This is a genomic window from Streptosporangium longisporum (assembly GCF_039534895.1).
Classification (GTDB): domain Bacteria; phylum Actinomycetota; class Actinomycetes; order Streptosporangiales; family Streptosporangiaceae; genus Streptosporangium; species Streptosporangium longisporum.
This window is the reverse complement of record NZ_BAAAWD010000011.1, coordinates 112,854-158,476: the sequence shown is the minus strand read 5'-3', so window position 1 is coordinate 158,476 and position 45,623 is coordinate 112,854. Positions and strand designations below refer to the sequence as shown.

The window sequence follows — 45,623 nt, the reverse complement described above, 5'->3', positions numbered from 1 at the left end:
CCCGCCCAGCAGTGTGCAAGCCCACTGTCCTTCCCACATTGTGCCTCCTTGAGCAAAGACCGATGCGCTTTCACTTTTGGCGTGGCGTTCTAATCTCACATCCGAAGCGGAATGAGGTTCAGGCCCAAAGTATCCTTAACATCGTCTCGGCTGCACCGAAGTCGACAGGCGTACCAGACGAATTAAGCCGCGAGACTCCGTGAGGGATTGAAACGGCCAATTCTGGCTCCCGGGATTAAGGAAAGCGAAGGCGTATAGGACGTTCGGAGATGCTGTATCCATCGGCCCCGATTTCGAGTTTGGTGGCAATGCCACCAATGTTTTTCCTTTTGATCGAGCTCAAAAAGCAAATTGAGTGTGTTGTAACTGAGTCTCAGGTGTATGGTCCAGCCCTCACGACATGATGGCACATAGTCGAGTCACGGAAGTCGACAATGACATCCAGCGGTCATGCGGCTGGCGACTGGTCGTTCGTGAGGCATTCCTTGCCGCTCACCGGTTCAAGATGTCTGCATACTTGGTCATGTACTTGCACTCCTCTTTGCCACCGACGTCTCTCAACAAGTGACGGCGCAAGTGCGTCCAATCTCCACCTCGATCGGTTTCCCTTCTCTGCACCTGGACAATGGGAACCCCAAGCGCGGACTATGCAACATCTCTAACTGTGACTGGCACTGTCGTTCACCCCGCTCCTACCCAACTTGGCACGCCCCTCGTGCCTTGACGGAAGGCGTCGGGGGGGACTCGGTGAATTCTGACATGCTGCCTGTGTCACCCACAGGACAGCCACGCCCAAGGGATTAGGGGTCGTGCAGCGGGCCAAGTGGAATCGGTTCGGATCAAAAGCATTGCAGCCGTCATCGCCCACGCGAAAGCTCATGATCCTCCCCAACTCGTTTCGTGGAAAAACCGCATGTCGTGTTTCCTGGGGGCCGCATGCGTCAGTCGTACTAATCGACGATGAAGCAACCTGGGCCATGAGGAGCAAGTTTGAACCCGGCGGGGGACTTGTGTGGTGCGGCCCGTGTGTGTGCTGATGTATTCTTCCACATGAGCCCTTCACGACGATAGCAGAGCCTTCCCCTCATTCCACTCGTGGGCTCCGCACAACAGGCTAACCATCGATAAGTGGAGGCAGTAACCACGGATCACCACTGTCTGTCGTCAAGGCAGAGACTAATCCCACGCCAGGCAGTGTGTTCGTTATATGACGTCTGCGTGATGGCGGCTCTGAAGTAGTCCTCTCTGGAGGTCTGTAGCCATGAGTGTGTTTCGCGCGAACGTGACGAGCGTCGAAACAAATCCTCTGCTCGTGCATCTCCGCCGCCCAGTGAGGCACTGGGCTCCCTCGCCTTCCCTAAGCTAGGTGCTAGAGGCACCTGGTAGAATCAGCGGGGCCTTTTTGACGACACCCCGCGTTGAGATGTCGGGGGGTGCAGGCTGCGCATCGCCACCGGTGTGCCCGTGGCAGGAGTACACACGCACTTCTCTCGTGGCTCATCCAGGAAATCCAGTGTCACTCGGCTGCAAGAGTCCAGCACAGTGGCTCGCCCGGACCGCTGAGCGGCTCCCCTCCCATCTTCTTTCCTGGAGTGACCCCGTGCCCAATGGAGCGTCTGCGTCCAAGAGGACGAGAATGACGGGTCACCGCTCATTGCCTGGTGTACTCGATCCTGTTGTGCGTGATGCCGATCGAATCCCCCTTCGTCGGGCCAGATCGACGACGAGACGCGTCCTCGCCCGGCGGGTGCGATGGCAGGTCTGGCATGCGTAGAATGCTGCAAGAGGAGATGACAAGTTGACAACGATGCAGGCAGACAATGGAAGACTCCGTCGAGGACCGAGGCGAGGAGAGCGCGGGAATCCGCGGGGAGCGCCGGCTGCCGAACGGCGACCGTCCTGGAAACTGGTGGGTCGTAGGGGTGAGAGCGGGAATTGGGGACGATTCTGAACCGATCCCTTTTCCGCTCTCGACCATGGGTGGAATCCGGAATTCGCAGCATGTCCGCGCTTTCTGGTCGGAGCCAGGGGCGCAAATGCGCGATGAGCGGGAAATTCCGTGCTCACCTCTGGCCGAAGAGTGGCCGTGACGTCGAAAGCGACGCGATCCCTCTCACCGAGGTAGGCGAGAAGGCCCGTCGGGACCGTCCGGACATCGGACTCGGACACGCCCGATGGGGCCGAGTGATAGCGCCCGGAGCATCGGGGAGCGGTCGAAGGCGCGTGAGGTACGGGTGGAGATCGGCGAGGGTCCCCATCGGTCAGTGTCAGGCGATCCGGCACTGTGCCGCGGCATCCGGGTGGTCACGCCGTGTCCGCGGACATGTTCGCCGTCCGGGACGAGGTCATGGGGGATCTGTACGAATGCTCGACGATCGGGGCGTCGATTTCTGGACACTACCTTCTTCCGCCTGCACGTGTCGACATGGCCGCTCGATGGACGTCGAGGTCGGCGTCGTCACCGACAAGCCCGTCGAGGCGACGGCCGGGTCACCCCCGTCTGCTGTCGGCGGGCCGGTACGCGACGCGTGACCTACGTCAACCACGGCGCCGGCGAACCGCGCCCTGATCGAGTGGGTACGGGAGCAGGGCTGACGTTCGACTGCGTGGAGAACCCGGCGGGTGACCGGTTCGGCTGCCGGTACGAGGCCTATCTCACCGACCCCAGGTCCGAGCGGATGAAGACCCGCTGGCGCATCGAGCTGGCGATCCGCCTGGCCGACGAACCCTCCACTGCGGGCACCCCATGAGGTGAGAGACGGTCGGGAGGATCTGCATCGTATCCTCACATCGTCTGCGCTCAACGCTCATAGGCGTCTGTTTTGATTGCGCCGTGGCCGAGCGGAACACGTCAGGGGAGAGCGATGCGCTCTGGGCCATGGGGTGCGGGGTCTCGGTGGCCGTCGCGCCGGCGTGTGCGGTGCTGGGGACCTTCGTCGACGCCCTTCTGGTCTCCCGGGCCCACGGGTACTGCCTCGACGAGTCCGGTACGGGAGAGGACTTCTTCGACCTCACCTGGATGGCGGGCAGGCTCATCGTGTTCCCCGTCGTCACGGGGGTCTCGCTGCTCGCCTCGTTCCCGATCGTCCTGATCGCCCACCGGGTACGGTTCGCTGACCACGGATGGTGGAAGGCGGTCATGACGGCTTTCGCGATCCTCGTCTCCATCACCGGGCCGGTGGCGACGATCGTCCACGACGTCGCCACCGAAGGGATCACGGGTGACTGCGACCCGCCCTGGTGGCCGTCCTGGCTTCCCCTGTGACGCGACCCGGGATCGCGTCCGCCGGGGGGACAGGCGAAAGGACCTCAGGCCGCCGCGACGGCTTCGATCTCCAGGGACCAGGCCTCGTCGTAGATGCCGGTGATGATCACGGTCAGGGCGGGGGCGTGGCCGCCGAGCACCTCGTGGCGGATCCGGGCGTTGGCCTCCCGGTGGCGCCGGTCGGACAGGAAGACGGTGACCTTCACCAGATCACGTACGGTCATGTCCGCCGCTCGCAGGACGGACAGGACGTTGCGCCAGGCCAGCCGGCACTGGTCGTCGAAGTCGTCCGGGACGTGCCCGTCGTCGTCCTCGGGGACCTGGCCGCTGATGAACAGCAGCCTGGTGGCGCCGGTGACCAGGGTGCCCTGGCCGTAGGAGCGCGGCTGGGGATCCAGCGTGGTGATCTGCACGGCAGGCACAATAGGTGATCCGGCCGTACGGGGCGAGCAGTTTTCTCCCGCGACCGCGGTCCACCGTCCTCGTCCACCGGACGTCGGTGTCCTTCGCCGGGAGCCGCGGAGGGTGTCCGACGGGACGGGCCGAGCGGTCGTGCGCGGCGCTCATCTGCCGGGCGGCGCGCCCGGGGCGGGTCGCGGTATCGTCGGCGCTCCCGATCCCTGTGAAGATCCGCGTCGCTCCCGGACGCCCGGTCCGTGAGCCGTACGCGGTAAGGCGGTGCGCGGTGAGACCGCGAGCCGTGCGCCGTAAGACCGTGCGCGGTAAGGCCGTATGTGGTGAGCCGTGCGCGGTGAGCCGAATGCCCGGAAGGAGAAGGCGAGTGGTGGAGAAGCCCGTGCGGTACACCTCCTCCGAGGAGGACAGTGCCCGGTGGGACGGGTTCCCGTTCCGGCGGGGCGACATCGTGATCAGCACGCGTTCGAAGAGCGGTACGACGTGGATGCAGATGATCTGCGCGCTCCTGGTCTTCCGGACCCCTGAGCCACCGCGACCGCTGTCGGAGACGTCACCGTGGCTGGACCACCTGGTCGTCCCGAGGGACGAGGTGTACGCGCGGCTGGAGGCTCAGCGGCACCGCAGGTTCATCAAGACGCACACACCGCTGGACGGGATCCCGATCGACGAGCGGGCCACCTACATCGTCGTGGCCCGCCATCCGCTCGACATGGCCGTGTCCCTCTACCACCAGAGCGACAACCTCGACCGCGAACGTATCCGCGTGCTCACGAACGGGCCGGAGCCGTCCGCGCCGCCACGGCCGAGGCCGCCGTTGCGCGAATGGCTGCTGAGCTGGGTGGAGCAGGACGTCTCGCCCATGGAGGAGATGGACTCCCTGCCGGGGGTGATGTGGCATCTGTCGGACGCCTGGGCACGTCGTCTCCGGCGGCCGAACGTCCTCCTGGTGCACTACGACGACCTGCTGGGTGATCTGGACGGTCAGATGCGCGGGCTCGCCCGGTCACTGGGCATCGAGGTGCCCCCGGAGGACTGGCCGGCGCTGGTGAGGGCCGCGACCTTCGCCAGCATGCGGTCCCGTGCCGCCGAGCTCGCCCCCGATCCCGTCGGCATCCTCAAGGACACCGCCGCCTTCTTCCGCCGCGGTACGTCCGGGGCGGGCCGCGAGACCCTCACCGGCGACGAGCTGCGCCGCTACCACGAGCGGGCGGCCCGGCTGGCCCCACCGGATCTCCTGGAGTGGCTGCACCGCTCCTGACGTCCCCGGCCGGTCGTCCGGAGAAATCCCGGCGCGGCCCGTAGTGGAGCGCCCTTCCCGTTCGTCATGCAGGTGACGAGGACGACGAGGACGTCAAGGAGAGGAGAGCACCCATGGACACGGTCACCGGTACGCAGGTGGCGGTCACCCTGCCCGTCCCCATACCGCGCGAACGGATGTGGGACACGGTCACCGCGGTGGACAGGACCGCGGAGTGGAGCCCGGAGGTCATCGGCGGCGGCTGGTGCGACGGCGCCCGGGGACCGGTCGCGGGGGCCCGGTTCATCGGCCGCAACCGGTTTCCCGGCGGGCATGAGAGCATGGTGACCTGCGTGGTCGTCGAGGCGGAACGGCCGGACGTCTTCGCGTGGGCCGTTCTCGACGACACCGGCCGGATCAGCTCGACGTGGCGCTACGAGCTGCGCGAGGGGGACGAGCCGGGGAGCACCCTGGTCCATCACTCGTTCACCCACGGCCCCGGCGCCAGCGATCCCCGCCGGAGGGCCGGGACCGATCCGCGGGTGCTCGATGACCGCCTGGTCACCCTGTGCCAGAACATGATCACCACGATCGCCGCGATGACCACCGCCGATTCCACGACAGGAGCGACCCGATGAAGTACCTGATGCTGGTGTGCACCGACCCGACGTACACGCCCGGCCAGGACGACGACGCCCCGGACGTGCGGGACTGGGTCGCGGAGATGGACGGCAAGGGGGTCCGGCTGATGGGCAACCGCGTCCGGCCGACCAGCGACGCGACCACGGTCCGCGTCCGTGACCGCGAGGTGCTGCTGACCGACGGCCCGTACGCGGAGACCAAGGACCAGATCGCCGGGTTCGACGTCCTGGAGTGCGCCGACCTCGACGAGGCCATCGACGTCGCGTCCAGGCACCCGATGGCGTGGAACGGGATGATCGAGCTGCGCCCGTTCTGGCCCGACGACGAGGACTAGGGGACCGGCGAGGCGATCACGACGGGCGGCACGGGTGACGGATCCGCTGATGAAGGACCGGATCGCCGGGATCTACGCCGACGGCTGGAGCCGGATCGTGGCCACCATGATCCGGTTCACCGGCGGTGACTGGGACCTGGCCGAGGAGTGCGCGCAGGACGCGTTCGCGCAGGCACTCCAGCGGTGGCCGGAATCGGGCGTACCGGACCAGCCTTTGGCGTGGCTGACCACCACGGCGCGCAACCGCGCCATCGACCGGATGCGCCGCGCGTCGACCGAGACGGCGAAGCTGCGGAAGGCGGCCGCGTTGGACCTGGAACCACCGCCCTACCCGAGCGACGGCGAGATCCCCGACGAGCGCCTGGAGCTCATGTTCACCTGCTGCCATCCGTCGCTGGGTCTCGACGCCCAGGTGGCGCTGACCCTGCGGAGCCTGGCCGGCATGAGCACCGCCGAGATCGCGCGGGCGTTCCTGGTGCCGGAACGCACCATGGGCCAGCGCCTCTTCCGGGCGAAACAGAAGGTCGCGCACGCGGGCATCCCGTTCCGGGTGCCGCCCGCGCACCTGCTGCCCGACCGCCTTCCCGCCGTGCTCCACGTGCTCTACCTGCTGTTCAACGAGGGGTACGGGGACGTGGGCAAGGCCCGGCTGTGCCGGGAGGCCATCCGGCTGGCACGGGTGGTGACGGAGCTGATGCCCGACGAGCCCGAGGCGCAGGGCATGCTCGCGCTGATGCTGCTGCACGACGCCCGGCGGGCGGCGCGCACGAACGCGTCCGGCGACGTGGTCACCCTGGCCGAGCAGGACCGCTCGCTGTGGGACCGGGAACGGATCGCGGAGGGCGCCGCGATCTGCGAACGGGCGCTGCGCCGGCGCCGGGCCGGGCCGTTCCAGCTCCAGGCGGCCATCGCGGCGTGCCACGCCACCGCGGAGGCCGCCGGCCGGACGGACTGGCCGCAGATCGTCGGGCTGTACACGCACCTGGTGCGCATCGCGCCGAGCCCGATCGTGGATCTGAACCGCGCCGTGGCGGTCGGCATGGCCGACGGTCCCGGGGCGGCGCTGGCGCTGGTCGAGGAGATCGCCGGGAGCGGGCGGCTCGACGGCTACCACCTGCTGCACGCCACCCGCGCCGACCTGCTGCGACGCCTCGGCCGTACGGGGGAGGCGGCCGACGCCTACCGGGCGGCGCTCGGCCTCGCGCCCACCGACGCCGAGCGCCGTTTCCTGCGCGACCGGCTGCGGGGGCACTGACGGCGTGCCCGGCCCGCGCCGTCCGCGACCCGGCCCGCGCCGTCAGTGCCCCGGCCCGCAGCAGGGGCCGCGACCGGGCCCGCAGCCGGTTTCGCGGTCCGGTTTCCGGGCGGTCGGTTTCGTGGTCCGGTTTCCGGCCGGGGTCCGTGACCGTCCCGGAAATCCGCGTCGTCGTGGACGTCGTGCGGCCGCCCGGCGGGACAGGCCGGGCGGCCGCACGAGGGTCACGGGGGCGTACGGGGATCAGACGGGGTCGAGGTACCAGATCTGGTTGCCGGCGACGATGCCGAGGCCGGAGTCGGTGTTGCCGGTGATGGTCTGCTGGTCGAGGGTGGTGCCGCTGCCGGGCGGCAGGTCGAGCACCTTACCGCTGTGGCGGTTGACCAGGTAGAACGTCCCGTCGGCGACCCGTTTGAGGGTCCACTGCTGGCTGTTGGCGCTGCCGCAGGTCGCCTGCCTGATCTGGACGCCGTTGGACGTGCTCGCCGAGACGAGGTCCAGGCACTTGGAGCTGTTGACGTTCATCAGCTTCCAGTACGACCCGGTGGCCTGGAGCTGCCAGCGCTGGCTGGTGGCGCCGGACGGCGCGTTGTGCGTGACCAGCGCGCCGGACACGGTCGAGCCGCCCGCGGGCTCGGCGTTGTCGCGGCTGCCCAGGCCCCGCAGGTAGTAGACGCTGTTGTTGACCGGCGCGATGCCCGTGACCTGGTTGAACACCCACTTCTGGTTGGCCGCGCCGGTGTAGGTCTCCTGGGTGACGGGCGCGGGGTAGGCGCCGCCCGCGGTCAGGGCCAGACCGGACAGCCAGTCGAAGATCGCGAACGTGTTCCCGCCGGTCGGCAGGTAGGCGAAGCGCATGCCGTCCTGGCCGGCGCAGGCGTACTGCAGGAGGGTCGTGCCGGGTGTGGTGCCGCTGTAGGCGCTGTCGGCGCACAGGCGGCTGCCGACGTTGATGAACTGCAGGCCGGTCGTGTAGCCCATCAGCCACTTCTGGCCGGGGGTGTCGACGCGGGCGCGCTGGCTCAGCTCGGTCAGCGGCGCGGTGGAGGCGCCGATGGGTTCCAGCGCGCCTCCGGTGGAGGCGTTCGTGATGACGTAGGTGTTGCCGACCTTGGGGTGGGGGTCGCTGTCGGCGGTGCCGCCCGCGATGAGGTAGGCGCTGTTGGCGGTGTTCCAGTGGGTGGCCAGGTAGCTCCCGGCGGCGGGGGCGGCGTTGTAGTAGTCGTCCCGGTTGCAGTCGGGCAGCCGGTAGTCGTTCCACTGCAGGCAGCTCCACGAGGGCGTGCCGCCGTAGCACATGAGGTCCCACTGGTCGAGGCAGTGCCAGCTGCCGTCGGAGTGGGGCGCGCTGAGCTGCACCGCTCCGAAGGTGTGTCCCAGCTCGTGGGCGATGGCGTTCGCGCCGAAACAGCCCGGGATGGCGTCCACGCGGGCGTAGGCGCGGCCGTTGTTGAGGTTGGCGGACCCGGTCGTCAGGTCGTCGCCCTGGATCTCCCCCATGCCGCAGATCGCCGTGGCCTCGGTGAGCAGCAGGTAGTGCCGGTCGTTGCTGGTGTAGCCGAGGGCCTGCACGGCGCTCACGCTGGAGTAGAAGTCGACCAGCGAACCGGCGGGGACCACCAGGTTGCGCACGACGGCGGCGCAGCCACCGGACACGGCCGTGGTGACGTACCGGATGTGCCTGCTGCGGTTGGAGGTGGCCGCGCCGTCGTTGAACGCGTCGTCGGCGTTGCCCAGCCAGGCGCGGAACATGGGCAGGAACTGCGTGTAGCGGTTCGGCATCGTCGCCTCGCGCACGTACAGGACCTCGACCCGCTTGCCGCTGGTGCCGTCGCCGTCACAGGCCACCACCTGCGGGCTCACCTTCGCCTCGACCTGGCTCTTCGCGAGGGCCTCGGGGCCGACGCGCTGGCCGATCTTGGCGCCGGGGAAGACGTCGGACACGACGTGGGGACGGTCCTTGCCGGGTGGTGGTTCGGCGGCCGACGCCGATGGGGGTGAGGCGACCAGACCGGCCGCGATGAGGAACCACGCGGCGGCCAGGGAGAGGTTTCGCCTGAGCTGCATTCCGATGAACTCCGATCGGTACGGACACGTCCTATATGGACGGTTCATCGGCAATGATCACATTATAAATATATAAATCGATTGGTTTGTAATATATGTCACAAAGCGTTGACTTCAATAACGATGAATGTGCAGTCGGAACGTCATTACTTCCTGTAATTATTCTGGTAAACATGAATACTTGGGTTTTAAGACGGTGGTCATATTTAAGGGCATGTGAATCATCCTTTATTCTGTTTTCCTCGCCGGAAATGTGGTTATCGCATGTCCGCGCGCGCTTTTCGGCCATCGCCGTACCGGCCGGTCGCCGGTCGCCGCGTCCGGGCCCGGCAAGGACCCGGCAGGACACGGCCTTGTGAAGGCCCGTCCGTCCCCGGCGCACCCGGCGTTACCATCGACGGATGGTCGAGCCGTCGGGCAGGAGCCGGATCCCGCGGTGGTCGCGACGGGTGCTCGCCGTCGCGGTCGGCCTGTGCGCGCTGGCGGGGATGGTGCGGCTGGTCGCACCGGCCACCGCGGGGACGACCGGCGAGCCGCCCGGGGTGCGGCGGCAGCTGACGTTCCTGCGCTCGGCGCTGGACGGCGGCGCCGGGGACGAGGCGCAGCGGCTGTTCCCCGAGGGGTACTTCTTCCTGCACGCCCTGTACGGCCTGGCCTGGGTGGAGCTGGGGATGCGCGAACCGGCCGGTGAGCGGTCGGCGGCGCTGCGGGAGGCACGCTGGGCGCTCGGACGGCTGGAGTCGCCGTCCGGCCGCGCCCCGTTCAGCCCGGACCTCGTCCCGCCGTACGGTGTCTTCCACCGCGGCTGGAGCAACTGGCTGCGCGGCGGGGTGCTGAGCCTGCAACCGGCCGGGAGCCGCGATCCGGCCGAGTCGCGCCGGTTCGCCGACGACTCCGCCGCGCTCGCCGATGCGTTCGGCGCCTCGGCGTCACCGTACCTGGAGGCCTACCCGGGGCAGGCGTGGCCGGTCGACTCGACCGTGGCGATGGCGTCGCTGCGGCTGCACGACACGCTGCTGCCGCCCCGGTACGCCGGCACGGCCGAGCGCTGGCTGGAGGGGGTGCGGCGCAGGCTCGACCCGCGTACCGGGCTGGTCCCGCACCGGGTCGACCCCGGCACCGGAGAGCCTGCCGAGGTGGCCAGGGGCACCTCGCAGAGCGTCGTCCACCGGTTCCTGCCCGAGATCGACCCGGCCTTCGCGGCCGGGCAGTACCTGCGCTTCCGTGACCGGTACGTCGCCTCCCCGCTCGGCCTGGGACCCGCCGTCCGGGAGTACCCCGAGGGCATGGACGGCCCGGCCGACGTCGACTCCGGGCCGCTCCCGCTGGGGGTGAGCCTGTCGGCGACCGTGGTCACCCTCGGCGCGGCCCAGGTCCACGGTGACGCGCCGCTCGCCGGGGCACTGGCCGGGTACGGCGAGCTGGCGGGCCTGCCGGTCGACACCCCGTGGACCAAGCGTTACGCCTTCGGCCTGCTCCCGGCCGGTGACGCGTTCCTCGCCTGGTCGAAGACGGCACGGCCGTGGGTGGCGCGGCCACCGGGCCCGCCCCCGGCGAGCGTCTCCGGGTGGTGGCGGCTGCCGCTGCTGACGGTACTGGCCGCGATCGGCGTCGCGCCGTGGCTGCCCGCCCTGGTACGGCGCCATCGGCATCACCGGCGCCTCCGGACCGGCCGGCGCGGCTGACGTCGAAGGGATGTCCTCACGCCACCGGGTCCGGTGGCACCACCGGGCCCGGCGTCAGCGGGTCGTCTCCGTCCGGGTCTCACGGGCCGCCAGCGCGAGCACGTCGGCGACCGACCACTGGTCGTAGGCGTGCTCGCCGTACCTGCACGCGAGGACCCGCCCGTCCGGTGCGATCAGGAAGTCGGCGGGCAGCCCGAGCCGTCCGCCGCGCACCCGGCGGGACGGTGCGCGCTCCCGCCCGAGGGCGATCGTCCACAGGCCGCGCGCGACGGCCCGGACGATCGCTCCCCAGGCCCGGGGGTCGAGCAGCGAGCGCGGGGACGACTCCACCCCGAACTCCGCGTACAACCTCTTGTCCGGGTCGGCGAGGACGGCGAACGGCAGGCCGTCGACGTGCGCGGCCAGTTCCTCGGCCGGGGAGTGGAACACCACCACCTCGCGGACGCCCGCCGCCTCGATCCCGGCGTGCCCGGTGACGAAGGAGCGCAGGTGCATGTTGCAGATCGGGCAACCGGCGAAACGCCGGAACTGCAGGTGGACCAGGTGTGAGCGGTCCGGGACGGGGACCACGGAGCCGGTGACGGAGAACAGCTCGCGAGCGGGGACGACGGTGCCGGGCTGGAGGCGCATGGGGACTCCCGTGTAGGTGTACGGCATACGCTCACCATTGTAGGCGTATGCCGTACACTTTCAGCCGTCATGCCCCGACCGCGTTCGCTCACCCAGGACCAGATCGCCGAGGCCGCCCTCGCCGTCATCGACCGCGACGGCCTCCCGGCGTTGTCGATGCGCGCGGTCGCCGCCGAACTCGGCATGAGCACGATGGCGCTCTACCGGTACGTCGACGACCGCCAGGAGCTGGAGAGGCTCGTGGTCGAGCTGGTGCTCGGCGGCGTCGACCTGTCGCCGCCGTCCGGCACGTCGTGGCGCGAACGGATCGCGGTGCTGGTCGCCCGGATGCGCGACCACGTGGGCGCGCACCCGGGCGTCGTACCGCTGACGATGACCCACCGGCACCGCTCCCTGGGGATACTGCGCTGGTCGGAGGCGGTGCTCGGCGTCCTGGCCGATGCGGGCGTCGAGGGCCGGGAACGGGTCGTCGCGCTGCGCGGCCTGCTGAGCTACACGGTCGGCGCGATCCAGCTGGAGCACCTGGCCTCCCTCTCGGGCGCGGGCACGACCGCCCTCGCCGGGCTGCCCCGCGCGGAGTTCCCGTACACGGCCGAGACCGCGGGGCACGCGCGGCTCGTCGACGCCGACGAGGAGTTCCGCGGGGGCCTCGACCTCGTGCTGCGCGGGATACGCGACACCTGATCGGCGCCCGCAACGGCCGGTGCCGTGCCCCGTGTACGGGGTCGTGCGAGGGGCCGAGCCCGTCCCGGGACGGTGAGTGCTCAGAACAGCAGGCGTACCGCGGCGAGCAGGGTGAGGCCCAGCGTGATCCTCTCGAACAGGGTCCGGTCGATGCGGTCGACGACGGCACGGCCCGCGGCGGCTCCGGCCAGGACGACCGGGGCGCCCAGCGCGGCGAAGAGCAGGGTGGAGGGGGTGATCAGGCCGAGCGCGACGCTGAACGGCACCTTGAAGGCGTTGACGGTCAGGAAGAACCAGGCGCCGGTGCCCAGGAGACCCAGCACGGGCAGCCCCGCAGCCAGGAGGTAGATCGTCATGACGGGACCCGCGGCGTTGGCCGTCATGGTGGCGAAACCGGCCAGCACGCCCGCGAGCGCGGCCACCGAGCGGTGGTGCACGAGCGAGTCCTCCGGTGCCCGGCGCCGGTTCCACAGGTGCACGACGACGATCATCAGCAGGATCCCCCCGAGCAGCCGCCTCATCTGCGTGTCGTCGACCTGGCGCACCACCCCGGCACCGATCACCACGCCCAGGGCGACCCAGGGGAAGAGCCTGATCAGCCGGGGCCAGTCGGCGTGGCGCCGGTAGGAGAGCACGGCGGCCAGGTCGCCGACCAGCAGCAGGGGCAGCAGCATGCCGGTGGACTGCCGGGTCGGCAGCACCAGCGCGAACAGGGCGATCCCCACCGTACCGGCGCCGGAGACGCCGGTCTTGGAGAAGCCCACCAGGAACAGGGCCCCGGCCAGCACGACCCACTGGAGGGCGTCGAGGGAGGGCATCAGCCGTGCCGGTGGGAGGGGGAGCAGGTGCGCGTGGCGGGAGAGGTCACAGGAGACGGTACATGATGTGCAGGCCCACGAAGCCCCTGGTCGGATGCTCGAAGCCCTCCGGCAGGGTGGCCATCACCTCGAATCCCAGCGAGGTCCACAGCGCGACCGCCCGGGTGTTGGTCTCCACGACCGCGTTGAACTGCATCGCCCGATATCCCTGGGCGCGTGCCCACTCCAGCGCGTACTCGCCCAGGGCCCGTCCGACGCCACGCCCGGAGCGGCCGGGGTCGACCATGAAACTCGCGCTGGAGATGTGCGAGGCCCCGCCCATGTGGTTGGGGTTCATCTTGGCGCTGCCCGTCACGGTCCCGTCGGCGTCGACGGCGACGACCGTGTGTCCCGGAGGGCTCAGCAACCACATCTCGCGGGCCCGTTCCCGGCCGGTGTCACGGTCCCAGGTGAAGGTCTCGCCCGCCGCGACGATCCCGCTCAGGAAGGACCAGATCGCGGGCCAGTCGTCCGCGGTGGCCGCTCTGATCAGCATCCGGCAAGCATCACCGTCCTGGCCCGCGCACCGCAAACCCTTTTCCCGCCCTCCCGGCCCTCCCGGGGTCCTAGCCGGAGAACCTCCCGGCGCGGTCCCGGGCCCATCGTGCGGCCTCGGCCGCCTGGGCACCGGTGACGGGCGCGCCGGGTACCCGGCTCAGGCGCTCCACCTGATCGGCGTAGCGCAGGTGCTCCCGGTGGGCGTGTTCCCGGCAGGGCAGGCAGGTGACGCTCTCCGGACGCGCGGAGGTCATCGCGTAGGGCACCTGGAGACCGCAACCGGTGGTGACGACGCTCGGCGCGTCGGGCACGAGCCCCAGCAACGACACGATCACGTTGCGGAAGCCGGCACCGGCCTGCACCGCGTCGTGGGGGACGTGGACGTGCGGGTCGGTCCGGCTCATCTGCGCCCACCCCTTCGTCCGGGTCGTCCCCGACCAGGCTAACGCGCGGACGGCGTCCCGGTCGTGTCCGGTGCCGGCCACGATCCACGCCGGTGGGGGGCACGACGTCCCGCGCGGGTGGGGTACGGCGTCCCGCACCGGTGGGGGCACGGCGTCATCCGGCCGCCGGCGACGGCGGGCTCACCCGCGGGGCGCGCAGGTGACGTCCCCGGCGGGCAGGGGGCCGCCGCGCAGGTAGTCGTTGACGGCCCGGTCCACGCACGCCACCGGCCGGAGCCCGCCGAGCGCGCGTCCGTAGACGCCGTGGGCGCGGACGTCCGCCGTCACCAGTCGCGAGGAGGTGAGCCTGCGGTGCAGCGCGAGGGCACCGTCGTAGGGGACGTTGCCGTCCCTGCGGGCCTGCACCATCAGCACGGGCACGTCGTTGCGGATCGAGGTCCCCGGTTCACGCGGCCGGACCCCCCAGAACGCGCACGGGGCGATCATGCCGTTGACGAGCGGGCCGAACACGGGCTGGGTGGCGCGGCCGCGCACGATGTTGCGCCAGTACGTCTCCGGGTCCTTCGGCCAGCCTCCGGCGGGCCAGCCGCCGTCGCCGCACATGAACAGCGCCCCGCCCACCATGCCGTCCGCCAGCTCGGGAGAGCCGAGCAGCGTGAGCAGCGCGGTCAGGTCCGGGCCGGGCTCGACCGGCCTTCCCGCGGAGATGCCGGCCAGGTCGCGCACGACGTTCGCCAGGGCCGCGTCGTGCTCCCGGTCCTGGAGCAGCTGCCTCATCAGCAGCCGCAGCACGGGGGCGTCGAGGCGCGTCCCGCCGACGGGGACCGGCTTCCTCTCGGCGCGGCCGAGCAGATCGCGGACCACCGCGCGCACCTGGGAGCCCGTACGGCCGAGCCGATACCCGCCGTGCCGGGCCACCCACCCGGCCCACTCGTCCAGCGCCTTCTCCAGCGGTTCACCGGCCCGCCGGAACAGCTCGTACTGCGTGGCGGCCGGGTCGCTGGAGGAGTCGATGACCATGCGGTCGGCCCGGCCGGGGAACATCTGCATGTAGACCGCGCCCAGGTCGGCGCCGTAGGAGACGCCGTAGTAGGACAGTCTTCGCTCGCCCAGGACGCTCCGGATCACGTCCATGTCCCGGGCGACGTTGCGGGTGGAGGCGTGGGGGAGCAGCCGCGCGTTGTCCCCGTGGTCCACGCAGCGTCGAGCCGTGTCACGCGCGGCCCGTACCGACGCCTCGAAGTCCCTGCGGGGGGACGTCGACGCGGGCGTGGCGACGGGCCGGGAGGCGGCGCATCCGATGGGCGTGCTCTCCCCCAGGAACCGCGGATCGAAGCCGATCAGGTCGTAGCGGCCCGCCACGTCCTTCAACGCGGGGCGGAGGGACAGGGTGTTCGCGAGCCCCGTCCCGCCGGGACCGCCCGGGTTGGACAGCAGAATGCCGCGCCGATGGGCCTTGGAGCTCGCCGCGACCCGGGAGATCGCGATCGTGATCGTGGGCCCGCCGGGATCGGCGTGGTCGAGGGGAACGGTCACCTTCGCGCATCGCGCACCCGCCCGGTTCAGCTCCTCGTACCGCGCCGGGCACGCCCGCCAGGTAAGACGCTGGTGCTCGTAGGAGACGGAGGACGGGGCCCGTGAGTCCGAGGCCGTCGCGGACGCCGCGGGCATGACCCCCGTCAGCAGGATCGAACTCAGGCCGATCGTCATCGTGAACGTCGCGCGCATCATGTCCCTCGGGTCCGGTGACGGTGTCGTGAGCGACGCTAGGGACGCGCCACCGCTCCGGGGATCGGCCGGACGGCCGATGATCGCCGCCGTCCGGCCGATACGGACGTTCCTCAGCCCCCGAGCCGTTCGACGAGGTGAACGGTGATCGTGTCACCGGCCTGCTTCCCCGTCGCCCGGCGCAGCGCGGCCGAGACCGGCAGCTTGTGGGTCCCGTCCCCCAGCGCCATGAACGAGCTCCGGAACGGGTGCCCGTCCATGGTCCCGCGTACCTTGACCAGCCCCCGGGTGCCGAAGTACTCGGCCGAACCGGGCATCACCACGTAGGTCCACCCGCCCTCGGCGGGGCTCTTCCGCATGGTCGCGGTGAACCGCCTGTCCAGCGCTCCCGGGGCCTTCCCGTCCTTCGTCTCCACGTCCTTCGTCTCCACGTCCCTCGTCTCCCTGTCCTTCATCTCCACGTCCCGGCGATGACCGTGATCGCGACCAGCTTGAGCAGCCAGTCCCCCGCGTGGATCGCCGCCAGGCGCCAGGGAACCCTCTCGTGCAGCACCGAGCCGGCCAGCAACACGCAGGGGAAGCCGATCCACAGCACGCTTGCCAGCACGAGCGCCCCGGGCCATCCGCTCACGTCCGCCTCGCGGGTGAGCCACGCGAGGACCACCGCGACCAGCGCGCCGCGGCCCAGCTCCGCCACCACCGTCCAGGCCGGTGGCCGCTCCGCGGTGGCGTAGGCGTCGGACAGCCTCGCCAGCCGGGCACCGAAGGCCGTGTACCAGGCCGTGCTCAGCAGGAACGCCGTGACCGTGGCCACCGCGACCGCCAGGTGGTTCAGTTCGGTCACCTCTCGGACCTCCTTCGTCCCGGAGTCCTCGGACGGAGGACTCTCAGGGGGGACGTCGGGGCCGGGCGACTATTCTCGACACGCCACACCAGAGAATTCCGGGGCGGGTACCTGTCGTGAAATACGTGATCCTGATCTACAGCAACCCGGAGTCCCGGCAGCTGTGGGACGAGTTCCCCGCCGAGCGGCGCCGTGAGGGGCTGGAGGCCTACGCCGCCCTCGACGAGGCGCTGGCCGCGACCGGCGAGCTGATCGTCTCGGAGGCCCTCGCGCCCTCGGCCACGGGCAGGCGGGTCCGGGTGGAGGCGGGGGTGACGACCTCGGCCGACGGCCCCTTCGCCGAGGTCAAGGAGGTCGTGGCCGGTTTCTACCTCGTCGAGTGCGACGGGCTCGACCGTGCGGTCGAGATCGCCGCCCGCGTCCCCGAGGCGGCCCTGGGCCTGGTCGAGGTCAGGCCGGTGACGACGCTGTCCGGTTTCGGGGTATGAGCGACCACCTTCGCGACATGGCCGACCACGCCGGGTTCGCGTGGCAGCGGCGGCTGCGCGAGCTGGCCCCGCAGGTCCTCGGGGCGCTGGTGCGCCACCACGGCGGCTTCGACGCCTGCGAGGACGCGCTGCAGGAGGCCCTGCTGGCCGCGACGACCCAGTGGCCCGTCCAGGGCGTACCGGACGACCCCAAGGCGTGGCTGATCACCGTCGCCTCCCGGCGGTTCATCGACCGCCACCGCAGCGACACCGCCCGCGCCGGCCGGGAGCGCGCGCTCGCCGTCCTGGTGCCCGCCGATCCGGGGGCCGTCCCGGACGTCGACGACACCCTCACCCTGTTCCTGCTGTGCTGTCACCCCGCTCTCACCCGGCCGTCCCAGGTCGCCCTGACCCTGCGGGCGGTGGGCGGGCTGACCACCGCGGAGATCGCCCGCGGGCTCCTGGTGCCCGAGGCCACCGTGGCGCAGCGCATCAGCCGGGCCAAGCACCGCATCAGGACCTCCGGCGTACGGTTCCGGCCGCCCGGCGCCGCCGACCGCGCCGAGCGGATCCGGAGCGTCACGGAGGTCCTCTACCTGGTCTTCACCGAGGGGTCGACCGCCAGCTCCGGCCCCACGGTCGACCGGGCCGACCTCTCCGCCGAGGCGGTCCGGCTGGCGCGCCGGCTGCACGCCCATGTGCCCGGCGACGGTGAGGTCACCGGGCTGCTGGCCCTCATGCTGCTCACCGAGGCGCGCAGACCGGCCCGCAGCACCCCCCGCGGTGACCTCGTGCCCCTGCCCGAGCAGGACCGCGGCCTCTGGGACACCGCGATGATCGCCGAGGGGACCGCGCTGATCACCCACGCCCTGCGGACCGCGCCGATCGGCCCCTACCAGCTTCAGGCGGCCATCGCGGCCGTCCACGACGAGGCCGCCCGGCCCGGGGACACCGACTGGCGCCAGATCCTCGTCCTGTACGACCTCCTGGCCCGGCTCGCCCCGGGCCCGATGGTCACGTTGAACCGGGTCGTGGCCGTCGGCATGGTGCGCGGCCCCGCCGCCGGGATCGAGGAGCTGCACGCCGCCCGGGAGGAGGCGGCCATCGCCTCGCACTACCGGTTCGACGCGGTCCACGGTTACCTGCTCGACCTCGCCGGTGAGCACGAGGCCGCCAGGGCGTGCTACGCCCGGGCCGCCGCGCGCACCCTCAGCCTGCCCGAACAGCGCTACCTGCGATCGCGCGCCACCGGCGGCCCGGCCCCCGAAAAGGACCGGTAGGCCCCACCGCCACCGGTCAGGACGCGGTCGCGGCCTCGATGAGTTCCTGCAGCCGCAGCCCCCGGGCCGCGTCCAGCTCGCCCGCCCGGCCCGACCGTACGGCCGCGGCGAACTCGGCGCGCAGCACCGGCCAGCACTCCTCGTGGTCGATGCCCGCGGTGTCGAAGACCAGCTCCCCGGCCGGTCCGAACAGCTCGATCCTGGTACGCGCCCCAGGCAGCGGGACCGTACCGGACAGGGATGCCTGGCTGACCGCGCCGTTGCCGTGCTCGCAGGTCAGCTCCACCCAGCGGCGCGGGTCGCCGGTCGCACGGACGGCGGTGACGGGGCCGACGGCGGCGTCCAGCAGGTCCAGCAGGTGCGGGCCCAGGTCGAGCAGGGCCCCCTGCTCCAGCCGCCAGCCGGTGGCGGACTCCCCGCCGAGGAAGGCGCCGTGCAGGTAGCACGAGCGGGCCCCGGTCACCTCCAGGCCGGCCGCGCGGCGCAGGAACTCCCGCGTGGCCGGGTGGTAGCGCTTGGTCAGCACCATCTGGGAGACGACCCCGGCGGAGGCGACGGCGTCGGCCACCGTGCGGGCCGACGCCAGGTCGGGCCCCAGCGGTTTGTCCAGCAGCAGGGCCCTGCCCGCGCGGGCCGCGCGTACGGCGAGCTCCGCCTGCACGGCGGGCGGGACGGCGAACGCGACGGCCTCGCACCGCTCGAACAGCTCCTCCGGTGTTCCGGCGACCGCCGCCCCGTACGGTTCGGCGACCTCGCGGGCCGCGGCGGGACGGCGCGCCCAGACCGCGGCGAGCCGGGTCTGCGGCCCCGCGGCCAGCATCCGGGCGTGCATGGCCCGGGCCCACGGCCCGGCGCCGATCAGGCCGACCTCGACGGGAGGACCGGACCAGGCCGGGACGGCGGGCGCGCTGGCCCCGGGGGCGGGGGAGGGGGTGGTCACGGCCGGCTCCCGGAGTGTCCGGTGGGACGGGCCGCCGGGCGTGGCGGGGCGGGGGTTCTCATGCGTCGCTTCCGGTGGCCAGGTGGGACGGGCGGGCGGCCAGGCGGGCGTCGGCCTGGCCGGGGGCGTACAGGTGCTCGACCACCATCGCGGCGATCCCGGCCAGCGCGGCGCGGTCGCCGAGGCCGGAGGTGACGACCTGCAGGTTGCGGGTGGCCCGGGGCAGCGCCCGCTGGTACAGCAGCTCGCGTACCCCGGTGACGAAGTGCGTCTCGGCCAGATCCCCGGCGATCATGAGGACGCCGGGGTTGAGCAGCGTGACGACGGTGACGAGCACCTCGCCGCAGCGCCGCCCGGCCTCGCGGGCCAGGCGTCCGGCGTCGGGGCTGCCCGCGTCGAGCAGGGCGCGGACGTCCGCGCCGGACTCGGCCGGCACGCCGAGGGCGGTGAGCTGCCCGGCCAGGGCACGTCCGCTGGCGACGGCGGCCAGGCAGCCGTACGAGCCGCACATGCAGCGCACGTCGGGCTGGTCGTGCAGGCGGATGTGGCCCAGGTCCCCGGCGCCGCCGTCGATGCCGCGGAAGATCCGCCCGTCCACGACGACGCCCGCGCCGATCCCGTTGGAGACCTTGACCAGCACGAACGCCGAGCAGCCCGGGAACGAGGCGCGCTGCTCGCCCAGCCCCATCAGGTTGGCGTCGTTGTCGACCAGGACCGGGACGGCCGCGTCCACACCGGCGCGCAGGTTCACCAGAGCCTGCATGCGTTCGGGGACCGGGTGACCGTCCCAGCCGGGCATGACCGGTGGCCGCACCACCCTTCCGGTGGAGGTGTCCACCGGTCCCGGCAGCGACAGGCCCACCCCGCAGACCGCCTCGGGAACGGTCCCGGTGGACTCCAGCAGGTCGGCGAACCAGACGGCCAGCCGGTCGAGGACCCGTTCGGGACCGTCCTCGATCGGCTGGCCGCCGGAGCGCTCGGCCAGCACGCCGCCGGCCAGGTCCAGGACGGCGGCGCGGGCGTGGGTGGTGTCCAGGTCGGCGGCGAGGACCACCGCGTGCCGGACGTCGAACTCCAGCAGGGTGGACGGGCGACCCCCGGTCGAGTGGCTGCCCGGGACGGCGCGCAGCCAGCCCGCGGCGAAGAGCTGGTCCAGCCGCTGGCCGACCGTGGACCGGGACAGGCCGGTCACGCTCTGGAGCTCCCCCCGGGTCCGCGCCTGTCCGGTGCGGATCAGTTCCAGGAGATGACCTGCGGTGCTCCAGGGCGTTGCCATCCGGTACGTCTCTCCCAGCCTCAGCTCTTGTCCGCCCCGCTGGTGAGGCCCTCGGTGAGGAGCCGTTCGGCGGCGTAGAAAAGAAGTACCACGGGGATGGTCAGGATCACCGACCCGGCCATCAGAACCGTCTTGGGCACCTCGATGCCGTTGGCGAGCTGCTGCAGGCCCAGCGAGACCGTCCAGCTGTCGGGGACGGCCGCCAGGAACAGCAGGGCGAACAGGAACTCGTTCCAGGCGATCATGAAGACGTACAGGCCGGTCGCCATGAGCGAGGGCGCCGCGAGCGGCAGCACGATCCGGCGCACGGTCTGCAGCCGCGAGCAGCCGTCCAGCGCGGCGGCCTCCTCGACGCTCCTGGGGATGGTGACGAAGTAGTTCTTCAGCATGTAGATCGAGACCGGCACGGTCTGCGCGATGTAGACGATGACCAGGCCGAACAGGCTGCCCTGCAGTCCCATCTTGGCGAACATCACGAACAGCGGGACCGCCAGCAGGGTGGCCGGGAACAGGTAGACGGCCAGGAACACCGCGCTGACCTGGCGCCCGCCGAAGAACCTCAGCCGGCTGACCGCGTAGGCGCCGGGGATCGACGCCAGCAGGGTCAGCGCCACGGTGGCCAGGGCGACGAGCGCGGAGTTGCCGAGCATCCTCAAAAAGCCCTGGCCGCCCTCCTCGACCGACTGCAGGACGTTCTGGTACGTGCTGAAGGTGAGCTCGGACAGGTTCACCCAGATGCGGCCCGGGTCGAGCAGCAGCTCGTCGATCGGCTTCACCGAGAGCACGAGCATGTAGTAGAAGGGGAACAGGGTGACGACCGCCAGGACGGCGATCACGATCCAGCGCAGGACGCCGAAGATCCTCTGTTCGGTCCGAGCGCGGCTCATGACGCCTCCTCCTGAACCCTCTTGGCGAAGAATGTGAAGTAGATGCCGAGCAGTACGGCGAGGATGACGGCCAGGACCAGGGCCTGGGCTGCCGCGGCCCCCACGTCGTAGCGGGCGGTGAGGAAGTCGTAGACCCGGACGGCGACGACGTCGGTGCCGGAGCCGCCGCCGGTGAGCAGGTAGACGTCGTCGAACTTGTTGAACGTCATGATGAACCGCAGCACCGACAGCAGCGCGATCACCGGCATCAGCTGGGGCAGCAGGATGTAGCGGAAGCGCTGGGTGTGCGTGGCGCCGTCCACGGTGGCGGCCTCCTCCAGCCCGACCGGCACGGCCTGGAGCCGGGCCAGCAGGAACAGGAACGCGAACGGGAAGTAGCGCCAGATCTCGAAGGCGATGACGGTGAGCAGCGCGAGCGGGATCTCCACCTGCCAGCCGAGGATGGAGATCTCGTGGGAGCGGGTCGACAGGAAGGCCAATGGCTCGTCCCAGCCGAACAGCGTGGTGCCCCACTGGTTGACGATGCCGAACTGCGGGCTGAGCGCGATCTCCCAGACGAACGTGACGGCCACCACGGGCGCGACGTAGGGCAGCAGCATCGAGCCGCGGAACAGGGCCCGGCCGCGGAAGGGACGCCGCAGCGCGAGGGCGGCGATCAGCCCGATCAGGATCGAGCCGACGGTGCTGCCGATCGTGTAGACCAGGGTGGTCCACAGCGAGGTCCAGAAGCCTGGCGAGGTGAAGACCTGGACGAAGTTGTCCAGGGTCCAGTTGGACAGCAGTCCCATGCCCTGGATGTCGACCAGCCGCGCGCGCTGGAAGGCGAGCAGCACGGTCCAGGCGATGGGCAGGATGACCACGACCGCGACCACCAGGACGGTGGGGGAGACGAAGGTCATTCCGGCCCGGTTCTCACGCTGGGCCAGGGTGAGGGGTCTGCGCGACCCGGGCCGCGGCTCCGGGTCCGGGGCGGGGGACGGGCGCTGCTCGGCGTCTTGCACGGTGCTCATCGCGGCTTCCTAGGGGGACAGGGCCGAAGGCGGCTCACTGGAGGGACTTCTGCAGGGCCCTGACTTCCTCGGCGGCCTCCTTGGCGGCCTCGCCGGGGGAGATCTGGCCGGAGGTCATGGCGCCGACCGCCTTGGGGATGGGCAGCTCGCCGATCGTGGCGCCGACCAGCGCGCCCTGACCCTCGGTGATGCCCCAGCGCTTCATGTCGCTGACACCGGCGGCGAGCGCGTCGAGGAGCTCGGCGGAGAAGACGTCCTCCATGGGCTTCTTGGTGTCGACGCCGATGTCGCTGGCCCGCCAGGCCTTGCGGTACTTGTCGGGCTCCTCGGCGGTGCCGTTGCGGACCGGGATCTTGCCCTCGGCGGCCATGCCGAACCAGTCCTCGTACCCGCCGCTCATCATGTACGACACGAACCTCTCCGAGGCCGCGGTCTCGGCGTTCCGGGTGACCACCCAGGAGGAGATCTCCCCGAACTGCGCGGGCTGCGCGCCGCCCGAGCCCTTCAGGGCCGTGACGATCCCGCTGTTCTCGGACAGGAACTGCGGGTCGGGACCGCACTGCCGGCAGCTGGGCAGCGCGTCGGCGCGCAGGCCGGCCAGCTCGTCCAGCAGGAAGGTGGACCAGACGATCATCGAGGACTGGCCGGCGAAGTAGGTGGCGCGGGTGGAGTCCACGCTCTGGGTGCCGGGAGCGCCGTAGTCGGCGGCGAGCCGGTGGTAGGTCGTGAAGGCCTGGACACACTGCGGGCTGTCCAGGCCGATCCGGCCGTCGGCGCCGACGAGGCGGCAGTCGTTGGCGAGCGCCAGGTCCTCGAAGCTCTGCTGGGTGAAGACGTCGCTCGGGTCGGTGGCGAGCGACATGCCGCTGTTGCCGGGGGCGTTCAGGGCCTGGGCGGCCTTGAGCATGGCGTCGTAGGAGTCGGGGACGGCGAGCCCGGCCTTGGCGAACAGGTCCTTGCGGTAGACGAGGATCTGCATCCAGGCGTCGCTGGGAACGCTGAGCCGGGTCGACTTGTCGCCGGTCAGCGCCAGCGCGTTGGGGTTGAAGGTCCCGGCGCCGAGCCCCTGGACGATCCTGCCCGGGGCGGCGGTGTCGAGCAGGCCGTTGGTGTACATCTGCCAGACCGCGGCGAGCGGGACGCTGCCGATGACGTCGGGCAGGGTCCCCGCGGCCGCCGCGGACATGATCAGCTGGGGGAGCTGGCCCTCGTCGATCCCGACCAGCTCGACCTGGACGCCGGTCTCCTGCTGGAACGCCGCGACGATCTTCTTGGTCACCTCCATGCGCGGGGTGAGGTTCTCCAGGCTCCAGACCGTGATCCGGTTGTCCGGAGCACCCCTGCCCTGGGCGCCGCAGCCGGACAGCAGTCCCGCCGCCAGCGTGACGGCCACGCAGGCCGCCACCGCTCTCGCCCTTCCCGTCCACCCTCGCATGGATCTTCCTAACTGCCGCCGCGTGTTACGTACGCGTTGCATCAGAGCACCACTTCTGTCTGTTAACAAGACCTAAGCTTGGTATATCTTCGACATAAATCAGCATCATCTGCGTAACGCTCACCCCAAAAGCGATCTCCCGGAGCCCCCTGTGGTACGCGTCGTCCAGTTCACCGGTCCCCGTCAGGTGGAGATCGCCACCGGCGAATCCACCCCCCTCCCCCCCGGTCACCTGCGTGTCCGGACCTGCTACTCGGGCATCTCCGCGGGCACCGAGCTCACCGCCTACCGGGGCACCAACCCCTACCTGACGCGTTCCTGGAGCCCCGAGGCACGCCTGTTCCGCGACGCCGGAGGTGGGATCTCCTACCCGGTCGCGGGCTGGGGATACTCCGAGGTGGGCGAGATATGTGAGATATCCCCGGAATTATTGGACATGCCCGGAATACCCCAGCCCGGTGACATGGTGTGGGGAGTGTGGGGTCACCGCAGCGAGGGTGTCGTCCCCGCCGCCCTGCTGAGCGGCCACCGCCTCCCCGCGGGGCTGTCCCCGCTCGCCGGCGCCTTCGCCCGCGTCGGGGCCATCGCCTACAACGCCGTCCTCGCCGGTGACATCCACGTCGGCGAGGAGGTCGCCGTCTTCGGCCAGGGCGTGCTCGGCCTGCTCGTCACCCGGCTGGCGGAGCTGAACGGCGCCGGCGTCACCGCCGTCGACACCCTCGACTCCCGCCTGGCCAAGGCCAAGGAGTACGGCGCCCTGCGCACCCTGAACCCGCGCGCCGACGCCGTCGCCGAGCGCATCCGCGAGGCCACCGGCGGACGCGGCGCCGACGTCGCCATCGAGATCAGCGGCGCCTACCCGGCCCTGCACGAGGCCGTGCGCTCGGTCACCGTGGGCGGACGCGTCGTCGCCTCGGGCTTCTACCAGGGCGACGGCGCGGGCCTGCGGCTGGGCGAGGAGTTCCACCACAACCGCGTGCAGCTCGTCTCCTCGCAGATCGGCGGGGTGCCGCCGCAGCTCGCCGGGCGCTGGACCGTGGACCGGCTCCAGCAGACCTTCCTGCGCCTGGTCGCCGACGGCCTCGTCGACGTGAAGTCCCTGGTGAGCCATGTCATACCGGCCGCCGACGCGGCCGAGGCCTACGTCCTGCTGGATGAGCGTCCCGCCGACGCGCTCCAGGTCGTCCTGGAGTTCTGAGAGGACCTCGACCCATGTTCAGCATCGCCTGCCAGGAGCAGCTGCTTCCCGGCGAGACACTGCAGCGCAAGTGGGAGTTCGCGTGCGGCGCCGGCTACGACGCCATCGAACTGCGCGGCAAGGGCGGTCACGCCTTCCGCGACCGGCTCCCCGAACTGCGCGCCGCCCGCGCCGACGGCGTCGTCATGCCGACCGTCTGCGTGGACATGCCGCACTTCTTCGGCGCCTTCGACGCCGACCTGCGCCGCGACGCCGTCGAGCAGATGAAGTCCCAGCTCTCGGTCATCGCCGAGCTCGGCGGCCTCGGCGCCCAGACCCCCGCCTCCTACGGCATGTTCTCGCGCCGGCTGCCCCCGTTCGACCCGCCGCGCGACGAGGAGGAGGACCGCGAGATCCTGCTGAAGGGCCTGGCCGAGCTGGGCGAGCACGCCCGCGGCGAGGGCGTCACGCTCTTCCTCGAACCGCTCAACCGCTACGAGGACCACATGGTCAACCGGCTGGAACAGGCCGCCGAGCTGATCCGCGCCGTCGGCCTGGACTCGGTCCGCATCGGCATCGACAGCTACCACATGAACATCGAGGAGGCCGACCCCGCCGCGGCCGTCCTGGCCGCCGGGCCCCTGATCGGCCACGCCCAGGTCAGCGACTCCAACCGGCTCCAGCCCGGCGCCGGGCACCTGGACTGGCCCGCCTGGCTGGGAGCGCTGGACGCCATCGGCTACGACGGCCACCTGGCCGTCGAGTGCCGGCTCGCCGGGGACCCGGCCGAGGCCGTGCGCGCGATCCCGTCCTTCCTGCGCCGGGCGATCCCGTCCCTCTCGCAGCGGGTGGCCGGATGACCACGATCCTGGAGGCGACCCCTCCCGGCGGGGGCCGGTGGACGCCGCTGCGCCAGGCCGCCACCCACGTCCTGCTCGACAACTGGACCGGGGCGGCGACCGTCCCCTCGCGCGCGCTGTACCCGCACCAGTGGAGCTGGGACTCGGCGTTCATCGCCATCGGGCTGCGCCACGTCGCCCCGCGCCGTGCCCAGCGCGAGCTGGAGACGCTGCTGGGCGCGCAGTGGGACGACGGCCGCATCCCGCACATCGTCTTCAACCCCGCCGTGCCGCTCGACGCCTACTTCCCCAGCCCCGACTTCTGGCGCTCCTCCACCGCGGGCCGGGCCGCAGGCGCGCCCCGCGCCGTCCAGACCTCCGGCATCGTGCAGCCGCCCGTGCACGCGCTGGCCGCCTGGCAGGTGCACCTCGCCGACCCCGCCGAATCGCGGCGCCGCGGCTTCCTGCCGCGGATCTACCCGCGCCTGGCCGCCTGGCACCGCTACCTGGCCACCCGGCGGGACCTGGGCGGCGGCGGCCTGGCCGCGGTCGTGCACCCCTGGGAACCAGGCCTGGACAACAGCCCGTACTGGGACGCGGCCCTGGCCAGGGTCGAACCCGCGCCACCGCACTCCTTCCGCCGGGCCGACCTCACCCACGGCTCGCCCTCCGACCGCCCCACCGACCTGGACTACGCGCGGTACGTGCGCCTGGCAGGCGTCTACCGCGACCACGACTACGACGACGCGCGCACCCCGCACGCCTTCGCCGTCGAGGACCCCTGCTTCAACGCGCTGCTCATCGCCTCCGAGCACGCGCTCGCCGCGATCGCCCGGACGGTCGGCGCGGATCCGGCGGACGCGCGGGCACACCTGCGCCGTGCCGAGGAGACGACCGCCGCCCTCGTCGACCGGCTCTGGGACCCGGCCGCGGGCGTCTTCGGCGCCCGCGACCTGCTGACGGGCGAACCCATCGGCGGGTACGGCGTGTCCGGGCTCGTCCCCCTGATCGTCCCCGGCCTGCCCGCGCAGGTGACGGCGGCCCTGCTGCGCACCGCCCACGGGCCGCGCTTCCGCCTCGGCCAGGTGCACCTGGTGCCCAGCTACGACCTGACCGCGGAGGAGTTCGACGGCAACCGCTACTGGCGCGGGCCCAGCTGGTTCAACACGGCCTGGCTGATCCACCGCGGCCTGGTCCGGCACGGCCGGGCCGGATCGGCCCGCGTCCTGCGCACGCAGATCCTGACCGCGGCCGACAGCACCGGGTTCGCCGAGTACCTGGAGCCGTACACGGGGCAGGGCCGCGGCATCCGGCGCTTCGCCTGGACCGCGGCCCTGGCCCTGGACCTGCTGCACTCCGGCGAACGGGACGTCGACCGGGACGTCGAGGAGCGGGACGCCGACGAGCGGGACGCCGAGGAGCGGGACACCGGCGGCGACGGGGTGTCGACGGCGCGCGGGGAAGCGGGGGCGACGCGGTGACGGCCGCCCGGCTGCTCGTCGGCGGCGGCACGTTCGCCGCCGTGACCGACCGCGGGGACGTCCACGGCACCCGGGGCGCCTCGACGGACGGACTGTTCGTCCGCGACGCCCGGCACCTGAGCCGCTGGTCGCTCACCGTGGACGGAGCCGCGCCCACCCTGCTGACCTCCTCCGGCGAGGAGTGCGTACTGACCCCGCCCGGCACCCGCGACCTGCCCCCCGCGTACACCCTGTTCCGGCGGCAGGCGGTGGCCCCGGGAGCCCTCACCGAACGGCTCCGGCTGGTGAACAACCGGGGCGAACCCACCGTCGTGGAGCTCGAACTCCACGTCGACGCCGACTTCGCCGACCAGTTCGAGCTCCGCGCCGACGACCGCGCCTACCCCAGACCCGACGCGCACCGCGCGGTGCACGACACCCCGGACGGCCTCGTCTTCCACCATCGGCGCGGCGAGAGCTGGTCCTCGCGCACCACGGTCACCACCTCACCCCGGCCGCACCGCGTCGGCGTCCCCGACACCACCGGAGGCCGCCACGGGGGCGCCACCGGCGGTACCGCCCGGCACGGCACCGGGAACGGTCAGGAAAGCGAGACCGGTGCCGACGGTCACGAGGGCGGGAAGGGCGGCGATGCCGGGGACGGCGCCGGGGGTGGTGCCGGGGGTGGTGGCACCGCCCGCGTGCTGGCCTGGCGGTTCGAGCTCCCCGCCCACGGCACGGCCGAGCTCGCGCTCACCGTACTGGCCGCCCCGCACGGCCTGCCGGAGCCGTCCCCGCCCGGATCCCCCGGCGAGGTACGGCAGCGGATCCAGGCCGACACCGGCGACTTCGTGAACGCCCACCCGCGCCCGCGCGACCTCACCACCTGGGAGGAGCTGGCCCGCGCCTGCGAGCAGGGCCTGACCGACCTGGCGCGACTGCGCATCCCCGTCACGGGCCCCGGCGGCGAGGCGCTGCGGGCACCCGCGGCCGGAATCCCCTGGTTCCTCTGCCTGTTCGGCCGCGACGCGCTGCTGACCTCGCTCTTCGCGCTGCCCTACCGGCCCGCGCTGGCCGCGGACACGCTGCTCGCGCTGGCCGCCGTCCAGGGAACGCGGGACGACCCGTCCCGCCTGGAGCGGCCGGGCAGGATCGTGCACGAGGTACGGCACGGCGAGCTCGCGCACTTCCGGCAGGTCCCCTACGGCCGCTACTACGGCAGCATCGACGCCACCCCGCTCTTCCTGGTGCTGCTGGAGGCGCACGCCTCGGCCACCGGCGATCCGTCGCTCGCCCTGCGCCTGGAGCCGCAGGCCCGCGCCGCGGTGGAGTGGATGTTCCGCGACGGCGGCCTCGGTAAGGAGGGCTACCTCCGCTACACCTCCGACGCGGCGGGCGGCGGCCTGGTCAACCAGAACTGGAAGGACTCGGCCGGCGCCGTCTGCTTCCCCGACGGCCGCCAGGCCGAGGGCGCCCTGGCCGTCTGCGAGGTGCAGGGGTACGCCTACGACGCCCTGGTCCGCACGGCACGGCTCGCCCGTACGGTGTGGAAGGACGACTCCGAGGCCGATCGTCTGGAGCGGGCCGCGGCCGGCCTGCGGGTCCGCTTCCACCGCGACTTCTGGATGCCCGAGCACGGCTTCCCCGCCCTCGCCCTGGACGGCCGGGACCGCCGGGTCGACACGCTCGCCTCCGACGCCGGACACCTGCTCTGGTCCGGCATCCTGGACCCGGACCAGGAACAGGCGGTGGGCATGCGGCTGCTGCGGCCGGACTTCTTCTCCGGCTTCGGCATCCGTACGCTCGCCTCGGGCCAGGCTCCCTACCACCCGCTCTCCTACCACCGGGGGAGCATCTGGCCGCACGACAACGCCGTCATCGCGCTCGGCCTGGCCCGCTGCGGACTCGCCGAACAGGCCGGCACCGTCGCCCGCGGCCTGATCCTGGCCGCGGCCCTGCACGACTGGCGCCTGCCGGAGGTCCTGGCCGGGTACGGTCTCGACGAGCACCCCGTGCCGGTGCCCTACCCGCACGCCTCCTCGCCGCAGGCCTGGGCGGCGGCGACCCCGCTCGCACTGCTGACCGCATTGCGCGCCACCGGCGAGGACGTCTGATCGGCCTGTTCGCTGTGCCGGTCCTCTCAGAACGCGCCGGTCTTGACGCTGTCGATGAAGGACGTCCACGTGGCGGGGGTGAGGAGGAGCTTGGGGCCGTCGAGGTTCTTGCTGTCGCGGACGGCGACCAGGCCGGGCAGGTTGGTGGCCACCTCGACGCACTGACCACCATTCCCACCGGAACGTGATGACTTCCGCCACACTGCTTTGCTCAGGTCCATTCCTGTCTCACATCCTCGATCATTTTGAGGGACATGTGCTCAGGATAGGCCCAGAGTCGGATCATCTCATAGCGCTTCCAAATCGCGGTCACAGACTTGCGATCAGTCGTGACATGTCCTGCATCTGATGAGTCCACGTGGACAGCGTCTGGTTGCTCATGCGGAAGCTCTGCGATCATGAATGCGCCCATTAGGCCGGTAAGGCATTCCGGGCTGACGATTTGGATGGATACGGTTGGCCTTTGGGTGATCTCCAGTAGATGGCCGAGTTGCTCGTACATCACCTTGGCTTCACCGACCTTACGGCGTAATACACCCGCATCGATAAGCATGAGGAGTGAGAAGGGAGTGTCCCGATCGAGGATTTGCTGCCGCTGCATGCGGTTTTGGACTCGTTCCTCAATCTCCTCCGCGGTCATCTGGGGCTCCTGGCTGAAAATATGCCGAGCATAGGACTCCGTCTGGAGAAGCCCTGGGATGAGGAGAGGGTCCCAGGACCGTAGGACGAGGGCGGTCGGCTCGATCTCCTCGACCCAGCTCTGGAACCAGATCGGTCCGCCGGGCTGGGCGAGGATACGTTCCCGAAGACGGGTGAAGGCGTTGCCGTTGGCCGTCTTGAACAGCAGATCCAGTCTCTCGGCATCGGACTTCGACGGTGTGCGGCTGGCCCCTTCCAGGCGACTGACCTGCGTCTGCGTACACCCCAGTCGGGCGGCCACGGAGGACTGCGAGAGCTGCGCGGCCTCTCGCAGTCGGCGCATCTCGGCACCGAATTGCACGCGGGGAGACCCAGGATCGAGAGGCGGCACCTCACCCATCGCATTTCCTCCTGAACTAGAAAAAATGGACATTCCTTTCGGTCGACGCCACGGAACCCGACGGACATACCAGCGGCTGTCATGGTCCGCCCTGGCCTGGATTGCCGAACCGGCTGCCGACCAACTGCCGGGAAGGCATTCTAGTCACAGGTATTCTCGCCGCGGCAGTGCAACAAAGAAAGAAATGTATAACCTGCTCACGCGAAGGGGGCGACTCGCGCATGAATATAACGGCGCCCTTTCATGTCCCGACCACGAAGATCGAAAATCACCCGCAAGGCAGGCGATGATGACGACCACGCCGCCACTTTGGGGGCTTCGTGTCCCACCTTCCCGTAGGCACGTCCAGCCTGATGCTGGCGACACCTCTGGCGCGAGGTGGCTCCGTCGTCCGAATCGACGGATCTAGTCAGGTGGCGGCCATCGGCGAGAGGTGGATATGGAAAGCATGTGGCGGCGACGTGCCGGGTGGGTAAGGATTGCTATGTCTCACCGTCGCCCACCCCCGGAGGTACGGAATGCGCTTCGTTCGACTGCTGACCATGGGTTTGGCGCTGGCGCTGGCGTCATCAGGATGCGCTTCCGAGCCCACACTGGACAAGGCAATTACGGAGCTGCAGAAGGACATGCAACGCTTGGAGACCGACGATGTCTTCAAAAATCCGTTGATGAACCTTCGTGTTTTGCAGCGTCCAGATATAGACATTCCTTGCGACAAGGAAAAGTTCAAGCGAGTATTACGAATTACCGCCGACGACAAACGTAAGGCTACCGATATCGACAGCCATCTAGATCAGGCGGAAGGGGTGATGGCAGGTACTCTTGTTAATGAGCTTGGTTACAAGATGGAACACTCTTTTACTGAAGGCGATGCTGAGGAGGGGAGATTCATTCATGGCCTCAAAGAGGTGGGGGTAGTGGTTTCAGTATATGTTGCGCCCGAGGCTCCGACTTGGCGTTTACATGCGGAGACCTCCTGCCTGCCTAAGTGACGTTTCTGCTTCAACTCCATACGCGTAATTGCTCTTTGGCGGTTTCGTTGACCTGAATTCTGGAAGAGTTCTCAACTTTGATGTCAAGCTTTTCGTTGCTATCCATCCAGCGTTCGTAAGCAATCAATTTTCTTCCAAGCGCCTGTTCCCATTTTATGTTGCGACCGTTGGCCTCACTTTTGGCTTCAGTGACGAACTCGTCGTAAGTTTTGAGGCTTCCAGTGGTTTTGCTGATGAGCTCGGTAGGTAGTTCGCTCGTCGGATAATTGGCGCTGTGAAGAAGATGTGCCATGTCATATTTTAAGCGCAAGGCGAAGTCTGATCGGCTTCCGGTAGCCTCCTCGACCCGTGTCTCGAAACTGTCGGCCCACATGTCAAGCAGAGTGCTGACACCGTAAGCCTTGGTCAGCTCCCACGTTTCCTGGAAAGCCTTATGTGCGAAGACACCTGTCAGAGGAATACGGTCAACACCGAGTGAGAGGGTGTTCTTGGTAATGTCACGGATCAAGTCGTCAGTGGCATCCATTTCGCCACGCACGTCCAGTGTGGCCTTGAACTCCAATCCGGCGAGGTCACCGAACATTCTCGAAGCGTTTTCAAAGTGCTGTGTCTCGGCTTGCGCGTCCAATCGAGCCGCTGCGGTCAATGTGTCGTAGCGGAATCGGGCAGCGACTGTATCAAAATCGTCGGTAAGTTGTTTTTCGCCGACGAAGGTCCGCATGAAGCGGTAGGTGTCACCGGGGCTAAGGTAGAAGGCCGGAGTCACGTTGGGAAGAGAGATCCAGTTCTCCGGAATTGTTGTACCGGAGCCTCGATAGGCGGCTTTGTCGAAGCGAGCCCCCGAGGCCAGTTCGTGTATGTACGACGTAGCGATGGCGACCATGGAGTCTCCGGCGAGCCTCGGCAGGTTGGCGCCGAAAGGGGATGTGACACGGATAACGTCCAAGGCGAAGGCGGCGGCCTCCGGGCTGTGCTGCCCCGCCTTTTCGGTCCCGGCCTCGGCACCCGCCTCCATCGCCCGGCCGAAGACGTCGGCGATCTCGTCCCCGGTGCCCGAGCCCTTGGCGTGGTCGAGGAACAACTTCATCTTCTCGACCCGGCTGAGCTTGACCTCGGTCCCGCCCATCCTGGCGAATGTGTCCCGTACGGCGGCGCCGTCCCCGGCGAGCACTTCCAGCCCCATCGCGACCAGGTCGGTGGGCAGGTCGTACTCCTTCGTCTCGGTGGGTCCTCCGGCACGCCAGTCCTGCCGGGGCTTCTTCGCGAAATCGTCCAGGACCAGCGCGCGGGCCGCCGCGCTGCGGACGGAGGAGGGGGTGTTCGCACCCTTGAGCAGCGCGAGCCGGTTCCAGGCGACGGCCTTGTTGGCGGCCGGTTTCGTCAAATCGTCCCTGACCTTGGCGAAGGCCGGGACAAGTGCGGGGGCACGCAGGGCCGCACCGAGAGCCTTGCTGAAGGCGGCCAGATCCTGCTTGGCGGTCTTGCTCCCGGTGGTCGCGATCAGAGTGGGCAGTGCGTCGCGGACCTTGGGCGACAGCAGGGCGAAGAAAGCGGCGGCGGCCTGGGGGCTGTCGGCGAGCTGGGCGATCTCGTCGGCGTGCTCGTGGATGAGCGCGGCCTGAAGCTCACCGCCGTGGTGCACGAGGATGTCCTCGCCGTACATGGAGGCCAGGCCCCGGGCGACCTCGAAGCCCTTCAGCTCGTCGGGGAGGCGGACGAGCCCTTGCCCGCCGACCGCCATGGAGGCCGTGCCACCCGCACCGCCGAGCTCCGGGGCGCCGGCGCCCAGGGTTCTGATCAGGTCGATCCGGCCGTGCAGCATGGAGACCTGTGTCCCGGCCCAGTCGGCGATGCCGCTGATCTCCCGCAGCGCCGGCGTGCTGACCCCGTACCGGCCGAGCTTTTCCTCGAACTCCCTGCTGAAGGCGGTCAGCCGGTCGGCCGCGCCGCGCAGGGAGGTGGCGAGCTCGCCCATCCCCTCGGGGTCGATGCCGCAGAACTCGGAGGCGGAGGCCATGGAGCGTTCCCCTTCGCGGTCGTGACGGTCACGTGCGTCCGGCCATCTCCCGGCGCATGGCGTTCGCCTCGCTCTCGGTCACCAGCGGAGGCTGGCGGCGCAGTTCCTCCTCGACCGCGTCCACCACGTTCTGGGCGAGCCGTCCCAGCCTGTGGTGCCGGTCCTCCAGCTCGGTGGTCCAGGTGGCGGCCGTCGGCCCGGTCCACACCTTTCCCGACCGCATCGCCGAGGAGGCGCGCTGGTACGCCTGCCGAACCTCGTGAGCCCTGTCCTCGGCCTCGACGAGCAATTGTCTCAGCCGCTCACGCCGGGGATTGGGCACCATCCGCTCGGCCACGCCACCCCCGTTCCTTTCCAGGACCCCGCGATGAAGAAAAAAGTCGCATACCACAGTAGGTATTGATCGTCTGAGTCGGCAAGTCCCGTACCCGCTCGGCATCGCGCTTTCCTACCGCGGACATGGCCGTACACGGCAAACAGACCGATATTTCGGTTATTCCTCTCATGGCAGAGTGCCACTTACCGCGACAGCATCGGAGTAACGGATGTCACCATTCGAAGAGCACCTCGAAGCGCTGGAAATCGCCGCCAAAGCCCTGGCGTGGATGGGTTTCATCGCCGTTGTCGTGTTGCTCTTCGCCGGTCAGGTGACCGTGCCCCTGGCCGTCGCGGCCGGTGCGATCCTGGTCTCCCGCGTCATCCTGTACGAGGTCCGGGAGACCCGGACGCGCCAGGACCGGGAGAGCGCGGAGGAAGCGGAACTACGCCGTGAGCAGCGGCGCGAGCACCGTGAGCGGGAGCTGCGCCTCCGGATCCGGCGGCTGCGGCGTCCTGAGCGATGACCGCATGCCGTCCCGGCGGCGCACGCGGACGAGACCCGCGATGCCGTCACCACCGTGCCGACCACCGGCGCGGGGGCCTACGTGCGGCCGTCATGCGCGGGACGACGCGTCCACGCATCGACGCAGAGCGTCGTCTTCCCGCAGACGGTGGACGGTACGGTGAAAATGTCGGGGCATCCTGGTAGAAGTTGGCCATGGCTGTGAGTGTCGGTGAGTTCCTGGAGATGCTGAACGAGCTGCCCGAGGTCGTGCAGAGCGACGGCGGTGAGTGGGTCTCCCTGAAGGTGCACGGGAAGGGCTTCGGCTACCTCTGGGAGAAGACGGCGACGGTCGGGCTCAAGGCGACGATCCAGGAGCAGATCGCGCTGGTCGCGGAGCGGCCGGAGGTGTTCGAGGCCCAGTTCACGTCGGGCCAGTTCGGCTGGGTCGTGGTGCACCTCGCGAAGATCGAGGCGGACGAGCTGTTCGAGCTGGTCACCGAGGCCTGGTGTCTGACGGCACCCAAGCGGCTGGTCGACGCGCACGAGGCCGGGTCGCCCCTGCTGCGCTGACGGGCCGTGCTATTTCTCCGTGACGACGAGCCGTCATCGCGAATCTCCATCCGGTTCTTCGATGCGCCCGCCGGATCAATCCTTGTTACGGAAGAATGCCCTACGTGACTGCTCGCAGACGATATGTGACGGCGGGGAGCTTATGAACGGGACGGCATGCGGACGGTGTGGCACCGATCCGGGAGACCTCGTCCGATGTCCCCGATGTGGTGCTCCGATCCCACAGCGCGATGGTCTCTCGCGAGAGCCGTCTCCGGCTTCCCCGTTCCAGCCCTTCACAGGCATCCCCCCACTCGCCGAACGCCCCCGCGGGAGACGGCTGTCCGTGCTCGCCGTGGCGGCCACGGTGGCTGGGATCGCCGTTTTGTGGTTCCTCTGGCCCAAGGCGGACGTGGGGGTGGCGCCGTCGCAGGGGTCGATGGCTGCCGGGCCGGAGAGTTCAGGCCCACCGGCGTGGGTCTCGCCCTCGGCCTCGGGAACGTCCGGCCTCGGAGGGTCCACCCTCGGGACGCCGGGCTCGGAGATGCCGGAGACGGCGGACCTGGGGACGGCCTGGCCAGATGAGGGGACCGCCTCGCCCGCGGCCCAGGCCGTGGCCGTCGACGCGTTGCTCAACGCCAGCCGCGAGGCGCGGCGGCGGCTCGGCCCCGCTGTACAGGCAGTGCTCGCCTGTGACAATTCGGCGGGCAACGCCGAGGTGATAGCGCGGGCCGCCGATGCCCGGCGCGACCAGCTCGCCCGCGTACGGACGATGGAGGTCGGTGCGCTGCCGGGTGGGGCCGCGCTGGTGGCCGATCTGATCCGTGCCCTGTCCGCCTCGCATCAAGCGGACAGGCACTTCCTGGCCTGGGCCCGGCGTGGTTGCGCGGGCGGGCAGGATGCGGACTTCAGGCTCGGCGAGAGGTACTCGGTCCGGGCCAGCGAGGCCAAGACGACCTTCCTGAACGGCTGGAACCGGATCGCCGCCGCGTACGGGCTTGAAGAGCGTGGCGAGGCGGACATCTAGGCGCTAGAGCGTGTCTCTTTGACGGGGTGGTCAGTTGATCGAATGTGTCTGTTCGATTGGTGATCACCGATGCGATGTGGGGTCGGATCGAGCCGCTGATGCCGGCCGATCCGGTCGTGGACGACGATGGGCAGACCACCGCCGAACCCTTGAGGCCATCGCCTGGAAATATCGCACCGGCTCGCCCTGGCGGGACCTGCCCGCCGAGCTCGGGCCACTCCAAACCGCACACAAGCGCGTGATCAGGTGGGCTGCGGACGGCACCTGGGAACGGGTCCTGGCCGCCGTCTTGGCCATGGCAGACGCTCATGATGAGGTGGGCTGGACAGTGGCGGTGGACTCCACCGTCTGTCGAGCTCACCAGCATGCCGCCGACGCTAGGAAAAGAGGGCGCCCGGCCGATCCGAACCCGACGATCACGCGCTCGGACGCTCCCGTGGCGGCCTGAGTATGAAGATCCACCTTGTCAGTGACAGCCAGGCGCGCCCTCTGGCCCTCCATGTCATCGCCGGCCAGGCCAGCGACGCGCCCGCCTTCGAAACCGTCATGGCCAAATTCGCGTGCCGCGGACCGGTCCTGGGAGACCGCGAGCCTGGCCGGAGGTCGTCTTGGCAGATCGTGCGTACCTCCCGCGCGATCCGAGGGCATCTGCGTCGGCGGGGTATCGGTACCGTCATCCCTCAGCCCGCCGACCAGGTCGGCCACCGGTTGCGGCGGGGGCGTTACGGAGGTCGCCCACCGGGTTTCGACTTGGAGGCGTACAGGCAGCGCAATACCGTCGAGCGCTGCATCAACCGGATCAAACAGTGGCGCGGTCTTGCCATGCGATCCGACAAGCTTGCCGTCGCCTACCAGGTGGCACTTCACCTCGCAGCCACCCTCATCTGGACGCGACGCTGAACGCGATGGGCTGACATCCTCAAGTCGGCGGGTCGATGAGGAGCCGGTTTTGTTCTCCGTCGAAGATCGCTGTCAGGTCCTGGCCTTTGCGGCAGTCGCCTTCGAACAGCCCGTGCCGGTCAACGTGCACGACCAACACGTTATGACTGTCAATCACCTCTGAGATGTCGCGGGCATGGATGATGTCCGACCAGGCGTCCAGATTCCGGCCGAACCACTGGGGCAACCCGCACGGCCCGGAGACCGCGTCCCAAAAGTCGTTGAGCGTCTCGATCCGCTGGCCTCGCAGGTCAACGACCAACTCACTGTCCTTCATCGCAGCAGAGTAACCAGCTGAGACATGTCGACAACCGATAAAGGAGACAGAACCTAGGCGCCCATGATCAGCCCACTCAGGGCCGTGACTGCCTCGACCAGGCCGGTTACCGCCACCACGCGGGCCGTCAACCGGTTGAGGGTCTCCGACAGCAGAGCCCGGTCCGGCCTGTCGGAGTGGAGCTGAGCCTCGATCGCGTCGGTGTCGCTCAGGATCGGGGCGGGGTCGCCGAGCACGTCGTCGTGCCGCCGCGCCAGTTCCCGGATTGACGCGAGCAGCTTGTCGGCGTGGTGGCGGTCTGCGGCGGTGACCGGTGCGCCGATGTTCTGCACGGCCCGAGCTCCCGGGCCCGCCGCCATCGGCCCGTTGACGGTGCCGCCGCTGATGGTGATGCCCTGGTTGGGAACGTTCATCGGCCCTCTCCTGTTCGGTGTTGGACGGCCGTGGCGCCGCTGCCCGCAGCGACCGGTCCATTGACGGTGCCGCCGCTGTTGACGTGGACACCGTTGTCAACGAAGTGGACGCTGTGGTCGATCACGGACGTGGCCTGCTGCCGGTAGCCGCTGGTCTCGACGCCGAATGCCTCCAGGTAGTCAACGACGGCCTCGGTGAGACGTTGCTCGATGATCCTGGAGTACTTGACGGCGTCGAGCCGCTGCATGAACCGGTCGGTTCGGTGGGCGGCACCGAGTTCCCGCACGCTGAACCGGCTGCCGAACGGGTAGAGCAGGAAGGCGGCTGGGTTGGCCGCGCTGCGGCTGCGCCGCATCGCCTGGTAGGCCGTCCGGACCAGCCGGGCGGGAGCGAACATTACGTCGGCCACCAACTTCAGCCCAGCGTGCTCGAACGCCGCTCCCACCAGCGCGGCATCACCGAGGGAGAAGAGCCGGTCGATCTGAAAGTCGTCCCTCACCGGCGGGAGTACGGTTACCACGCACTGGGTGTAGAGCATCCGCCCTTCCACGGCCAGGTGGATGAAGGCCGAGACGACCACCTCCTGGTCCTCGGCGGGAGCAAGCTGGACGTCGCCGTCGCGGATCTCCGGGGCCTCGGCGGTCACTGTGACTCGCTGGTAGTGCCGAATCCCGCCCTGCGGGTTCCTGATGACCGCGTCCACCGTCTCCTTGCCCGCACTGAACCGCGGCAGCCCGGTGTCGGGGTCGATGAGCGGGTGGCCCTGCTCCCGCCAGCTTCGGGGGCCGGTGACGTTCGGCCACTCGGTGCGGGTGAAGACGCCGCGGACAGCGAGCTGGTCGCTGATGTGCAGCCGCTCAACGCGCTCGCCGGGGAACTCGACGGCGTCGCGCATCTCCAGCAGCCGTGTCCTCACGAAGGCGTGCAGGTCGACCGGATCAATGTGGGCGCGAGGACGCGTTCCATGGTGCGGGTCGCCCTTCTCGCCCTTGAGCCGGTCCAGTTCGACCACGATTGACCAAGAACGCTGCACGTCGCCCGCGCCGACGAAGGGGTACTCGTTCCCGTACAACGTGATGTTGCCCCACTGCGCACGGTCGATGTACGCCAGCCGGTCGGCGAACCGGGGTGCCTCGTCGATCCTGCCAGCGGTGGCACCGGGCTTGAGCATGACGCGCAGGGTGAAGTGCCACACCACTCGGTATCCCAGGGCGACGGCGAAGGCGCAGAAGAGCAGCAACAGAGAGAGCAGGGGATGGTCGGACGCGACCGGCGTGACCGTGCCGTTGACGTCGAAGGAGGGCTGGTAGGAAGCGGTGAGGAACCGGAGGACCGTGATGACGGAGAACACCAGGGTCAGAGGCAAGGTGATCAGAAACTGGAGGACGAGCACGGAGACGATACGTTGCCCCAGGGGCAGCCGACGCATCCGGGGGAGGGTGAACAGGGCCGCCAGCAGCATCAGGCTCAGCACTATGCCGCCGATGGACGAGGCCAGCAGGCAGGCGGCGGTCAGCAGCACGGAGACGACCACGTCGCGGACCAGCAGCAGGCGTTCTGCTCGGAGGCAGTGCAGCACCACCGGGAGCAGGTCGAACCCGCCGTGCGATGGCGGGACCGCCCGGTAGGGGTCGTCGAGGACCTCGCGCAGTACGCGGTCACGAAAGTGATCGTCGAGATAGGCGCCCGCGCACAGGTAGCGGGTGGAGTTCTGCATGGGCGGTTGGGAACGACGGGGCCGATCGACCCCGTCGTTCACGACATCGGGGGGATGCATAGGACTCTCCGAGGGAACGAGTGGTTCCGTGCCGGAAGAAAAGGCGCGAGCCTCACACAGTAGCCGAATACATCCTAGGTTCGGAGAGAAAAGCGCTTACTGAGAAAAATCGCGCGAGAAATTTCTTGAGTGTCGTACGAAAGGTCTGGGATTCCCAATGTATCCAACATGGCGGCACGTATCGCTATAACATATCGGATAAATACCTTTTAATCATATTTTGTACAAGCGGCGGCGTTGTTATGGAAAAAATATAAGCATCACTTTTTTATACCAAAGGCATTTTCGTGTAGAAAGTAGGAGAAAATTCGCGATAGGGTGGATCGGAAGCGCTCGGACGTGGCCTGACCGGGGCTCGTGCCGTTCGTGCGGTGGCATCGCCTCCCCTGTCGCCGGGGCAGAGTCCGGCCGATCGTGGCCGCTCAACTGTCGGAGACGGCTCGCGGCGACCCGAGTCCGCCGGGACCGGTCGGTTCCGGCCCGGCCGAGAGTGATCCCGGCCGGGGTGATCCCCGCCTGAAACGGGAGCGGGGCCGGGGCGCCGGAGCCGTCCTCCCGTCCTCGTCAGTTGTCGATCCCTCCGGCCGGTCCGCGTCCGGGGGTGATGCCGTCACTGATTCCGTCGCTGATGTTGCCCGTGCCGCTTCCCGTACCGCTTGCGCCACCGCCCGCCGTACCTCGACGGGCACCGCCGCCGCCGTCCTGGCCGCGCCTGGCGCGGCACCTGTCCGGGTTCTTCTTCTTCCTGCACGGCTTCTGGGCGGAGACCTGGGTGGAGGAGTCGGCCGCGGCCACGGTGGCCGCGGCGGTGAACGTGGCCGGCATGGTGACGGGCGCGACGAGGGCGGTGGCCGCCATCGCCCCGGCCGCGAGAACGTTGCTGAGTCTGGTCATGGCGGACCACCCCGTGTCGAATCGGTGGCGCCCCGGGCGATGCCCGGGCCTGCGGAGCGCCGTACCGGCATCGAGGGTGACGCGGGTACGGCGCGGGACCTGTCTCCACGGTAGGCACGCGAGCCCGCCCGGGTCGGCCATCGGACCCCAAAGCCTCGGGAGGGCGGGATTACCCGCCGGTAGCGGAGCGGAGCGCCCGGTCACGCTGGGTCGCCGTGTCCTGCCGGAACGCGTCCGCCGGAAGGCCTCCGCGGGGGGGGGCGGACCACAAAGCCCCCATAGATCGCCGGGACCGAGGCGGCTCCGTGGAGGGGCCCTCCCTACCTTCCGGCCCCTTGTCTTTGGTGCATCGTCGCAGGTCCGGCAGCGGCGAAGGTCGTCGTCGGCCCTCCCTCCCACGGCCGGTGTTGACGGACACCTTCTTCGCTCCTATGGTTCATTACAAGAGTAATGAACCAGCTAGGCGGGTGTTCATGTTCGATGATCAAAGTCCCATCTATCGGCAGATCGCCGATCGCATCAAGACCGAGGTGTTGAACGGGACGCTGAGCGGCGGCGACCAGGTCATGTCGACCAACCGGTACGCCGCCTTCTACCGGATCAACCCCGCCACGGCGGCCAAGGCGTTCCAGCAGCTGGTCGACGAGGGCGTTCTCTACAAGAAACGAGGCATCGGCATGTTCGTCAGTCCGGACGCCCGGGAGGCGCTCAGGACCCGGCGACGGGAGAGCTTCTTCGCCGAGGTGGTCGCACCGATGGTGGCCGAGGCGAAGGTGATCGGCATCCCCCTGACCGACATCGTGAAGCGGATCAACGAGCTGGAGGAGCACGCATGAACATCGTGGCCGACGGACTGAGAGTGGACTACGGAACCGTCAGGGCGGTCGACGGCGTCACGTTCTCCCTCGACGGCGGCAAGATATACGGCCTCCTGGGACGCAACGGATCGGGCAAGACCAGCCTGCTGTCGGTGCTGGCCGCCTTCCGCAAGCAGTCGGGGGGCACGGTGCGGGTCGGGGGCCGTCCCGTGTTCGAGAACGCGGACGTCACCCGCGACATCTGCCTGATCCGCGACGCGGGCGAGACGGTCGACATCGGCACCGCCGCGGACGCGCTCGACTTCGCCGAGTGGCTCCGCCCGAACTGGGACGCGGAGTACGCCCACGCGCTGATGGACCGGTTCGCGCTGAAGCGGAACGCGAACGTCAAGGCCATGTCCAAGGGGCAGCGGTCGGCGCTGGGGGTGGTGGTGGGCCTGGCCTCGCGGGCGCCGCTGACCATGTTCGACGAGTCCTACATCGGGATGGACGCCCCCGCCCGGTACGCCTTCTACGACGCCCTGCTCGCCGACTACATGGAGCACCCGCGCACGATCATCCTCTCCACCCACCTGATCGGGGAGGTCAGCTCGCTGTTCGAGGAGGTCCTGATCATCAACCGGGGCAGGCTGCTCCTGCACGAGCGGAGCGAGACCCTGCTCGCGCGGGGCACCTCGGTCACCGGGCCGGTGGCCGCGGTCGACGCCTTCACCACCGGGCTGACGGTGCTGAACACCGACCGGCTGGGCCCGACCAAGGTGGCCATGGTCTACGGCGACCTCGACGAGACCTCGCGCCGCAAGGCCGTCGAGGCCGGGCTCGAACTCGGCCCGATCGCCATGCAGGACCTGTTCGTCCGCCTCACCGACCCCGACCCCGCCACCCTCAACGCCCCCGTCCCCACCGAGCCCGCCGGAGAGGTCCGATGAGATTCCCGAGCCGCCTTCTGGGCGCCCCCCTGATCTACACCGCCTTCATGTGGGCGGGGTTCTACGTACTGGTCGCGCTGATCACGATCGGTGTGGCGATCTTCGGAACGCTCAGGATCAGCGGGTGGGAGGTCGCCACCCAGATCCCCCGCTGGCTCGCCCTGTTCATCGGCGTCTCCCTGATCAGGGAGTTCCTCCCGCTCTACATTGCGCACGGGCAGACCCGCAGGGAGTTCGGCGCGCAGGCCGCGGTCACCGTCGTGCTGTACGCGCCCGCGTTCTCCGCCCTGATCACCCTGGGCTACCTGCTGGAGTCGCTCCTGTACGGCCTGCTCGGCCGGCCGCAGACGCTGACGAGCGTCCACCTGTTCTCCTCGCCGACCCAGGTGCCGCTGATCTTCACCGAGTACCTCGTCCAGGGGCTGACCTGGATGGTCGCCGGGGTGCTCATGGCGGCGGCGTTCTACCGCTGGCAGGCCGCCGGGATGCTCTCCCTGCCGTTCGGCATCGCGCTGGTCGTGCTGGGGGAGTCGGCCATCGGAGGGAACCTGCGGCTGCCGTTCTTCACCTCGGCGCTGGACTTCGACCTCGCGCCGAGCGTCCCGATGGCCCTGGGCGTCGGCCTCGGCTGCCTCCTGGTCGGCCTGGCGCTCACCTGGCCGATCATCCGCGACGTCCCGCTCCGCAACAGGGTCTCCTGAGCGCGGGACGCCTCCCGCGGGCCTTCGCGCCGGTCCGTTCTCAGGACCGGCGCAGCAGCCCGACCCCGACGTAGCCGTCCACGCCCGGGAGCTGGGGAAGCCGGGGGTGCTCCGCCTCAGGACGCCAGTCGTCGGTGGAGACCAGGCCGGGTTCCACCAGGTCGAAGCCGTCGAAGAAACGCATGATCTCCTCGTGCGAGCGGGGCGTCGCGGAACCCGCGGAGGTCTTGGTGTAGAGCGCGCGGCCCTCGCGGACCTTGTCCTCGGGGAGATCGCCGAAGGACAGGTGGCTGATCGCCACGCAACTGCCGGGGGCGAGGCGGTCGCGCAACGTCGTGACGATCCGCTCGGCCACGTCGTTCTCCGGGATGAAGTGCAGGACGGCCAGCATGAGCAGGCCCACCGGCCGGTCGAAGTCGATGTGGGCGTTGACCTCGGGGTCGTCGAGGACGGCCAGGGGCGCCCGCAGGTCGCCGTTCAGGACGATGGTCTGCCCGTTGTCGGCCAGCAGGGCACGTCCGTGGGCGAGCACGATGGGATCGTTGTCGATGTAGACGACGCGGGAATCGGGGGCCAGGCCCAGCGCCACCTGGTGCACGTTCTCCTGCGTGGGAAGCCCGGCGCCGATGTCGAGGAACTGGCGGACGCCCGCCTCGGTCATGAACCGCACGGCCCGGCGCAGGAAGCGCCGGTTGGCCCGGACCCCCTCCTTGGCGTTGGGGGTGATCTCGAGAAGCCTCTCGGCCGCCGTACGGTCGGAGACGAAGTTGTCCTTACCGCCGAGAAGGTAGTCGTATATCCGGGCGACGCTCGGAACGTTGGGGTCGATCTCCAGCGGCACGTGCGTCATGTGCGTCCATCCCATGCTCAATGCGTCACTCGTTGATCTTAAGGTAACGGATGAAGCGGGTGATGTTGCCACAAGGGTTCAAAGCGGAACGAAGCAGGCGATCGGCCATGGGCCGAGTATCCGGGCCCGCATACGGGGGACAACCCGAAACCGGCACGGCGGCGCTCCCGGTGGTGCCGCGCGGCCCGCAGGCCGATCGAAGCCTATGAACTGACCAAACGGTACGGCGGCCGGGCCGTGGTCGAGGACCTGTCCTTCAGTGTCCGGGCCGGCCGGGTCACCGGTTTCCTCGGGCCCAACGGGGCGGGGAACACCACGCCCGCCCGGCCCACCGGCCCCGTCAGGTCCACCGTGCCCGTCGCGCGCGCCGGGTTCGGCCACCTGATGGCCTCGGAGTGTCGGAGTGGACGAAGAGGGGTGCTCCGCGCGGTGGCGGGCGCCGGTCTCTACCTGGCCCTGCAGGCGCTGTTCGCGCTCGCGATCGGCGCGCTGCTGCGGCACACGGCCGCGGCGATCACCTGCGTCCTGGCCCTGGTGCTGGTGGTGCCCAACCTCCTGCTCATGCTGCCCGGTGAGACGGGCAGGACGATCCACTCCCTCTTCCCCACCGTGGTGGGCTGGGCGATCCTCGCCGGTGACGCCCGACAGGTCGTGTTCCTCTCCCCCTGGGCGGGGCTCGGCGTCCTCGCGCTGTGGACCGCCGCGCTGCTGGCACCGGCGGCCTGCCTGCTCAGGCGGCGCGACGCCTGAACGGGGCCGGAGGGGCTCGTAGGTCCTGGGCGTGGTGGCGACGCGTTCCTCGTCCCGCCGTTTCCCGGACCGGGAGGGGAAGACCCGTCCCTGGAAAAATCGTCCGCGGGCGACGATTCCGCCCCGTGGCGGGAGTCCTGTCCATGACCGTTCCCATCGATCACCGTGAGGACTCCCGTGACCCACGACAGGACACCGTCCGACAGGACCGCTCCGGAGCCGAAGCCGGATTCCCGCCGCGCGTCCGGCCTCTGGCCGCTGGTCCACGCCGAGCGGGCGGCCCTGGCGGCCGACCTGGCGGAGCTGACCGACGAGCGGTGGGCGACGCCGTCGCTGTGCACCGGGCTGACCGTACGCGAGGTGCTGGCGCACCTCACCTCGGGAGCGAGCCTCACCCCGCTGCGGTGGATGGCGGGCGTGATCCGCTGCCGGTTCGACTTCGACAGGCAGAACGCCATGCGGCTCGCCGAGGAACTGGGCGCGACCGGGGCCGAGACGCACGACAGGTTCCGCCGCGTCGTCACGAGCACCACCAAGCCACCCATCCCGGTCATCGCGATGCTGGGGGAGACGATCCTGCACGCGGAGGACATCCGGCGACCACTGGGCATCCGCCACGACTACCCGATCGGGACCCTCACCCGGCTGGCCGAGTACTACCGGGGCAGCGACTTCGTCGTCCTCGCCAAGGGACGGATCACCGGCCTGCGGCTCGTCGCCGACGACGGCCCCTTCGCGACCGGCTCCGGTCCGCTCGTGGCCGGCACCACCCTGGCGCTCACGATGGCCATGACCGGGCGCATGGCGTACTGCGACGACCTCCACGGCGACGGCGTCGCGATCCTGCGCGAGCGCGGTGAGATGGGATGACCGGGAGCCCGCACCCCGGGCGCCGCCGACGGGCCGGGTGCGTCGACGGGGACGGACGGCTCACGGCCGGGGCGCGGCCTCCGCCAGGATCTTCGCGACCCGGTCCACGTCGGCCTCGGTGGTGCGCCAGTTGCTGAACGCGGCGCGCAGCGCGGGCACGCCGTCGTGGACGGTCGTCGTCAGGAAGGCCTCTCCCGACCCGGTGACGGCGTCGGCGACCTCGTCGATCCGGTCCGGGGTGGAGGCGAGGGTGAAGCAGACCACGTTGAGCCGGACCGGCGCCAGCAGCCGGTAGGCGGGCATCGCGGCGATCCGCTCGCCGAGACCGGCGGCGAGGTCGATGTCACGCCGGACGATCTCCGCGTGTCCCTCGCGCCCGTACGCGGCCAGCGTGAACCAGGCCGGAAGGGCGCGCAGGCGCCGCGAGTTCTCCGGCGTCAGGTGCACGAAGTCGGGGTCCTCGCCCAGCGGGGTGAGGTAGGCGGCCGCGTTGCGGAAGACGCGTACCTGCAGGTTACGGCGGCG

General features: G+C 69.9%; 49 protein-coding genes (1 of these 49 only partly in view). 25 read left to right on the top strand and 24 right to left on the bottom strand.

All coding sequences use genetic code 11. The features are described 5' to 3' along the window. The first annotated feature begins 2,573 nt into the window (after positions 1–2,573). Both ABD832_RS21295 and ABD832_RS21290 read left to right on the top strand, forming a co-directional pair. Positions 2,574–2,750, top strand: coding sequence for a hypothetical protein (locus ABD832_RS21295; RefSeq protein WP_344898135.1), 177 nt, complete (start codon positions 2,574–2,576; stop codon positions 2,748–2,750). Between the two features lie 83 nt (positions 2,751–2,833). Next, the gene (locus ABD832_RS21290; RefSeq protein ID WP_344896042.1) at positions 2,834–3,265 is read left to right on the top strand and encodes a hypothetical protein; all 432 of its coding nucleotides are present in this window, start codon (positions 2,834–2,836) and stop codon (positions 3,263–3,265) included. Between the two features lie 44 nt (positions 3,266–3,309). Here ABD832_RS21290 and ABD832_RS21285 read toward each other — a convergent pair whose 3' ends face one another. After that, positions 3,310–3,678 (bottom strand): RidA family protein, encoded by a 369-nt coding sequence (locus tag ABD832_RS21285; protein ID WP_344896039.1) that lies wholly within the window; start codon positions 3,676–3,678, stop codon positions 3,310–3,312. Positions 3,679–4,046: 368 nt separating this feature from the next. Here ABD832_RS21285 and ABD832_RS21280 point away from each other — a divergent pair, with 368 nt between their 5' ends. The 4 genes from ABD832_RS21280 (at position 4,047) to ABD832_RS21265 (ending at position 7,150) form a co-directional block, all read left to right on the top strand. Then, on the top strand, positions 4,047–4,940 hold the full coding sequence (locus tag ABD832_RS21280; RefSeq protein ID WP_344896034.1) for a sulfotransferase domain-containing protein: 894 nt from the start codon (positions 4,047–4,049) through the stop codon (positions 4,938–4,940). Positions 4,941–5,053: 113 nt separating this feature from the next. After that, the gene (locus ABD832_RS21275) at positions 5,054–5,557 is read left to right on the top strand and encodes an SRPBCC family protein (RefSeq protein ID WP_344898133.1); all 504 of its coding nucleotides are present in this window, start codon (positions 5,054–5,056) and stop codon (positions 5,555–5,557) included. After that, positions 5,554–5,895 carry a YciI family protein gene (locus ABD832_RS21270; protein WP_344898131.1) on the top strand — a complete coding sequence of 114 codons (342 nt, stop codon included), beginning with the start codon at positions 5,554–5,556 and terminating at the stop codon, positions 5,893–5,895. Before ABD832_RS21275 ends, ABD832_RS21270 begins: the two co-directional genes overlap by 4 nt. Before the next feature lie 49 nt (positions 5,896–5,944). After that, the gene (locus tag ABD832_RS21265; RefSeq protein ID WP_344898129.1) at positions 5,945–7,150 is read left to right on the top strand and encodes an RNA polymerase sigma factor; all 1,206 of its coding nucleotides are present in this window, start codon (positions 5,945–5,947) and stop codon (positions 7,148–7,150) included. Positions 7,151–7,393: 243 nt separating this feature from the next. Here the strand turns inward: ABD832_RS21265 and ABD832_RS21260 are convergent, their stop codons facing one another. Then, positions 7,394–9,217, bottom strand: coding sequence for an RICIN domain-containing protein (locus ABD832_RS21260; RefSeq protein ID WP_344898127.1), 1,824 nt, complete (start codon positions 9,215–9,217; stop codon positions 7,394–7,396). Positions 9,218–9,618: 401 nt separating this feature from the next. Here ABD832_RS21260 and ABD832_RS21255 point away from each other — a divergent pair, with 401 nt between their 5' ends. Then, positions 9,619–10,902: a hypothetical protein gene (locus ABD832_RS21255; RefSeq protein ID WP_344898125.1), complete on the top strand. Its 1,284-nt coding sequence runs from the start codon at positions 9,619–9,621 to the stop codon at positions 10,900–10,902. Between the two features lie 54 nt (positions 10,903–10,956). On the opposite strand, the gene ABD832_RS21250 is transcribed toward ABD832_RS21255, so the two are convergent. Continuing rightward, positions 10,957–11,559: a peroxiredoxin-like family protein gene (locus ABD832_RS21250; RefSeq protein WP_344898123.1), complete on the bottom strand. Its 603-nt coding sequence runs from the start codon at positions 11,557–11,559 to the stop codon at positions 10,957–10,959. Positions 11,560–11,601: 42 nt separating this feature from the next. Between ABD832_RS21250 and ABD832_RS21245 the strand changes: the two genes are divergently transcribed. Then, the gene (locus ABD832_RS21245; protein ID WP_344898121.1) at positions 11,602–12,216 is read left to right on the top strand and encodes a TetR/AcrR family transcriptional regulator; all 615 of its coding nucleotides are present in this window, start codon (positions 11,602–11,604) and stop codon (positions 12,214–12,216) included. 80 nt (positions 12,217–12,296) lie between these two features. Here the strand turns inward: ABD832_RS21245 and ABD832_RS21240 are convergent, their stop codons facing one another. From ABD832_RS21240 to ABD832_RS21215, 6 genes are all read right to left on the bottom strand, one after another. Beyond that, complete coding sequence (locus tag ABD832_RS21240) at positions 12,297–13,034, bottom strand: sulfite exporter TauE/SafE family protein (protein ID WP_344898119.1); 738 nt, start codon at positions 13,032–13,034, stop codon at positions 12,297–12,299. A 46-nt stretch (positions 13,035–13,080) separates the two neighbouring features. Beyond that, positions 13,081–13,569: a GNAT family N-acetyltransferase gene (locus ABD832_RS21235; protein ID WP_344898117.1), complete on the bottom strand. Its 489-nt coding sequence runs from the start codon at positions 13,567–13,569 to the stop codon at positions 13,081–13,083. Between the two features lie 70 nt (positions 13,570–13,639). Further along, positions 13,640–13,975 (bottom strand): hypothetical protein, encoded by a 336-nt coding sequence (locus ABD832_RS21230; RefSeq protein ID WP_344898115.1) that lies wholly within the window; start codon positions 13,973–13,975, stop codon positions 13,640–13,642. 180 nt (positions 13,976–14,155) lie between these two features. Further along, positions 14,156–15,706: an alpha/beta hydrolase gene (locus tag ABD832_RS21225; RefSeq protein ID WP_344898113.1), complete on the bottom strand. Its 1,551-nt coding sequence runs from the start codon at positions 15,704–15,706 to the stop codon at positions 14,156–14,158. 110 nt (positions 15,707–15,816) lie between these two features. Beyond that, on the bottom strand, positions 15,817–16,134 hold the full coding sequence (locus ABD832_RS21220) for a DUF1905 domain-containing protein (RefSeq protein ID WP_344898111.1): 318 nt from the start codon (positions 16,132–16,134) through the stop codon (positions 15,817–15,819). A gap of 20 nt (positions 16,135–16,154) precedes the next feature. After that, complete coding sequence (locus tag ABD832_RS21215) at positions 16,155–16,547, bottom strand: DUF1761 domain-containing protein (protein WP_344898109.1); 393 nt, start codon at positions 16,545–16,547, stop codon at positions 16,155–16,157. A 116-nt stretch (positions 16,548–16,663) separates the two neighbouring features. Between ABD832_RS21215 and ABD832_RS21210 the strand changes: the two genes are divergently transcribed. Continuing rightward, a complete protein-coding gene (locus ABD832_RS21210) occupies positions 16,664–17,035 on the top strand; it encodes a YciI family protein (protein WP_344898107.1) in 372 nt (123 codons plus the stop codon). Beyond that, a complete protein-coding gene (locus tag ABD832_RS21205) occupies positions 17,032–18,294 on the top strand; it encodes an RNA polymerase sigma factor (protein ID WP_344898105.1) in 1,263 nt (420 codons plus the stop codon). The genes ABD832_RS21210 and ABD832_RS21205 overlap by 4 nt, the downstream gene beginning before the upstream one ends. Positions 18,295–18,310: 16 nt before the next feature. On the opposite strand, the gene ABD832_RS21200 is transcribed toward ABD832_RS21205, so the two are convergent. The 5 genes from ABD832_RS21200 to ABD832_RS21180 are packed head-to-tail and all read right to left on the bottom strand — an operon-like array spanning position 18,311 to position 23,842. After that, positions 18,311–19,234 (bottom strand): Gfo/Idh/MocA family protein, encoded by a 924-nt coding sequence (locus ABD832_RS21200; RefSeq protein ID WP_344898104.1) that lies wholly within the window; start codon positions 19,232–19,234, stop codon positions 18,311–18,313. A gap of 58 nt (positions 19,235–19,292) precedes the next feature. Then, entirely contained in the window at positions 19,293–20,510 is a 1,218-nt protein-coding gene (locus ABD832_RS21195; protein WP_344898102.1) for an ROK family transcriptional regulator, read from the bottom strand. A 20-nt stretch (positions 20,511–20,530) separates the two neighbouring features. After that, positions 20,531–21,397, bottom strand: a complete 867-nt coding sequence (locus ABD832_RS21190) for a carbohydrate ABC transporter permease (RefSeq protein ID WP_344898100.1) — start codon at positions 21,395–21,397, stop codon at positions 20,531–20,533. Then, complete coding sequence (locus tag ABD832_RS21185) at positions 21,394–22,407, bottom strand: carbohydrate ABC transporter permease (protein WP_344898098.1); 1,014 nt, start codon at positions 22,405–22,407, stop codon at positions 21,394–21,396. The genes ABD832_RS21190 and ABD832_RS21185 overlap by 4 nt, the downstream gene beginning before the upstream one ends. A 34-nt stretch (positions 22,408–22,441) precedes the next feature. Then, complete coding sequence (locus tag ABD832_RS21180; RefSeq protein WP_344898096.1) at positions 22,442–23,842, bottom strand: ABC transporter substrate-binding protein; 1,401 nt, start codon at positions 23,840–23,842, stop codon at positions 22,442–22,444. A 151-nt stretch (positions 23,843–23,993) separates the two neighbouring features. On the opposite strand from ABD832_RS21180, the gene ABD832_RS21175 reads away from it, so the two are divergent. From ABD832_RS21175 to ABD832_RS21160, 4 genes are read left to right on the top strand one after another with little or no spacing between them, the layout of a single operon-like run. Further along, positions 23,994–25,040, top strand: a complete 1,047-nt coding sequence (locus ABD832_RS21175) for a zinc-dependent alcohol dehydrogenase (RefSeq protein ID WP_344898094.1) — start codon at positions 23,994–23,996, stop codon at positions 25,038–25,040. A 14-nt stretch (positions 25,041–25,054) separates the two neighbouring features. Beyond that, positions 25,055–25,879 carry a TIM barrel protein gene (locus ABD832_RS21170; protein WP_344898092.1) on the top strand — a complete coding sequence of 275 codons (825 nt, stop codon included), beginning with the start codon at positions 25,055–25,057 and terminating at the stop codon, positions 25,877–25,879. Continuing rightward, a complete protein-coding gene (locus ABD832_RS21165) occupies positions 25,876–27,339 on the top strand; it encodes an MGH1-like glycoside hydrolase domain-containing protein (protein ID WP_344898090.1) in 1,464 nt (487 codons plus the stop codon). The genes ABD832_RS21170 and ABD832_RS21165 overlap by 4 nt, the downstream gene beginning before the upstream one ends. Next, positions 27,336–29,432 (top strand): amylo-alpha-1,6-glucosidase, encoded by a 2,097-nt coding sequence (locus ABD832_RS21160; RefSeq protein ID WP_344898088.1) that lies wholly within the window; start codon positions 27,336–27,338, stop codon positions 29,430–29,432. The genes ABD832_RS21165 and ABD832_RS21160 overlap by 4 nt, the downstream gene beginning before the upstream one ends. Positions 29,433–29,458: 26 nt before the next feature. On the opposite strand, the gene ABD832_RS21155 is transcribed toward ABD832_RS21160, so the two are convergent. After that, the gene (locus ABD832_RS21155) at positions 29,459–29,653 is read right to left on the bottom strand and encodes a DUF397 domain-containing protein (RefSeq protein WP_344898086.1); all 195 of its coding nucleotides are present in this window, start codon (positions 29,651–29,653) and stop codon (positions 29,459–29,461) included. Next, entirely contained in the window at positions 29,644–30,471 is an 828-nt protein-coding gene (locus ABD832_RS21150; RefSeq protein WP_344898084.1) for a helix-turn-helix domain-containing protein, read from the bottom strand. The genes ABD832_RS21155 and ABD832_RS21150 overlap by 10 nt, the downstream gene beginning before the upstream one ends. Before the next feature lie 518 nt (positions 30,472–30,989). Here ABD832_RS21150 and ABD832_RS21145 point away from each other — a divergent pair. Next, the gene (locus ABD832_RS21145; RefSeq protein ID WP_344898082.1) at positions 30,990–31,463 is read left to right on the top strand and encodes a hypothetical protein; all 474 of its coding nucleotides are present in this window, start codon (positions 30,990–30,992) and stop codon (positions 31,461–31,463) included. 10 nt (positions 31,464–31,473) lie between these two features. Here the strand turns inward: ABD832_RS21145 and ABD832_RS21140 are convergent, their stop codons facing one another. Together ABD832_RS21140 and ABD832_RS21135 are read right to left on the bottom strand one after the other, a co-directional pair. After that, entirely contained in the window at positions 31,474–33,480 is a 2,007-nt protein-coding gene (locus tag ABD832_RS21140) for a hypothetical protein (protein WP_344898080.1), read from the bottom strand. 28 nt (positions 33,481–33,508) lie between these two features. Further along, positions 33,509–33,817, bottom strand: a complete 309-nt coding sequence (locus ABD832_RS21135) for a hypothetical protein (protein WP_344898078.1) — start codon at positions 33,815–33,817, stop codon at positions 33,509–33,511. Positions 33,818–34,025: 208 nt separating this feature from the next. Here ABD832_RS21135 and ABD832_RS21130 point away from each other — a divergent pair, with 208 nt between their 5' ends. The 5 genes from ABD832_RS21130 (at position 34,026) to ABD832_RS21110 (ending at position 36,779) form a co-directional block, all read left to right on the top strand. Next, positions 34,026–34,322, top strand: a complete 297-nt coding sequence (locus ABD832_RS21130) for a hypothetical protein (RefSeq protein WP_344898076.1) — start codon at positions 34,026–34,028, stop codon at positions 34,320–34,322. 194 nt (positions 34,323–34,516) lie between these two features. Beyond that, positions 34,517–34,873 carry an MmcQ/YjbR family DNA-binding protein gene (locus ABD832_RS21125; RefSeq protein WP_344898074.1) on the top strand — a complete coding sequence of 119 codons (357 nt, stop codon included), beginning with the start codon at positions 34,517–34,519 and terminating at the stop codon, positions 34,871–34,873. Positions 34,874–35,396: 523 nt separating this feature from the next. Then, a complete protein-coding gene (locus ABD832_RS21120) occupies positions 35,397–35,879 on the top strand; it encodes a hypothetical protein (protein ID WP_344898072.1) in 483 nt (160 codons plus the stop codon). A gap of 76 nt (positions 35,880–35,955) precedes the next feature. After that, the gene (locus tag ABD832_RS21115; protein ID WP_344898155.1) at positions 35,956–36,327 is read left to right on the top strand and encodes a transposase; all 372 of its coding nucleotides are present in this window, start codon (positions 35,956–35,958) and stop codon (positions 36,325–36,327) included. 2 nt (positions 36,328–36,329) lie between these two features. Next, entirely contained in the window at positions 36,330–36,779 is a 450-nt protein-coding gene (locus ABD832_RS21110; RefSeq protein WP_344898070.1) for a transposase, read from the top strand. Positions 36,780–36,798: 19 nt separating this feature from the next. Here ABD832_RS21110 and ABD832_RS21105 read toward each other — a convergent pair whose 3' ends face one another. The 4 genes from ABD832_RS21105 to ABD832_RS21090 form a co-directional block, all read right to left on the bottom strand. Next, positions 36,799–37,095, bottom strand: coding sequence for a barstar family protein (locus tag ABD832_RS21105; protein ID WP_344898068.1), 297 nt, complete (start codon positions 37,093–37,095; stop codon positions 36,799–36,801). Between the two features lie 53 nt (positions 37,096–37,148). Beyond that, positions 37,149–37,508 carry a hypothetical protein gene (locus ABD832_RS21100; RefSeq protein ID WP_344898066.1) on the bottom strand — a complete coding sequence of 120 codons (360 nt, stop codon included), beginning with the start codon at positions 37,506–37,508 and terminating at the stop codon, positions 37,149–37,151. Then, positions 37,505–39,226, bottom strand: a complete 1,722-nt coding sequence (locus ABD832_RS21095; RefSeq protein WP_344898064.1) for a hypothetical protein — start codon at positions 39,224–39,226, stop codon at positions 37,505–37,507. The genes ABD832_RS21100 and ABD832_RS21095 overlap by 4 nt, the downstream gene beginning before the upstream one ends. Before the next feature lie 624 nt (positions 39,227–39,850). Beyond that, positions 39,851–40,180: a hypothetical protein gene (locus ABD832_RS21090; RefSeq protein ID WP_344898062.1), complete on the bottom strand. Its 330-nt coding sequence runs from the start codon at positions 40,178–40,180 to the stop codon at positions 39,851–39,853. Positions 40,181–40,653: 473 nt separating this feature from the next. Here ABD832_RS21090 and ABD832_RS21085 point away from each other — a divergent pair, with 473 nt between their 5' ends. Genes ABD832_RS21085 through ABD832_RS21075 form a run of 3 tightly spaced genes read left to right on the top strand, consistent with a single transcriptional unit; the run spans position 40,654 to position 42,628 of the window. Next, positions 40,654–41,016 (top strand): GntR family transcriptional regulator, encoded by a 363-nt coding sequence (locus ABD832_RS21085; protein WP_344898060.1) that lies wholly within the window; start codon positions 40,654–40,656, stop codon positions 41,014–41,016. Next, entirely contained in the window at positions 41,013–41,927 is a 915-nt protein-coding gene (locus ABD832_RS21080; protein WP_344898058.1) for an ATP-binding cassette domain-containing protein, read from the top strand. The genes ABD832_RS21085 and ABD832_RS21080 overlap by 4 nt, the downstream gene beginning before the upstream one ends. Further along, positions 41,924–42,628 carry a hypothetical protein gene (locus ABD832_RS21075; protein ID WP_344898057.1) on the top strand — a complete coding sequence of 235 codons (705 nt, stop codon included), beginning with the start codon at positions 41,924–41,926 and terminating at the stop codon, positions 42,626–42,628. Before ABD832_RS21080 ends, ABD832_RS21075 begins: the two co-directional genes overlap by 4 nt. 40 nt (positions 42,629–42,668) lie before the next feature. Here ABD832_RS21075 and ABD832_RS21070 read toward each other — a convergent pair whose 3' ends face one another. Next, entirely contained in the window at positions 42,669–43,493 is an 825-nt protein-coding gene (locus tag ABD832_RS21070) for an SAM-dependent methyltransferase (RefSeq protein WP_344898055.1), read from the bottom strand. A 222-nt stretch (positions 43,494–43,715) separates the two neighbouring features. On the opposite strand from ABD832_RS21070, the gene ABD832_RS42235 reads away from it, so the two are divergent. Beyond that, positions 43,716–44,228, top strand: coding sequence for a hypothetical protein (locus ABD832_RS42235; RefSeq protein ID WP_425582622.1), 513 nt, complete (start codon positions 43,716–43,718; stop codon positions 44,226–44,228). Between the two features lie 258 nt (positions 44,229–44,486). Further along, positions 44,487–45,098, top strand: a complete 612-nt coding sequence (locus ABD832_RS21060) for a maleylpyruvate isomerase family mycothiol-dependent enzyme (RefSeq protein WP_344898153.1) — start codon at positions 44,487–44,489, stop codon at positions 45,096–45,098. Between the two features lie 60 nt (positions 45,099–45,158). On the opposite strand, the gene ABD832_RS21055 is transcribed toward ABD832_RS21060, so the two are convergent. Then, a protein-coding gene (locus ABD832_RS21055) for a pyridoxal phosphate-dependent decarboxylase family protein (protein WP_344898053.1) crosses the window boundary here: on the bottom strand, positions 45,159–45,623 show its 3' end. The gene runs 1,083 nt beyond the window's last position; 465 of the gene's 1,548 nt are visible here — the last part of the coding sequence; its start codon lies beyond the right edge, outside the window — the gene reads right to left on this strand; the stop codon is at positions 45,159–45,161.

Coding starts and splice junctions, on each gene's coding strand:
- ABD832_RS21095 (WP_344898064.1), bottom strand. CDS start 39,226: ATGCAGAACTCCACCCGCTACCTGTGCGCGGGCGCCTATCTCGACGAT.
- ABD832_RS21235 (WP_344898117.1), bottom strand. CDS start 13,569: ATGCTGATCAGAGCGGCCACCGCGGACGACTGGCCCGCGATCTGGTCC.
- ABD832_RS21230 (WP_344898115.1), bottom strand. CDS start 13,975: ATGAGCCGGACCGACCCGCACGTCCACGTCCCCCACGACGCGGTGCAG.
- ABD832_RS21110 (WP_344898070.1), top strand. CDS start 36,330: ATGAAGATCCACCTTGTCAGTGACAGCCAGGCGCGCCCTCTGGCCCTC.
- ABD832_RS21255 (WP_344898125.1), top strand. CDS start 9,619: ATGGTCGAGCCGTCGGGCAGGAGCCGGATCCCGCGGTGGTCGCGACGG.
- ABD832_RS21265 (WP_344898129.1), top strand. CDS start 5,945: ATGAAGGACCGGATCGCCGGGATCTACGCCGACGGCTGGAGCCGGATC.
- ABD832_RS21190 (WP_344898100.1), bottom strand. CDS start 21,397: ATGAGCCGCGCTCGGACCGAACAGAGGATCTTCGGCGTCCTGCGCTGG.
- ABD832_RS21240 (WP_344898119.1), bottom strand. CDS start 13,034: ATGCCCTCCCTCGACGCCCTCCAGTGGGTCGTGCTGGCCGGGGCCCTG.
- ABD832_RS21260 (WP_344898127.1), bottom strand. CDS start 9,217: ATGCAGCTCAGGCGAAACCTCTCCCTGGCCGCCGCGTGGTTCCTCATC.
- ABD832_RS21250 (WP_344898123.1), bottom strand. CDS start 11,559: ATGCCGTACACCTACACGGGAGTCCCCATGCGCCTCCAGCCCGGCACC.
- ABD832_RS21150 (WP_344898084.1), bottom strand. CDS start 30,471: ATGGGTGAGGTGCCGCCTCTCGATCCTGGGTCTCCCCGCGTGCAATTC.
- ABD832_RS21070 (WP_344898055.1), bottom strand. CDS start 43,493: ATGGGATGGACGCACATGACGCACGTGCCGCTGGAGATCGACCCCAAC.
- ABD832_RS21120 (WP_344898072.1), top strand. CDS start 35,397: ATGCCGGAGACGGCGGACCTGGGGACGGCCTGGCCAGATGAGGGGACC.
- ABD832_RS21140 (WP_344898080.1), bottom strand. CDS start 33,480: ATGGCCTCCGCCTCCGAGTTCTGCGGCATCGACCCCGAGGGGATGGGC.
- ABD832_RS21245 (WP_344898121.1), top strand. CDS start 11,602: ATGCCCCGACCGCGTTCGCTCACCCAGGACCAGATCGCCGAGGCCGCC.
- ABD832_RS21130 (WP_344898076.1), top strand. CDS start 34,026: ATGTCACCATTCGAAGAGCACCTCGAAGCGCTGGAAATCGCCGCCAAA.
- ABD832_RS21075 (WP_344898057.1), top strand. CDS start 41,924: ATGAGATTCCCGAGCCGCCTTCTGGGCGCCCCCCTGATCTACACCGCC.
- ABD832_RS21185 (WP_344898098.1), bottom strand. CDS start 22,407: ATGAGCACCGTGCAAGACGCCGAGCAGCGCCCGTCCCCCGCCCCGGAC.
- ABD832_RS21155 (WP_344898086.1), bottom strand. CDS start 29,653: ATGGACCTGAGCAAAGCAGTGTGGCGGAAGTCATCACGTTCCGGTGGG.
- ABD832_RS21195 (WP_344898102.1), bottom strand. CDS start 20,510: ATGGCAACGCCCTGGAGCACCGCAGGTCATCTCCTGGAACTGATCCGC.
- ABD832_RS21275 (WP_344898133.1), top strand. CDS start 5,054: ATGGACACGGTCACCGGTACGCAGGTGGCGGTCACCCTGCCCGTCCCC.
- ABD832_RS21085 (WP_344898060.1), top strand. CDS start 40,654: ATGTTCGATGATCAAAGTCCCATCTATCGGCAGATCGCCGATCGCATC.
- ABD832_RS21225 (WP_344898113.1), bottom strand. CDS start 15,706: ATGATGCGCGCGACGTTCACGATGACGATCGGCCTGAGTTCGATCCTG.
- ABD832_RS21100 (WP_344898066.1), bottom strand. CDS start 37,508: ATGAACGTTCCCAACCAGGGCATCACCATCAGCGGCGGCACCGTCAAC.
- ABD832_RS21170 (WP_344898092.1), top strand. CDS start 25,055: ATGTTCAGCATCGCCTGCCAGGAGCAGCTGCTTCCCGGCGAGACACTG.
- ABD832_RS21105 (WP_344898068.1), bottom strand. CDS start 37,095: ATGAAGGACAGTGAGTTGGTCGTTGACCTGCGAGGCCAGCGGATCGAG.
- ABD832_RS21125 (WP_344898074.1), top strand. CDS start 34,517: ATGGCTGTGAGTGTCGGTGAGTTCCTGGAGATGCTGAACGAGCTGCCC.
- ABD832_RS21165 (WP_344898090.1), top strand. CDS start 25,876: ATGACCACGATCCTGGAGGCGACCCCTCCCGGCGGGGGCCGGTGGACG.
- ABD832_RS21080 (WP_344898058.1), top strand. CDS start 41,013: ATGAACATCGTGGCCGACGGACTGAGAGTGGACTACGGAACCGTCAGG.
- ABD832_RS21205 (WP_344898105.1), top strand. CDS start 17,032: ATGAGCGACCACCTTCGCGACATGGCCGACCACGCCGGGTTCGCGTGG.
- ABD832_RS21180 (WP_344898096.1), bottom strand. CDS start 23,842: ATGCGAGGGTGGACGGGAAGGGCGAGAGCGGTGGCGGCCTGCGTGGCC.
- ABD832_RS21270 (WP_344898131.1), top strand. CDS start 5,554: ATGAAGTACCTGATGCTGGTGTGCACCGACCCGACGTACACGCCCGGC.
- ABD832_RS21145 (WP_344898082.1), top strand. CDS start 30,990: ATGCGCTTCGTTCGACTGCTGACCATGGGTTTGGCGCTGGCGCTGGCG.
- ABD832_RS21090 (WP_344898062.1), bottom strand. CDS start 40,180: ATGACCAGACTCAGCAACGTTCTCGCGGCCGGGGCGATGGCGGCCACC.